This is a genomic window from Streptomyces sp. NPDC031274, assembly GCF_055570235.1.
Window position 1 is genome coordinate 17,606 of sequence record NZ_JBVIHP010000031.1, and the last position, 57,444, is coordinate 75,049.

Consider the following 57,444-nt stretch of genomic DNA (forward strand, 5'->3'; position numbering starts at 1 on the left):
GCACACCCCCCTACACCGCACTTCCCTCCCCCGGCGGGCCGGGCGAGGCCCCGCCCCCCCCCCCCCCCCCCCCCCCCCCCCCACGCCGCCTCACTTATCAGTCGGCCGCCTGCAGGCGTGCCAGGTGGCGGCTGCCGGCTGCTCCAGGAGCGGCCGTTGGACACCTGAATTCTGTCGGTTCCTCGCTGACCGCATATGCCCTGCGCCCGCTCCCTACAAAAGCGCCAGGGCACGCCACCCTCTCTTTGATGGTCATATGCCGCAATTAGGCAGGAGCGGTCTGGGACGGAATGTCGTCATCCGGATGCATCCGACCTGTCACGGCCGGCCACCGGCTACCAAGGCACAGCCGCCAACCCTCTTTCCGGCGCCCGGTTGCCCGCTGTACCGCTCTGGCGGCGATGACACTGTCCCCCAACTCGAAGGCTGGAGCACAGGACTTGAGCGCTCGCTGCGCAGGGAGCGCGCCCGCGCCGTCACGAGTGTTGAGGGGCGCCGACCTTAAGTCCCCGCAGCTCGGCGTCCTGGCGCAGGAGGCCCCAGTACTGCGCCGCGGAACTCTGGGCTCTTTTACTGACCTCCAAGGCCCTTGCTCCGGTGCGTCGGAGTAAATCGCTCGCCGCATGATCCATATCGACTGCGCCCGTGCGCGCAGCACCGGTATCGTGTCGCCCAAGCCCCTTTCTCAAGCTTCATCTGCCCTACCCGATCTGTGGGTTCGGCCGCCCGGCGGAGTCGCCGGGAGGCACTCCCCGCACCGGTTGGGGCGGGCCATTGCTGAGAGAGGAACCTCTTGGACACGGAGAAGAACACCAAGCGGCGGACCGTTCTGCGGCACGTCGGACAGGTCCTGACCAAGGTGGGCGTCTATGTACTGGGACAGCTCATCTGCTCCTGGTGCGGCCTGTAGAAACGAGGAGGGGCCCAGCGCCGGTCGGCGAGTACACGCCGACCGGCGCGCCCTCACCTTCCCGCGTCAGGAGATTTCCACAAAGCGCCCGAAGCGGAGGAAGGCAACTCGGTTGGTCCTGTGGGGTGTTGGCGGGCCTGTGCTGCGCACAGCAGTTGCGGGTGCCGGGCCGCGCTCCCGGGGGACAGCACCAAGGGGGCTGCAGGCAGGGCTTCTTGACACGTCGTGCCCGTACGATCGCGCGCGAGTGGGCGCGCAGAGAGTTGCCTTGGTCCCGGCGGCTGCGCGGCTGTTCTGTGGGGCGGCGGCGCGGAAGCGAGTCGGTGAGCTTGCGCTCGGTCGCATGTCCGGCGCCGCCGCAGTCGCGACCGTAGCAGGCTACCGGGCTGGCCGAAGATCACTTGTCTGCGCTATGGCAGGGCTGGGATACTCAGCCACCTCTTTGACACCGACGGCCGATCTGCCGAAGCCGTTGCTGTCCGGGCTGATCGGTCGGCATAGAAAAGCGGGTGGGCGGTAGTGGCTGGCGGGGGTACGTGGGCGGTACTGGAGGCTTACTGGCCTGCCGAAGAGATGGTGCGCGACCGGGAACGCCTCAAGGACAAGATCGCCGAGTGCTACAAGGCGGCGCACCCCACAGGGCAGGAGCCCTCAGCCGCGGACACCGAATCCTGGCGCGAGAGCGTCTACGAGGTGGCCACGACACTCAAGGATCTCGGCCTCGGCCAGGTGTGGGTGTTCATCGAATACCGCGTTGACCCCCACATGAACCCCATCGATGTGGTCCTGGCCGGCCACCACCCCCAGGGCGGGCTGAGCTTCGCGGCCATCGAGCTGAAGCAGTGGGGCACGGTCGAGCGGCCCGACCGTGCCAAGCACACCAAGGGCCTGTGCGCCCAGTGCCGGAATCCGGCCGCTGAGACCTTATGCAAACAGTGCATGATCGATCGCGTCTACGCCCCCTTCTACTCGGCGCACAAGAAGCACCCGGCCGTGCAGGTGCGGGCCAACATCGAGTCCCTCAAACAGCACCACAGCATGTTCGACGACCGCTACGTCCATCTCACCGGTGCCGCCTATCTGCACAATCTCAAGGATCCGCAGTCTCAGTGGATCAGCCAGGTCATGCCCTGCCCGGGCATCCGCACGTTCACGGCCCGCCAGCCGGCCAAGCTGCGGACATTCCTTAAATCCACCTTCAGTGCGGCCGACGGAGCCGACGCTGCCGAGGCTCTGCTGCAGCGGCGCCGCTCGACCGCACTCCTGACCTCCGAGACCGGCAACATCATCCATGGACACACGCACTTCAGCCTGGTGGAAAACCAACTCAAAGCTGTGCAGGACGTCATGGCATCGCTCCGCGAGCCGGCAGGGGGCCTCAAGAAGGTCTATGTGATCCGCGGCCGGGCAGGTACCGGCAAATCGCTTGCCGCGCTCACCCTGCTGGGCGACGCCATCAGGGACGGCTACGACGCTCGTTTCGTATCCGGTGGCGTGGCCTCGCGCGAGAACTTTAGGCGGGGTGCACCACGGGGCTACGGCAAAACGTTCATGACCCTCAACAAAGTTGCGGACGAGTTCGGGCCCGATGACGTGGACCTCATCCTGTGCGACGAGGCCCACCGGCTCACCGAGCGACCGATGAAGGGCTCGTTCTACATGCGGGACGGCGAGTCCTCGGTCGAGGTCATCGTGTCCAGGGCGAGGGTCCCGGTCTTCTTCATCGACGGTGACCAGCGCCTGTTCGACAACGAGGTCTGGTCCGAGGAACTGCTCATCGACGAGATCCAGCAACTGCAGGCGGAGGTCGTTCCGATCGACTTCGACCGTGCACTGCGTGCGGTGGGCAGTTCCACCTACGACACGTGGGTCAAACGGCTGCTGCTCGGTGATCCCCTCCCCTGGCGGGCCGACGACGGAACGGACGAGGAGCCCTTCGAGCTGTACTACTGCGACAGCGCCGCACGGATGGAGAAGTTCCTTCAAGCGAAGCTGGATGACGGCGCCAGCGCCCGGATGACGGCGGGGATGTGCTGGGAGTGGACCGACACCTCCGGCACGGTCCCCGACGTCGCCCCCGAACCCGGATGGGCCCGCCCCTGGAACGCGGACGACGCTCATGACACACCTGGCGTACCGAAGCGCTACTACTGGGCCACGGACGAAGGAGGCTTCGGGCAGATCGGATGCGTGCACACCGTGCAGGGCCTGGAGTACGAGTGGGGCGGCGTCATCATGGGCCCCGACCTCACCTGGACCGGAACCACCTGGACCCTGGACCGCAGCCAGGTGAAAAGCAAGGCCAGCCGGATCGACTCCGACACCGTCCTCACCGACCGCCTTTGCAACGCCTACGGCGTCCTGATGACACGCTCCATCCGCGGCACCGTCCTGTACTCCACCCATCCCGCCACCCGCCAGCTCTTCGCCGACCTCCACGTCCCCAAACTCTGAGCCCAGCACGATGAGGCGACAGGCAGGACCGCCTGCTCCCCTCAGCAAAGCCCTGCCCGGGCGGCCGGAACCGGCAAAGCAGTGAGGGCCGCTCTGGCTGCGGATCGTTCCAGGCAACAGGCGGTGTGCGGATCACTCGGCTGTGCCGTGCAGCTCCGCGGTGAGCTCTTCGAACACCGTGAGCGCCTCACGCAGATCGCGTACGACGTTTCGGGCAATCTCCTGCGGGTTCGCAGCGCCCTCGGCGTGCAGCGGGTCCTGGGGCCAGGTCAGGTCCAGGCGGGCACCGTCACGGCCGAGCACCTCACGGACGTCGAAGCGCCTAAAGTGCTGCGTCTGCACTCGGTCGGTGCGCGGCCTGCCCGGCAGGTACACGGAGACGAAATCGTCCAGGTCACTGCGGCCAAGGGGGACATGGGCAGGTGCGTAAGGATGAGGCGAGCGCAGGTCGTAGACCCAGATGTCGGTGGTGGCAGGGTGGCCGCCGGTGGGGTGCGCAGGCCGGTCGAAGAAGACGACATGGGCCTTGATACCACTGTTACGGAAGGTCCCGGCAGGCAGCCTGAGCAGCGTATGGACATCGAAGTGCTCGAGCAGATGCCGGCGCACACGCTCCGCGGCGCCCGCGCTGTAGAGGATGCTGTCGGGCACGACGATGGCTGCCCGCCCCGGTGCCGCTGTCAGCGACATGACGTGCTGCAGGAAGTTGACCTGCTTCTCGGGCGAGCCGGCCACGAAGTCCTCCCGGAGGCAGGCGTCCCGGCGGGGGATGCCGGAGGGCTCGATGGGTAGCGCTGCGCGCCTGCCGAAGGGCGGATGCGCCAGTACCAGTGAGGCACCTCTGCACGGCGGCTGGGCCAGCGCGTCGCCCACGGCGATCAGTGCTGGCTGCGCCGGAGAGCCGATACCGTGCAGCAGCAGGTTCACTGTCGCCAGCCGGGCCGTGCCCGCGACCAGCTCCTGCCCCCAGATCTGCTCCGCTTCGAAGCGACGCCACTCCTCGCAGGTGGCGTCGCGCGGCACATGGTGTGCCAGGTAGTCGTACACGCCGGTCAAGAAGCCGCCCGTCCCGCAGGCCGGATCGGTGACGGTATCGGCCAGCTCCGGCCGGAGGACCTCGACCACGGCGTCGATGAGGAAACGGGGTGTGAAGTACTGGCCCGCGCCGGTCCTTACATCGTTCATCGCCCGTTCCAGGAGAGCGTCATAGGCCTCCCCCAGCTGCGCCGGGTACACGGTCCAGCTCTGGAGACCAAGGACAAGCCGGCTCAGCAGGGCCCCGTCACGGATGTGGTTCTGCGCACCGGCGAAGACGGCATCCAGCGCCGTGCCGGTCTTCTCACGCGACCGGTGGGCGAGCATCTTGCCGTAGTGGGCCATGAGTTCATCGCCGTGCAGCGGGGGCAGGGAACTCCATGCATAGGGCTCAGGTGCAGCTGGCCGGTCTCCGCGGGCCATAACAGCCCACGGCGAAGTCGACCGTGCGTCCTCGATTTTGAGCATGAGGAGGTAGGTGAGCTGTTCGGCGGCTTCCATCATGGTCAGGCCGCGGTCGCCGAGCACATCGCAGTATTCCAGGAGCCTGCCGGCCAGCTTCGAATCCTCGCCGTTCCATTCCGTGACGTATGGGGGCAGGGGCAGAGGATCGGTCATAGCTCGAGCTCCAGCTGTACAGCGGCAAGTATGTCGGCAGGCCGGCGGGCGGCTTCCCGGCCGGCGGGCACGCGGAGGGCTCGCCCGGCACGCTCTGCACGCCGGACGAAGAGCCCCGACCCGAGGGCCAGGGCACCTTCTGGTGGCGGTGCGCCGGCATCCGCTTCACGCGCGAGCCGCCCGGTGCAGGCCGCATCGACAAGTGCCCGGCGCAGCCGCAGGGATGTCGCCAGCAACTGCTGCACCCGGGCATGCAGGTCGTGTGCCCCCTCCTTCAACGCAGCGGCTTCCCGACCCAGCCGTTCCCGTTCCCTGTCCGGTGGAATGGGGATCTCAATGTCCAGCAGGCTGGACTGAGAAATGTTGTGCATCGACGTGAGGGTGCCGCCGCTGTGCTGCGCGATCTGAGCGCGCACATAGCTGGTGGCAAGCAGCTGGGTCAGCCAGTTTCCGTCGATATGCGGCGCGGGCACCAGCCGAAGGCTCTTGTCGCTCAGAAGCAGGCGCGGGCGCGATGCGGCGACCCGCACGGTTGCACCGACGTGGGCGGGGCTGTTGGCGCGGCACAGCAGGATGTCACCGGCCCTGATCTCATGGCGCTCATCGACGCGCACTCCCGCGGGCAGCGCCTTGTTCTCACACGTGAGGAAGGCCCCGCGCGTCATGGCGCTGGTTTTGATCACTCCCCACTCGTCGTACCGCGCGGGCCGCCCCTCGCACCGCAGGGATCGCCCCGCCTCGATCCGGTGAAGGACATCGCCGAGCCTTCCCCACGCCCACCCGCGGGGCACGGTGCTTCCAAAAACCTCCTCGTGCACCGGAGCCAGAGCACTGTGGGCCGCGTCTTGTAGCGCAGCAGCCTCTGCCGCAGCCCGGCGCAGCAGTTCTTCCCCCCAATCCAACCGGTGCAGCCGTTCGCGCAGTTCGCCTGTAATGCGGCGCTGCTCCGCCGGCGCAGGCAAGGAAAGCCTGATGTCCTGCAGGGCGCGCCCCGTTAGCGAGCGCATCCGGCCGCCACCCGCTGCTGCCTCGAGCTGTTCGCGCACACCGGTCGTCTGCCACAGGTACGCAAGGTAGCCGGGGCACAGCATCTCCGGCCGCACCCGCACCCGTGTCATGCTGCCCGCCAAGGCCACCGGCCCACCGCCGTCACCGACCAGCGCCCCACGCCCGAGCCGGTCCAGCACCCCCGAACGACGACAGACAAGAAAGTCCCCCTCCTGGGCAATAACCGGCCCCCCTCCCCCCACTGCCCCTGTCCGCCCGCCGGGGCCCTCGACATCCCCGCAGTCCACCACTGCACCGGAAAGAGCCGTGGGACGCAGCACAGGCCATCCACCGCCTACACCGTTGGCCGCCGCCCGGCCGGCGGCCAACGGACTGTGCAGGACATCACCCAGCCGAACCACCACCCAGCCCGAAGATACTTTCCGCCCCGTCACAGCAGCTCCCCTCGTATGGACCGTGTCACGGCCAGCCCCGCCCGCCCCACACCACAGACCCCGCCTCACGCCCCGCCCAGCTACCGACAGCCCCGCGCCAAGGCGGTACTCCCCCGGGCGCACTCGCAAGGCCGGCCCACACGATCCACAACAGCGCCAACGCGCCCCACAATAAACCTAGTTCACCCCACCACCACCCATCACGCCTGCCCGACCCCCTCCTCAACACGCAGACCGAGACAACCAGATCGCACGGCGCCACCGCCGACACCAAGCGGCCTCTTCGCTCGTGGGCTGCCGTCACCGTGATGCGGACCAGGCCGGCATGGTTCAGCACCACGAAACGCGGGACCGCGCCCCGCCGACGCCCGTACAGCCCCACAGGGATGCGCGCCGGCCACGGTCTCACTCATCCGAGCAGGATCGATCAAACCGCTGCCGGACCGGACCTACGTGTAGCCCCGCCAGCCGATAGGCGAGGCGAAGACGCGACACAGCATCAACTCCCCTGTGATCCACCGGAGCAGCACGGTACCGCGGGCCAGCAACTCCCTGCGCCGGCCCGCCTACAACAAGCAGGATGTCGACTATGGACGGTGTTACGGCTGGGTTGATCGGTGCGGCGATCGGTGCGGGTGGAGGACTGGGAGCCGCGTGGCTGGCCGGCCACAAACAGTCAGCCGCGGCCATCGCGCAATGGCGGCGACAGGCGCGAAGGGAGGCCTACGCGGCCTTCATGTCCGCCGTGGAGCGAACCCAAGCAGAACTACAGCGATGCTCTGCGCACCAGGAAGATGCTACGACCGCGATGACGTCCCAACGCGACCCGGACAAATACCAGATGCTGGAAGAGAAGGCATCGGAGTCCCTGGGAAAAGCGATCGAACATCTGGAGCGCGCCAGGCAAGCCACCATCGCGCTGACACTGGAGGGGCCAGAAAACGTGGTGGCCGCGTGCTGGCACGTGGACCAGGCGCTGGAGGACTGGCTGGCGGCCATCAAACGATCCGGACTTGACCCAGGCCATCCCCCCGCTCCCGCCCTCACCATGCGGCCGGCCGGCCCCACCGGCGCGACACCGATCTCGACCAAAGACGCCGGCGCCCGACTCGTCACCGCCCTGGCCACCTTCCTCAGCACGGCCAGAACAGCGCTCTACACGCCCGATCACGTGATCCGCCCCCGAGGGCGGCTGTTCGACAGGCTCCCTTCCCGAGGGACGTGACAGGCCGATAGGACCGCAAATCGGCTTCGGGGCGCCGGGGTAGGAGCTGACGCCATGCGGTGCTGCACGAAGCCGCTGCCGCCGACCAGGACGCCGCGATGACTGTGCATCCTGGTCGACGTGCCCGACTCGACACCTGAGGTGTTGGTTCGCGACTCAACGTGACCTCAGTCAGGCAATCGAGCTGTCGGCCTTCAATCGCTGAGGCAGTTGTAAAGACGGCCGGTTCCGCCGGAAGAAGGACGGTCATGACAACGGTTGCGGCCAGAGCAGGTACCGCTAGCACGAGAGCGAAGATCACTGGTATTCGTCCTGCCAGCCGATGGAGGCTCCTCCTCGCGTGCAAGCATGAGGGGGAGCCTCCACCGCAAGTAGGCGACAGCCTGGCCAGCATGTTGTTCGATGAGCAGAGATCAACCGCACGAGACGAAATCCAGCACGGATAGACCTGTTACGCCCCTCAGGACGATCCTGGGCTCAGAGGTGTGCCTGCCCCCGCTCCAGACAGCAGATTCGAGCAGGTCGTCCAGTGGAAGTACGCGCCAGCCAGCACCGGCGTGCTCCTGCCGCCGGTGGAGGCTTCTCCCGTGACGGCGCTGTCATGCGTAGCGCGGGATGGGTGCGCAGAGGCACGGCGAACGTGCTTCGACGGTGGCCAGGTGGCGGAACCATGCGGCCAGCTCGCCGGTCACCCAGATGCGTGGCACGTCGACGCGGACGTCCAGCAGTTGGTCGATGGCTTCCTGAAGCCGCTGGACCCGGCGGGCTATGCGAGCCAGGACCTGGATGCTCCCGCAGATGCTTCCTGGTGCGTGCGTCTGACGTAGCGGCTCACCCATGACAGTGAGGCCGAGCCGCTGGACTCGCTGGTGTACTTTGCGGCCCGCAGCACCCCGGCGCGGGGACAGTTCACCCGGGTACCTGCTGCCATGCGCCGGGCTCTGCCGGTGCTCGTGCTGGACACCGCGGCACCGGTGCAGCTGCGTGCCGGTGGGGCGTTCCGGCGCATTCTCGAGGAGCGGGATGGCAGGGCTGCTGCGGCCGCGTTCGAGTGATTCGTCGAGCGCGTCCTCCGGTGTCTTTGCCGACCTCGGAAAGTCTGGCCCTGTTCGGGGGGCGGGCTGGGTGAGGGGCGCGGGGATCCGATGGCCGTGGGCATAGCTGAGCAGGTATAGCGCTGCCTGGAGAATGAGCGCGACGCGGTGCTTGGGCGGGGTGCCGATCAAGGTTCCTGCCGCTACTCCAGCACCAGCAGCTCTACGACCCCGCGTTTCCCCGGCGCTGGCGCATCCACGTCCTGTCCCGCCTCCTCGCCAGCGACGGCCAACGTGCCGTTGATTGAAGGGGCCGTTGAGGACTTCGCGGCCCGCCGCGGCCTGGCGCTGGCCGATCTCACAGGTGAGCAGCTCTCTTACTGGCTCACCGCATACGAGCAGGCCCGTGCCGACCTGGGCGAGCGGCTGATCTGCCTCGTGGTGCGCTCGGCGCGCCTCGATGACGCTTGGCCCGTCTATCCAGTCTCGCGCGCTGAAGCTGGCCCGCCGCGGAGAGACCCTAAGGGTCTGCCTGAGGTAGAGCGGCTCTGGTCCACTTCGCGTGGAGCCAGCACAAGCTGCGATGTCCGGGCGACAGGCGGCTCAGTACGTCGCAGGGGTGGTGTCCCGCCGAGTGGTGTGATCGTGCGCCTTACACATGGCGCTCACCTGCGAGAACGTGGCGAACTGGCCTCGGCGCTAGGCCACTTCGCAGGACGCGACCGTCGCAGGTCAGGCGCCTTCGTCAAAGCACGCAACAGCGCGCCGGGCCGACACCACGCAATGTGGACCAGGGCCCCTTGTCATCGACAAAGCCATCCATGAGCAGAACGCCTGCGATCCTGGCCGGATTACGAAAGAGGCCGGGCGGTTCGCGGTGATCGACGATCCGCATCCAACCGACGGCCCAGATGAGACACCACGGCAGTTCATGGGGCGGCTCCTGTCGTGCGGGCGACAAAGCGGGCGCGCCCCTCCCCCACAGCGTTCCTTCCGCGCGCCTCTGCCGGAGCTCCAGCGATCAAGCAGCACAGATCTAGATGGGCCAAGGAGCGAATGAAGTTGCATTCGGCCATGCCTGCGCCCGCCCGATGGACCTGACGGGCACTCATCCACTCCATCAGCATCGCTGCTGCGTTGCGGACGAGCCCGGGTGCGCAATAGTCGGCCCGGGCCTGCCGTCCGCCGGTCGCACGGTGCCACATCTCATCGAGAGCCTGCCGCGTCTCCTCGCGTAGGGCAGCGAGATCCTCCGCGCTCGCCAGCAGCAGCAGGTCCAGCCGCTCCTGGGGCGAGGTCTCCTGATACTCGGCCATCTGCGCGGCATGACAAATGGCTGCGTACTCCCACACGGCGAGCGCATCGTCGCCGTCTTCCGCGGTGTCCAGGGCCAGGGCAGCAGTCAGATCGGCCATGAACGCCGGGTCGTCTTCGGGAAGCCGGATCCGGTTCAGGCCCGCAAGCACACCGGCCAGGCGCTCGTCCACCTCTTGGCGTGAGGCCCGGGCGAGACCGGGCAAGCGACGCAGATTGATGCGCATCTGCCGGATCGCCCGGCCACCCTTGGCGAGGTCAAGATGCGCCTCCGCCTCCGCGGCCTCGTAATCGGGCCCGAGCTCATCCTTCCAGCCGTCCGGCAACCGTGCCGTCAGTCGCGTGACGGCGTCCTCGTGGCGGAAGCGGCCGGTGAAGTACGACCGCGCGATAGCCAGTTTGAGAGCCATCTCGGGGACCGGTGCTCCGTCGAAGAAGGCAAGCAGTGCCAGGTCATCACTCCTGCGTCCTAAAGCACGATGACGGGCAAGGGAACAGACGAGGTCACCGGTGCCCTCCGGGTACACCGACCTGCTGCCGTAACGGCCCAGATAGACGCGGGAAGGCTGCGGCAACAGGCCCCGCCTGCGCCAACGTTCGAGCTGGCTCGCACCGACGCAATAGCCGGCAGCCTGCGCCCGGTCCAATAACTCCTGGTCAGCAGCACTGGGTTTGCTTCGTGGCATGGACCGAACGCTAGCAATCCGCCCCCCACCGTCTTTCTGAGCACCGCGCGGGGGTCCAGCCCCCGCCTCTCCCCCAACACGAGGCCGCAAGACACGCGAGCGCGCCGCAAGACATCCCCTTGGCCCGCCGGCAGCGGCACCGGCATGCCACGGCGCAACGGCCCATCGCGCGTCGATCACTGGGAGGCACGATCGGTCGGCCACGGTGCCATGCAGCGCACCGGGAAGACAGGGGGCTGCGCGGCAGGCAACACCCCCGAGGGGGCCTGCACCCCGGGCGAGGAAGAAGTCGGACACAATGACCGCTAACAAGCGATCTTGACCGATTGTCAGACGACTTTGACCACCAGTTCAGGTTGCTTCATCCGTTCCGAGTTAGTCGCGGCCACTGGTGACTCCCGAGCTCCGTCGCCGGTTCCTCTTCCGGGAGCGACGCACCAGCTCGCTCGCGGCGAGCGTCACGCTCGCCACGCCACGGACCCAACGGGGCCCGCCGCGCTCCGCCCACACCACACATACACACCCGCTGATGGCGAGCGCCACAACGCCGAGCAGCACCAGATTGATCATGATCTCCACCCCTGTATTCGTTCGTACGGTCCTGGCGATCGTCTCAAGCCCGGCCCCGGGAGCTGCCAGAAACCACTGGTCAACGAGATCTCCTGGCAATCGGTCAAGATCGCCTGTCAAAGGTCACGCAAAACCAGCCCGACACCGCGGACACGGCATCAGCCAGCGGAAATCGACAGGTTCGTCGGACGAAACCGCTGACAAACCCTCTGGACGCCAGTCAAAGTCCGCCGGTCACGACGCCGGGCGTCGACAGATCCAATCGGAACCTACGTCGCGGGCGCTCCGGTGTAGCCGATGACCTCCGCGTCGACCGTCTCGACGAGCCGGACTGCAACGGCCGGTCCGTCAGCCGACAATGGAGAAGAAGATCGTGTCCTGCGTGTACCAGTCGACGTCCTGCATCTCCCGCCAGTTCTCGTCCTCGATGTCCAGCATCTTGATGAGCTCGGTGAGGTCGTAGCGGAAGTCAGGATCGATCCGGTCCATGGCCGAACGGTAGGCGTCGGCTGCGGGCTTGGCCTGGTCGAGGGGCCAGCGGCCGATCTCCGGGGACCCGTCGACGGGGCAGGGGATGTAGAAGGGGATCTGCTCGGGCGGGCCGGCGTACAGAAAGTCGGAGGGCAGCAGATCTCGGGAGACGCCCGCCTGCGCGAGTTCCTTGTCCAGCAGGCCGAAGAAGGTGGACGGGCTGGAGTAGCTGCCCAGGGTGCTGGAGTCGGACCCGTTGCAGTCGATGATCTTCTGCAGGGCGGTGTAGTAGGCGTTGCCCGCGTACTGGGCACCCGAGTCGGCCCGCCCGGCTATCAGATGGTCCAGTGCCTCGGGAACGGTCAGCCCCCAGTCGATGCCCTGCTGCTCGAGGTCACGCTGCTTGGCGTGAGCCTGTTCGCGGACCATGCCCAGGATGCGCTGCTGATCCTCGGTGAGCTCACCAGCGCCCAGAAAAGCGACGACGCGGGCCTGGTCGGCGGTGTTGAAGTTGATGACTTTACTCATGCACGCCATCGTGCCAAGCCCCACTGACAACGCCGGTTCTGACGAGCCCGCCACCCTGAAAGTGGCGGGCTCGTCGGCGTCTGATTGTGCTCCAGCGGCTAAAGAGGCCAGGAGTTGGCAGGTGAGTCGAGCCAGGCACGGGTGCCCTCGGGGGTGACGGTGAGCCCGAACCGCTCGTGCGCGGGCCGGTCATGGCCGATCCACCAGGCGAACGCGGCTTCTACCTCGTCCCACAGGCGGCGCGGCCCGTGCTGCCACACGACGGTTTCCATCCCCTCGCGGAAGAAGACGCAGGCCCACGACTGGTCGCCGGGCCCGTAGAGCCAGATGGGGCGAGCGCCCTCGCGCTTGTCGGCGACGACCTTGACGACGTCGCGCACGCGCAGGCTCACCGCCCAGTGCGCCGGATCGAACTTGCCGGTGGTGAAGGCGTCCTCACTGACGCCGGCGGTGCGTTTGTCGCCGTCGCTGATGCTGGCGACGTAGTCGGTGTGCACGATGTCGGGGGCGCGCTGGGCGCGGGCCTTCATGAACTCCACCGGCCGCACGAAGTGGCCCTCGGCGATGCCGCCGCGGACCGTCAGGCGGGCGATGGCATCGGCGTTGCTGTAGTGCGTACCGAAGGGTGCGACGATCTCGCCGCCGGGTTTGGTGATGCGGATCAGGTGGCCGAAGTCCCGCAGTCCGAACGTGATCAGGACCCGGTCGAAGGCCGCATCGGCGAGGTGGGTGGTGGCATCACCCTCCACGAACTGCGGGCGCAGGCCCATGCTGGCCAGCCGTTCGCGGGCTGCCCGGGCTACCGCGGGGTCGATTTCGGCGGTGGTGACGGCGCCGTGGCCGAGCCGGTGGGTGAGGGCAGCGGCGGTTTCGCCGCTGCCGGTACCGCCGTCGAAGACGCTCATGCCCGGCTGTACGTCGAGGTCGGCCAGCAGCCGGTAGACGACCGATGGCATCGAGCTGGAGGACGTGGACACCGTCCCGGGGCCGGGGCCCTGGTGGTGGCCGTCGTCCCATTGCGTGACGATCGGGATGTCCCGGTCGGCGTGCCCGTACCAGGCGTGCGGGTTCTCCCGGCGGTCGATGGTGAGGGTGTGGCCGGTGTCCATGTCGTAGGGCCAGATGACATCGGGCAGGAAAGCGGCGCGGTCGACGGCCGCGAACGTGGGGGCCCACTCGGAGGTGAGGGCGCCCGCAGACATGAGGAGACGCCCCAGCCCGGTACGGCTGGGGCGCTCCTGGTGTGCCGTGGTCCTCACGCCTGCGGCGCCCCATCGGGCTTGGACGCCTTGCCGACGCTGGGGCCGCCATCAGGGCTGGGCGGGTCCTGCGGGCCGGGCCACGGCTCCCCGGGGACACTGGCGAGCACTGCTCCTGTGATGCGCATGGTTCGCTCCTTCTCGCTGGATGGTGCGTCCCTGCCGGGGCCAGTGCCTGTGAACGAACCGGCCCCGGCAGGGGCTTGTGGCTGCTCCCCTCCACGGGAAGGGGAGCAGCCGGTGACCTGGTGGCGACGGGGGACGCCTCCAGGCCGCCCGCCCCTGACCAAAAGGGGCGGGAGCTGAACCAGCGGCGCGTGGGACCGCCACCGCGCGCCGCCGGAGCTGGCCGCACCGGCAGGCGCGGTCTCATCTGGTGCAGCCGGCTGGAGGACTGGGGAGCTGGGCCAGCTGACCGGAAGGGGGCCGATACCGGGGCGCTCGCTGCCGGGCAGCGCGGCCGCCAGGACAACGCGGCGCTCACCACGGTTCCTCGGTCTTGACCGCCAACAGGGCCCAAACGCACTTGCCCCCGGAGAGACGGGTGACACCCCAGCACTCGGTGAGCGCATCGATCAGAAGCAGCCCGCGGCCGCTCACACTCAGATCGTCGGTGTGCGCGGCACACACGACCGGCAGATCACCACGCGACGCGTCCTCCACGGCAATCATCAGGCGGTCGGCGCGCGGAGGCTCGACGATGACGCGGATCGAGTCCCCCGCTGCGTGACGCACGGCGTTGGCGACGAGCTCGGAGATCACCAGCTGGGCCGCATCCACGTAGTCCTCGACACCCCACGCCTGGCAGGCGGTGCGGACCAGACACCGGGCCTCACCTGCACTCTGCTCAACCCTGGCCAGATCGACGTCGTAGCCCGGGCGCTCTGGCTGGCCGGCTGCTGCCATGGTCATGATCACACCTTGGGTGGGGACAGTGCCGCGCCCCGGATGGGGGCCCGGCGGGGCCGTACTGTCCTGTCCCAGATAAGTCGGGGCATCTCGCCTCCTTGGCCTGCAGTGCCTCGGCTTCCCCGGGACGGGGGTGCTGGCTCCGTCCCGGGGAAAGCGAGGCACGTCGTCGCGCGGCATGTGCCGCTCCTCCATTGGTCACGGCTGGTGAACGCGCCGGGAGCGGGTCTGCAGGTCGCGGGTGATGGCGCCGAGCATGCGGACGTGCTCCCAGCCGGTGCCGTGGGAGGCGTTGGTGGTGTCGACAGCGAGGAGGGTTTCGGCCTGGCGGCGCAGGGCTCGCAGTTGCACGTCCATCTCGCCGAGGTCTTCCTCCAGCAGCAGCCAGATGTGACTGGCGAGTCGGCCGCAGAGGGTGGTGATGCGGTCGAGGGACGGGAGGGCCGGGAGCGGTGGCGAGTCGGCCGCAGAGGGTGGTGATGCGGTCGAGGGACGGGAGGGCCGGGAGCGGTGGCGCGGCGGACCGTCTCGGCGATCGTGGCGAGGTCCACCGGGTCACGCGGCGGCGTGGCGGGCGGTTTGGTGTCCGGATCGGTGTGTTGGGTGTGCACGTCGGCTCCCGGAGGTCGGTGAGCTGCTGGCTCTTCCAGCGTCGCCGTGCACGCGGGGGCTAACTGCCACAAAAATGTGGCACTGCTACATGCCGATCCAGGCCGCCATGTGATCGAGGGTGTCGGGGGTGCGGCGGGCCTGGCGGACCAGGGCGCGGATCGTCTCCCGCGCGGGCGGGTAGTAGCGGGTCTGCTCAGGCGCGATCCGCCGCGCTTTGATCATCTCGGTGAGGGCCTGATCGTAGCGGCGGGTCTCCATCAGCGCGTAGCTGCGGTGCACATGGTGGTGCGCCGCCCGCGAGGCGGACCAGTGATCTGGGAAGGCCAGGTTCTTGGACTGCTCGACGGCCTCGCCGTACTGGCGCATCTCGATCAGTGTGGAGGTGCGGTGCAGCTTGACGTTGGTGGGGCCGAACGACATCCACAGCACGTCGCTGGCCTCCCCCGTACGCTTCGCCAGCTGCTGTGCCTCGTGCAGGTGCGTGGCCACCGATTCCTTGTCCCGTGCGCGGGCATACAGCACCGCACTGCCCAGATGCAGTTGGCCCCGGACGGCGGAGGCGTTCCTGCCCGGCTCGGCCTGGCCGAGGTGACCACGGCCAGCGTCGATCAGCCGCAGCCCGATGCCGCACTCGCCGCCGCGGAAGTAGGTCAGCGCCCGCATGTACTGCCGCGCCGCGCCGAGCAACGGGTCCGAGGCGCGCTGGGCGGCCCAGCCCATCCGGTCCAGCGCGACGGTGGACAAGTCCGGGAACCCGAGTTTGGTGGCCACGTCGTGCGCCGTGCGGTAGGTGGAGCCCAGCGCCTGCCACATCTCGGTGGACGGGTTGCGGTAGGCCGCGGCGGTGATCTCGGTGACCAGCCCCGGCAACTCGACAGCGACGGCATGGAGCTTGGTCGCGCGGACCTTGCGGCACAGCGTGTCCGCCGCGGTGGCCAGCTCGCCGGGCGCCCGCAGGGTGACATCCGGATCGTCGCCGAGGTCATACAGATCCAACGCCTCACGGATCGGCCGGATCAGGCCCATCAACCGGTCCTGGGCCAGCTCGGTGACGTACGGCTGGCCCCTAAGCACGGCCGGATCGATGCGCAGCGCCTCGGCGACCGCGGCGATCAGGCCGGAGGAGGCCGTCCGATCTCCCCGCTCGGCCGCCTTCAGCAGTCCGTAGGAATACGGGATGCGATCAGCCAGAGCGTGCTGTGTCAGGCCCGCCTTCTTCCGATAGGCGGCGATGCGCTTACCTGTGTGCTCATCATCGAAGACGGGCATAATTCACCTCGTTCCGTGCAGCCACTTGGGACATTACCCGCCTGCGATGCGGCGGGAACTACGTTCGCCCTCACCGGCCTTGCCGGTGAGGGCGTCGTCGTGTGGTGGGATGGGCGGCATGGCCACGCACGTCATGTACCTGTTCGGCAGTGCCGCCCCGCCCGTGCACGACATCGCCGACGTGATCCGCAAAGCCCAGGCCGACGGCTGGGACGTCTGTCTCGGACTCACCCCCACTGCGGCCGCCTGGCTGGCCGACGAGCTGGTGCAGCTGCAGGAGCTGACCGGGCACCCGGTGCGCCGTGCGTACAAGCTGCCCGGCGAACCGGACGCGTGGCCGCCGGCGGACGTGGCCGTGGTGGCGCCGGCGACGTTCAACACGATCAACCAGTGGGCGCTGGGCATCACCGACCACTTCGTGGTCGGCTTCGCCGCCGAGGCGATCGGCAAAAACATCCCGCTGGTCACGATGCCCTGCGTGAACCTCGCCTTCACCGCCCATCCGCAGTTCGCGCGGTCCATCGACACCCTCCGCGGCGCCGGCGTGACGGTCCTGTACGGGCCGGACGGCTTCGAGCCGCACCCGCCAGGCACCGGCACGCCCGTCGACTACCCCTGGCATCTTGCCCTCGATGCCGCCGCACGGCGCGTCACCCGGCCCGCGTAGCAGCCGCCCGGGGCGAAGACGCTGCGGTCGATCTCGTCCGCGATGGTGCGCAACCGATGGTCGGCGAGCGTCAGCCCTGCCCCGACTCCCCGCCGCACTCCGTGATGATCCGGGAACATGAGAGCCACGAGCAGGAACGCAAAGACTGCGCCACGAACGATGATGCGACAGCAGCCAACGCCTGACGGCCATCCCTACGCCCCGGTCCCGTGGCTCGTCCTTGCCAAGCAGCGGGGCCAGGCTCTCTGCAGCGCCGCACTCCTTGCAAGCCAAGGCCCCGCGCGCGCTCCAGGCGAGTCTCCCTCATGGAGTGAGAGTTCCCCCTGCGGATCCTGGGGGTGTTCGGCTCAGCGGTCTTGTGCCAGTTTGTAGAGCTCGGCGATAAGCCCGCCGCGATGCGTGTACCTGGGTCTCGTCCTGCACGAGGGCGGGCTCGCCGGTGGCGCTCAGTTCCACGCTGCTCTCCAAGGGGGATGAAGGTGGGAGTTCAGCTGCTCAGCCTGGCAGCTGACTTCCTGTCTAGACAGGGTGTCCATCAACCGATCGGTTCCCCAACGCCCTGCGGGCGGTGCCCTGCAGTGCGGTAGAGGTGTGCGGGAACCTTGTTCAGAAACGATCTACTTGCGGTTGCGCGCGTTGGCCTGCAGATCGGTGACGGCGATTCCGAGGGCGGCCTCCTCCTCGGGCGGAGCCCATCAGGACAGATGGTCACGCCGAGGAGTCCTGCCGGCGACAGTGAGCTCTTTCCAACCTCACCGTGATGCGTGCTGAAGGACGAGGACGGCCTTCAGCACGTTGGTGATGCGGTTGGTGCTGCAGCGGAGTTTCCTCAAGAGCCGCCAGCCCTTGAGGGTTGCCATGGCCTGCTCACCGACACAGCGCATCTTGGAGTGAGTGGTGTTGTGGCGACGCTTCCATCGTTTGAGTCGGCGGCCTCGGAACGGGACGCGGACTGGTCCGCCGGCGCCTTGATACGCCTTATCGGCCCAGCATTTGAGTCCCGCATCGGCCAGGGCGTCGATGATCCCGTGCTGCCGGGCGGCGGTGAGGTCGTGGGTCGAGCCGGGCAACGCTGGCGAGGCCCACAGCAGACGGCCGAACGGATCGGTGAGAACCTGGACGTTCATGCCGTGACGTTTATGTTTCCCGGAGTAGTACGGGGTGTCGGCGGCGATGCGGTCCATGGGCAGCAGGGTGCCGTCGAGGATGACGAACGCCTTCGCCCGGATGGTCTTCATCGCCTCGGTCAGGGTCGGGGCGAGGGGGGACAGGACCGCGACGGATTCCCGTATGTAGCGGTAGACGGTGGCGATCCCGATGCCGAACCCGGCGGCGAGCTGGGCGTAGGTGTCACCGCACCGCAGATGAGCCAGCGCGAGCAGGGCCTGACGTGCGGCGGGCAGGCGTCGCCACCGCGTCCCGATCTCCTGCCGCCTCACGGTCAGTTGCCCCGTCAGGAACCGCAGAGTGCGGCTGGACAGATCAATCGAGGACGGATAGACAAGCACGCGAAGCTCCTGGCGGACACGGGTGATCTTGGTCGAGAACCCGTCTACCAGGAGCTTCGTCCTTGCGCAGGATTGTCCAACTCGCGGTCAGAAACGCCAGCTTGGAAACGGCTCAGTGGACCCGTCTTCGGCTGGGTACCCGTCGGCCTGCCCCTGGGGCCACCCCGTGTGACAGTCCTCGCCTGGTGTCGCACCGCGCTGAGCTGCGCCGATCCGGGAATCCGCGAACGATATGGGGGGTGGCGGTAATTGCTTAATTGTAGGTTCTCCCGTGTCTAATCCACGCAGATTAGCCGGTGCTTTCTCAAAGGCCCGTGGAAGCAGAGCACTTGTGCGTCACAGGGTCCCCCCGTGGTGTATTCTCACCCTATTGCCTCCTCAGTCGCCTGGGCGACACCCAGCTGGTATCACCCAGCGAGGGGAGGTGAGAGGTGTACAGCACCGGAGAAGGGCCCGATGGGCCCAAGGATCCGGTGTGGACGAGGATGCTTCGTCGGGTCACGGATGTGGCCCGGCTCGTGGGAGCCGTCTTCCAGGCCGTGTACTACGGCCTGAAGCTCTGGTGACCAGGAACAGAAGCTGATGGGCCCACCCGTGCGCACGGGAGGGCCCATCGAAGTCCGCACCGCCTGAGCCCCACGTCTTGCCTAGCCGCGAGCGTGGGGCTCACTCATGTGGACTGTGTTGGGACGCTCTACGCATCCCACTGACAAAGAGACTACCACGCACGACACTACTTATTGATTCGCATGCATTTCCAGATTCGATTCTAAGTGGCGCCGTCAACTGTGATTGCGCTAGCGCAATTCACCCCGCCTGTGAATAATTTTCCCCATCAGTAAATCACTCACGGCTTACCAAAACTTTCGGGTACGGGAACTGTTGGAAACTGTAGGGGGGTTGCATGACGGGGCCTCACGCAGGAAGGGCTCGGCCCGGAGGATGTCCCGGTCGGCGTCATCGAACTACGCGCCCGGATCCAGAAACTAGCGGTGTCGGGTTGCACGGACACCGTGTCCGGACACTGTCCGACGAGCGGCCGCTGCGGACGTCCAGAGATCGAGGGGTGGCAGGTGTCCGGACGGCGTCTTGGACGTCCGGACGGGGTGTCCACCTGCGTGTCCGACCGGTGTAGTTCCGCGTCCGACGCATGTCCGACGGAACCGTTCCGAGAGTTCCCGATGGTCCGAGAATCCAGTTCCCTGCTGGTGTCCATCGGCGTCGGACCCTCGGCGCTGGGCGTCGGGCGCAAGAGCCCTGCCCGTCTCGACGGCGTCGCGCGACTCCGGCGTGCACCCGTCCGGCAGGGCTTCTGGGAACCGGGCTATCCGGCTCCCGCTGCGCGTCCGGACACTGTGTCCGGGCAACCCGGCACCGCTAGTTTCTGGATCCGGGCGCGTAGTTCGATGACGCCGACCGGGACATCCTCCGGGCCGAGCCCTTCCTGCGTGAGGCCCCGTCATGCAACCCGCTGGCGGGTGGATCTGGATGCGTGTGTCTGTTCGTGCGTCAAGTGGCAATGCCCGTCGACCAGGGGGCTTCCTCCGGCTGCGGGATGGCCCTCCGGAATGGCGGAGGAATTTTTCAAAGCTGGCGAGTTGGAAGGAATTGGGCCAGTTGCCAGGAGTCACAGCACGCCGTGCAGGGCGTTCTCCTTGAACGCCTCGTCGGCCTCGCGGTAGCGGCGCATGACCTTGGAGCCGGGTGCCCATCCGCCCCGCTTCTCCATGACGGCGTCGGGGTTACCCGCCCGGGAGGACTCGGTGACCAGGCCGCGGCGCGGGCTGTGGCCGGTGAGCCGGACGTCCAGCTGGGCGCGTGCGCCGATCCGGGTGAGGACGTCGCCAACCGTCTCGGGGTCCAGCCCCTTGGGCAGCACGGTGTGCCACCAGTTGTACAGGGCGCGGAAGGCGAAGGATTCGGGGGCGGCGTCGGGGCCCAGCTCCGCGCGCCAACGGCGCCAGGCCCGGATGGGGCAGAGGTGGGCCCGGGAGCCGAACGGTACAGCGACCACGCGCGGGGTCACCTTGGAGACCCGGACGTCGACCACCAGGCCACGGCCCTCGGGGTCCTCGGTGATGTCGCGCACGCGTAGGTGGGCGAGTTCGTGCTCGCGTCCGGCGACGGCGAAGTGCAGCGTCATCAGCGCCAGGTCGCGCACGCCGAACCGGTCGGCGAGGGCGTGCCGCGCGCGTGACCAGGGCCTCCCGACGGCGGTCAGTCGCCGCCATCGCCGCCATCGACGTCGCCGAAGCTGCCGCTGCCGAACTCGCCGCCAGCGCCACTGCTACTTGCACGGCCACCATCACTGCGGTGCTTGTGCTTACCGGAGTGCTCCCACCAAAGGTCCCAGAGCCAGCTCCAGACTTGGCCCGCAGCGAAGCACACAGCAGCTGATACCACTGCGATCCAGAACATCTCCTCAACGGAGTCCACCGTTTCGCCTCCTTCGCCACTGCGGCAGAAGCCGCCGTGGGCGTCCTATGTTTACTCCGGTGGCGCTGTCAGGGCCCATCTTTCGGCGACAGCTGGACCGGCTCGGCCGTTCCATGAAGGCCCCCGTCAGATGGCGAATTCCAGGGGTCGTTGCAACACTGACACCGCGCGCTGCTCGCAGGGCGGGCAGGGACCAGTCGCTCGTGTGAGGGATGGCGGGCTGCGGCGGTCGGCGAGACGATCCGCAGAAAGCCCTGGAATCCAGGCACACAGACTTCAGTGAGGGCCCCGGATACGTCGCGCGTCCGGGGCCGCGCGTTGCGGCCAGGCCGCCGCGACCGCCGCGAACCGGGGGCCTCACCGCATGCCGTGGTGAGGCCCCCGCCTCACAGATCCAGAACAGCGCGCAGCGCCTGGTCCACGCGCGACATCGTCTCGGCCGGCACCGCGCCGACGTGGACTGCGCCATCGAACCGTGCCACGCGCAGTTGCTGCATGTTGACCGCAACCGCCGTGCACGGCATCGGGTCACCGATCACGACGGACATCGCCGTGTCTGGGTAGCGCCCGCTGGGATGCAGCACGATGGCGAGCACCGCGCCGAACGCGTCCTCCAGGCCGTCGAGCGAGACCACCAGGACGCTGCGGCCATCGGCCAGCGTCCAGACCTCACCGCGCCTCACAGCGTGTCGCCCTCGCCCACCAGGTCCTGACCGAGACCAAGTTCGGAAAGACGCCGCGCGGCGTCCAGGGGCGCCTGACGGCGAGCCGCGCACGATGTACGCGTTCAGGGAGAGGCCCGCCGTCAGTCGGGTCCCCTGCGGTCCGCGGACCGCACCAGCAGTCCTCCGGCGACTCGTGCACCGAACTCTCCAGCCAGTACGCGCCTGCCAACTCAGCGAGCACCACACTGACCCCGCCTACTGGGCACCCTATTTTCTAGAAGGACGTACCGAGGCCGCCCTCAACGATCAGACTGCCGTCATGCCCGAAGCATTGTGGTCGGACTCCCGGATAGGCCCGTACGTCCTGCTGAGACACCTGGGCGGCGGGGGCATGGGGGACGTGTACCTGGGGCGCTCGCGGGGCGGGCGGCTGGTCGCCGTTAAGGTCGTACGGCCGCATCTCGCGAAGGCCCCGGAGTTCCGGCGCCGGTTCGCCGTCGAGGTGGCGGCAGCGCGTCAGGTCGGCGGCTTCTACACGGCGATGGTGGTCGATGCCGACATGACGGCCGAAGTGCCGTGGCTGGCGACGGCGTACGTGCCCGGACCGTCATTGCAGGAGGCGGTGGAAGCCCACGGGCCGTTGCCAGTCGGAACGGTGGCCGCGCTCGGCGCCGGACTCGCCGAGGGGCTCACCGCGATCCACTCCCACGGCTTGGTCCACCGCGACCTCAAGCCCGGGAACGTCATCCTCGCCGAGGACGGCCCTCGCATCATCGACTTCGGCATCGCCCGTGCCCTGGATGCGGCCACCCGCCTAACCGCGCACGGGGTAATCGGCACCCCCGCGTTCATGTCGCCGGAACAGGCCACGGACGGTGAAGTCGGCCCGGAATCCGACGTGTTCAGCTTGGCGAGCCTGCTGGTGCACGCCGTCACCGGACGCGCCCCGTTCGGCGGCGGCGCTACATTCGCGGTCCTGCACCGCGTCGTCCACGAAGAACCTGACCTGGCTGGCGTCCCGCTCACGCTCGCCGACCTGCTTGTGCCGTGTCTTGTCAAAGAACCGGCGCAACGACCCACGGCAACCGAGCTGTTGGAGCGGTTCGCGGCGGCGGCGGAGTCGTACGCGCCCGCCGCGCGCCAGAACCCCGATCAGATCACCACGATGATCGTGGAGCGGGGTGCGCTGGCTGCGACCTGGATCATGGACGAGCCGGGCGGGGACCCGGGCCCGGTGGACGAGCGCTTGCGCGGGGCGCTGCTGGCTGAGGTCGCCGACGCGATGGGCGCGCTGTACGCCAGGAGAGCGAGCGCGGACCGGATCGTACCGGTGGTGCTGCCGTCGTTGCCGGGGGAACTCGCAGGGGCGGACTCGGTGACGGTGACCCGCTGGCACAAACGGCCGGGGGAGACGGTCGCGATGGGAGAGACGCTCTTCTCGGTGACCGACGGGCGGCTACGCGCGGTGGTCGTCTCCCCGGCAGCGGGCGAACTGCGGGAGACCCGCCCGGTGGCCGGGGAGAGCGTACGGGTCGGCGACCTGGTGGGGGTGGTGAAACGACCGAAGACTGCCGGATCCGCCGCTAAGAGCCCAAAGGCGACGGCCAAACCGAAGTCGCAGCCTAAAACGGCGACGAAGGCGCCGGCGAAGCCCAAGCCAAAGACGGGCTCGAAGCCGACCTCAAAGCCTGCGCTGAAGACGCCCCCGAAGCCGCGGCGCGACGACGGGCCGGGGTGGCTCGGCTTCGGGGGTGTCGTCCTGGTCATCGGGTTCGTCCTCTACTCGACGGTCTACTCGCACGACATCTTCAAGGCCGAGGCGGGCGACTGCGTCCGTATCGAGGACGGTGGAAAGGGCAGTGCCTACATCGAGCCCTGCGGCTTCCCCGTCCCGTGGGACAAGACGTACAAGGTGCTCTCGGTCAACGGGAGGGGCTGCGCCGACGGCCTGGCGTTGTCCTGGACGACCGACGACAAGAAGAAGTCGATCACGCTGTGCCTACAGGAGGTCAGCGCGTGGGACGGCGATCCCGTCACCTGATCTTGACATTCATCGTCCAACGTCGAACGGCGCCTCGAACTGGCCGTCAGCATCGCAGTGCGCTTCGGCTCGCTCGCCCGCTCCAGGCTCGTCGCCTTCGACCCCAGCCCGTACCGGGCCAGCGCGGCGAGCCGGCTGGGGCGGAAGCTTGTCCAGCTTCACCCGCCCCAGCCGGTACACGGCGATCTCATCCGCCCGCTCCAGCGCCCGCTTCATCTGGCCCTGTTGGTGCGCGTGTGTATGGCGCTGGCACCGGACAGCATGGCGCTGTCGCCGGAGTAGTTGGCTAGCCGAAGTCGAGGGTATCGGCCGGCACCGCGCCGACGTGGACTGCGCCATCGAACCGGGCCACGCGCACTTGCTGAAGCAGCAGTTAGCCGCCGAAGACGGTGTCGAATGCCTGCTGGCACGCTCTGGCCCGACGTCCGCTCGCCCCCGGCGGCCTCACCTTCTCAGACCCGGACCGCCATATCTGAGCGCTACCACCACGGGTTGCGCCACGTCCAGGACCGCTCACCACCTAGCCCCACCGCCCGGTGTGCCAGCGCCTCCACCTGGACAGTCGTCGTAGCTGACCCGGCTCCCGCCTCGGATACCGTATTCCTCTACGGGGTGCCATAACGGATGTGACGCCCCCCACCGGAGGTAGTCAGCGTATGAGTTCAAAGCGCAGCAAGAATCCAGCCCTACCCGTACTTGACGACGCATTTCGACTCGCGTCGGTCAAGGACGCCGAAGAGTCCACCCGTGACTTGGCCGCGCGGCTGGCCACCACCGAACTGCGCCGCGTTTCCCACCCGGGCCGGGTCACCTGGGAGCCCACCGATCAGGCCGAGCCCGTACCGGTCCCGCCGACTGTGGTCGACGGTGACGGGGACCTGTGGCTGCGGGACCGGGGCACTGGCACCTGGACCATGCCCGAGTTCACCCCGAAGGAGTTCCCGGCCCGCTGTGGCGAGGTTCTGACGTGGAACGAGCTTGCCCGCGAGTTCGGCCCCCTTACCGCACTGGCCGACGACCGCCGCATCGGCGGCGCCCGGCGCTGACCGCGCAGCATTCTGGGATGACCGCGCCCCTGAAGCGCCCGTTACGGGTAGCTGGAAACTCCAGCTCACCACCGAGCTCGACGATGGCGGCGAGCAGGTGAGCGTGGTGGTCGGTCACTATGTCTCCATGTTGCAGCCGGATACGTCGTCGCTGTCCGTGGGGTCGGGGTGGAAGAAGCGGGTGTAGCGGAGTCCGGTCTCCGGAGTGATGTTGAACACCGCGCAAAGGTGCAACGACTGCGAGCGACATCCCGCCCCCTCAACTTCCCGAAACCGTAGGGAATCTCAGGCTGCTAAGGCTTGTCCCGCAATGGTCTTCGGGTGAGTGTCGGCCGGTCACGGCCCGATGGCCGACCTATCCGGAGAGGTTGAGGTTGTGCAGGCGGGCGACGCCGAGCATGGCGTGGTGAACGCCGTCACCTTTGAGGCGGCAGTCGCGGAGGATCTTCCAGGTCTTCATGCGGGCGAAGGTGTGCTCGACGCGTGCGCGTACCTGCTTGTGGGACCGGTTGTGTTGCCGTTTCCAGTCGGGCAGTTCCTCGCCGGGCCGACGGCGGTGCGGCATCACGAGTCCGGTGCCCGCATAGCCCCCGTCGGCGATCGTCATGGTTTTGCCCACGGCGGCCTTCGCTCCCGATTCTTCCCAGGTTTAGCAGTCGTGGCGGTTGCCTGGCAGTGGTCGGCCAACCACGACGACGCGGTGGGAGTCGGCGTCGATGACCACTTGGTGGTTGGTGGAGTACCGGTAATTCTTGGACTGCTCGGCGATCGCGTGGTCGCGGGTGGGCACCAGGGTGCCGTCCACGATAAAGACGGAGTTCTTTGCGAACCGCTGTCTGGGCTGAAGCGCGAGAAGCGGGCCAAGATGGCCGATGACCCGTTCGGCCGCCGACTTCGAGACGCCGAACAGCGGGGCGAGTTGACGCATCGTCAAGTTCGTGCGCCAGTACGCGGTCACGAGCAGCACCCGGTTCTCCAGTGTCAGACCCCACGGCCGGCCGCGCCGTACGGCCTCGGCACCCTCGCGCCGCAGCGCGGTCACCAACCTGCCGAAGCAGCGCGGGCTCAGCCCGCTGAAGGGGGTTATCCAGGACGGCTCGGACGCCGTGATCGCACCAGCCACACCAAGATCATCACATCGTGGCCAGGTGGGACTGAACGCGTGGCCTCACGTGGAAAGGCGGAGGTCTCCAGCCCAGCTGTCGCAACGAACCCGACCTGAGACGAAGGTGACCTCGATGGCGATGCAGCCAGAGTGGGGCTCGAACTCCTCCCTCACCGCCAGGACGTCTTCTCCAAGGTGGGTGGTAAATGGTGTCCTATCACCAACCGTGGTCACCTCGACGCGTCCCCAACTGCCCATGTCGTATCCCTCGTGCGGGCTCGAAGGTTCCACGATCAGGCACCAGTCCGAGCCGGTGGTGATGTGCATGAAACTGCCCTGGCTGTCGATCAACCACACGTCCAGAGGGTCTTCGGCTTTCTCGTCACCGCTCCGATGCCACGCGGCGACGACCTCCTCCAGCCGACGCCCGACCAGGACCTCAGGTCGTGCGCCGGACCCGTGCAAGGGGCATTGGTTCACCTTCTCGGACTCCACCCCACGACCGTACCGTCAGTCAACGTCCCAGCTCACACGCCTATACGGGACAGTCCTTAGGCCCAAGCGCTGGGCTGGGCGGGCGGGCGGATTCTGCCGGTACCAGGCGGGTCGGAGTTCCTCTCCACGACTGCGGGCGCCGTGCTCCGACCGGGCAGGGGGCGGGTTGTGGTGCCCAGTTCGGAAATGCTCGGCAGCGTCATCGTGGACCGATACGAGCGGATCGTGGCACGGCTGCGTGACGCAGTCGAGAAGTCGTCAAAGGGTTGGTTCTTCATCGGGGCCGGCGCCTCGCCACCAGCAGACCCAGAACCTATCGAAGCACTACGAGCCCTCGATCAGCGTCCCCGGTGGGATCTCCGCGTCCTTCGCCTTGTCGCCCGGCTGCAACTGGCGGTCGTAGCAGCCCTGACGCCAGACCAGTTTCTTGAACTGTTCCGGGGTGAGCACGCCCTGCCAAGGGGTGCCGCCCGGGCAGAAAACGCCCTCGCAGCTGTAGCAGTAGTGCGCCGGCAGCCAGAACTCGTTGGCCAGTGTCTCGCCGGACGTCTCGGCGTCCTTCTCCCGGCCGTCCGCGCGCACCACCGCGAGGGTGGCGGCGAAGATGAGCAGCCCGAGGACCACGCCCCCGACCGTGTACAGCTGGTTGTGCTCCACCACGCCCTTGTAGGCGAGACCACCGCCGAGTATGAGGCCCAGGAAGAGCCCCTCGACGAAGTGGATGCAGCCGTCGCCGCTCTTCTCAGGGCCTTTCGCCAGGCGGGTACCGAGGTTCTTGGTCAGGGCGCCCTTGCCGGACTGCGCCTGTTCGACCGTGCGCACCTCGCCCCCACCGCAGCGCGGGCACGTCGGCGTCGGCGCTTGCGGCCTTCCGTCCGTTGTCATGCGCAGAACGCTATCCGGTGCGGGTGCCGGTGCTGACGGCGGAGTGCGGCGCGGCCGGCGGCGCTGAGAACCCGATGCCAAATCCGGGGATTCCTGGTCGAGGCAGAGACGGCTGTACTGGTAATGGCAGAACCTGGGCAGGTTCACCGCGGGAAACTTGACCGCTGCCTCACAGGCCCCGCGAGTCGCGACCTCGAGGAGGTACTGCCAGGCGCCCGTGCGGGCGGCCCTGTCGTCCCACAGACCGTCGGGCTCATCCGCGGCGTCCTGGCGCCGGAGCTCCTCGGCGCGTACCTCCATGGCTCCGCCGTGCTCGGTGGTCTGGGCCCGGCCAGCGATCTCGACGTCCTGGCCGTCACGCGGCAGAGCCTTGATGAGCGCAAGCGGCGGGCGCTTGTGGAGGGCTTGCTGGAGATCTCCGGCCTCACAGCCACCGCCCGGCCGGTCGAAGTCACCGTCGTCGTCCAGTCCGAGGTCCGCCCCTGGCGGTTCCCGCCAACCGGGGACTTCCTGTACGGGGAGTGGCTCCGTGAAGAACTCCAGGAGAGCGGGCCTCCGCCGCCCTGCCCCATGCCGGATCTGGCCATCGCACTCAGCATGGTGCTGGCAGGCGACCACCCCCTCACCGGCCCGCCCCCTGCCCAGATTCTCGACCCCGTGCCGCACGCCGACCTCGTCCGGGCGAGCGTCGTGGGCATCCCCGAACTCCTCGACAACCTCGCCGACGACACCCGCAACGTCCTGCTCACCCTCGCCCGCATCTGGACCACCCTCGCCACCGGCACCATCCAACCCAAGGACGCCGCCGCGGACTGGGCCCTCGCCCACCTCGCGCTTGAGCACCGCCCCGCTCTGGCGCACGCAAGGGACCTGTACCGCACCTGCCACTACGAGGACGAGACCTGGAGCCACGAACTCAAGGCCCAGGTACGCCCGCACGTCGACGAAGTGCTCACCCGTATCGACAACCTGCGCCAACATGGGTGAACCGCCAACTTATCCACCCAGACCAGGGCCGGTCATTCCTCGTCGGTGGCGTCCGGGTCGCGCAGGGGCCGCATTCCGCCGGGCAGGTCAGGGAGCTGGGCGGCCAGGTCCTGATGGGGCGCGGGGTCCAGCCGTCCTGGTGCGCGGTGGCTGCCTCCAGAGGGCCGAAGCCGTCGGCCAACAGCCACAGGAAGGAACCCAGGTCACGGGCGACACCACCGGTCTCCCCTTCGGATCCGAGGAAGACGACGGGTTGATCGGCCAGGAGTCGGCCTGGGCGGACCAGCCAGAAGCGGCGTACCCGCCCGAGCCGTCCTGGCCGAAGACCCGCAGGTCGCCGCCGCGTGGTTCGCCGTTCCCGGTCCACGCCCGAAACCAGTCGGTGGTTTCCTCAGCGGACAGGAACCCGGTGAAGGGCTCGAACTCGACTCCGTCACCGTCTGCGTAGTCCAACGGTATGGCCATCGCGGCGGCGAGTGCGGCGGGGAACCGTCAATCATCAGTGGGTGTCACCCGCACAAGCTAGCGGCCCTGGCACAGTCATCCCACCGGCTGCAGCCCGCACACTTCGCACCCGGCCCGACCGGAGTCTTCGTCGTCGTACCGGCAGGAGCATTCATGACCAGAGAGCTTGAGCGCTTCATCCGGATCTACCTGAACATGGAGCAGGCCCACGACGCCCGGGGATACCTGCGCCCGACGCTCCACGCGTTCAACAGCGCCTTCGTCGACGGTGTCCGCGACGGACTCAAGGGCGTACTGCGCGCTCGGGAGCTATCCGTCGGCGACTACGAACGGCTGACCGACATCGAATTCGATGACGAGGACGCCCTCTACGACTACCTGCACCAGATGCACCAGTACCTCTTCGCAGACGGCACCGAGCAGCCGCTTCCTCCCCAGTAGCGTGCCCCGGGGACCGGCCCTGCTCCACCACTTCAAAAGACTCGCCGTCCGATGGGAACGCCGCAACGAACTCCACGACGCCGAGCACGACTTCACGGCCAACTGTTTCCGGCGAGTTTGACTCGAGCGGTCAAGGCCCCTTCCTGGCTCCCTCAAATGTTGCTCAGAAGATCTCTCAGTGATCGAGTGCGACCACGGAGTACCTGTAGGTTCCTCTCGACCAGCCTCACCAGGCAAAAGAAGTATCCAGGGGGAACCATGCGCAAGGTATCGACCAGACGTGCGCTCATACCGGCTGCGGCCCTTGTCCTCACCGCTTCATTCGCGGCTACGGCCAGCGCCGAGGAATCGACGGATGCGCCCCCGGAGGACGTCAGCACCGAGCAGATTGCCACCCAGGAGACAGCCGACAGCGCAGGGGAAAGTCCCACTATGTCGGCCGAGGAGGCAGCCGTCGAGGACAAGCTCGATGCTCTGCCCGAGGCAAGCGACGACTCTTCCGCACCGCCCAGGTGCGACAATCCGTACAAGAAGTGGTATAAGACCACGAGTAAGACGAACTATCATGTTCCAGCCCGCTGGAACGGGACCACCTTCAAGGACGGCCCAGGCGGCACCATGAAGGTCAAGGTCGAGAAGTCCGGCAAGGTCGGCGTTGAGCTGAGCGGCAGCGTCGAGGCGAGCGCCAACGCCATCATCGCGAAGTCCAAGGCGACCTTCGGTGTCAAGGTGTACGGCGAGGTGGGCGTCACCATTGGCCACGAGTACAGCCACGACATCCCTGGCCGTAAGTATGGGCACCTGCAGTACGGCTCGTGGGGCTACAACGTCAAGTGGACCAAGTACGCCACGAGCGCCGACCGTTGCAGCAAGGTGAAGCTCGGCTCAGGCAAAGCGAAGCTTCCCACCAAGTCAACTGGCTGGCGGTTCTGGACGACAAGCTCATGAGAAGCCCGCAACTGTCCCCGGGATACACGTTGGCGGCCTGCGCGGTAGTGGCCCTGGCACTCTTGACCGGCTGTGCTGACGATTCAGACGGGTCCAGTAAGTCCCCCGCAAAGTCGCATGCAGAGCCCACCAAGACCCCGCCAACTCTTGACGAGCAGAAGCTCGGCACACAGGTGAAGGAAGCCCTGGGCACGCAGGCCATCGACGACAGCGACCCCCTGTTCGTCGAGTCCGGCCTCGAACGCATCAGCGATGGAATTCACACTCAGTCAAAGCTGTCCCCGAGCACGCGGTACGAGCTGAAAGTCGCCTGCGCAGGCAAAGGGAAGATCGAACTCTCGATCGAAGGCGGGAAGCCGGATCATCAAACGGTGAGGTGCGATGGCGTGCCCGCCACCCAGCGGACCTCGGGTTCACGAGGCAAGCTGCAGATCGACACCACCGCAGGGTCCGGCGCCGTCGGCATGGTCGGCTGGCGCATCAGCAAGACCGAGAAGTAGAAGCCGTACCGACACCTGGTGTGGTCCGTGCCTGCTGCAGGTGCGGACCACCGCCCCACGGTGCGGTGTTGCCAGGAAGGTGCAACAGAGCAGTACGAGGTCGTAGGTGACGGCTGGTGACAACCTTCACTGGGTGCGTCGCTACACCGCGGCGCTGTCCTGCGGCGCCTTCACATACTCGACCCGCTGGCGGCCGCAGCCCTCGGCCAGCTCCTGGAGCCCGGCGACCTCGGCCTTGTCCGCGGCCAGCGACCAGCGCAGCTTGGTGGCCGCCCAGTCGGCGGCGTAGGTGCAGCGGGCGTCGGCCAGCGGCGGCAGCCACTGTGCGGGATCCTGGTCTGCCTTGGACCGGTTGGTCTTCGCCGTGACCGCCACCAGACTGCGCTCCGCGTCCAGGTCGTTGGCGTAGTCCTCGCGGTGCGCCGGGCTCCACTGCGAGGCGCCGAGTGGCGGGAGGCGTCATTCCTCATGCGCGATATTCCGGAGTATCTGTCTCTGAAGCCGGGCGGTGCCCCCGACGGCGCCGTCGTAGACCTACTAGTTGATGCTCCGGTGGGCGGCGGGACCACTGCCTACCTCGAAATGCACCGGGTCCGGCCCGGATCTATTGCCGAGCACCCTCGGCCGGTGCGGATCTGGTCCGGGCAAGTGCTCCTCAGCGTCGAGTACGTCAGGGATCATGAATTATGCGCCCGGATGACTGGCACCTCACCGAAGACGTCGACGACTTCCTTGCCCGAGCTGGAGATTTCCTGCGCTCCCGCCCTGCCCTGCACACCATGCCCCTGACGGTGACGGAGAAGCTGCGAACGGAAAGGGCGGCTGAACGCGGCGGCGACGCCCCTGTATTCGGCCGACTTGAGCTCGGGGGCGAGATCTGCGCCACCTTCTACCAGCGCACGCCGTCCGGTCCCGTGAGTCTCACCTCCGCCACTCGCGAGCAGGCCGACATGCTCGCCGCTCGCCTGGCTGACCTCGGCCGCCCCCTCCCTGGCGTCAGCGCGGACCACGGCACCGCTACCGCTTTCGCCGAGGCATGGCAGCGGCGCACAGGCGCGGTGCCGACACTCAGCAAGCGGATGCGTCTCTACCGTCTCGGCACCACCCCACCTGAGCCGCTTCCCAAAGGCGGCAGCCGCTCTGTGGCCGATCAGGACCATGAGCAACTCGTCCGCTGGGTCGGCGAGTTCGTCGACACAGTCGGAGAGACCCCCGCCGTGGACATCGACTCCTGGGCCGGCTCGCGCTTCGCCGACAGGCACTTCACGTTCTGGCAGACCCCGGACGGCACACCCGTCTCCATGGCCGCCACGACGTCGATGGTTGCAGGCATGGTCCGGGTGGACCCTGTGTACACCCCGGCTCACCTTCGGGGGTGCGGCTACGCGGGCGCCGTGACGGTCGAGGTGAGCCGAGCCGCGCTGGCCGCAGGAGCGACGGACGTCGTGCTGTTCGCGGTCCCTGCCAACCGGGCCAGCAACGCCCTCTACCAGCGAATCGGATACGTCCAGGTTATCGACTGGGCCGGGTACGACTTCTCCTGCGGCGCATCAGAAGCTTGTTCATCAGCCTCGGGTGTCGACATGCTTCCCCCGAATGCTCCGACCAGCGAGTGGCTGCGGTGAGGTGCGGGTACAAGGCCGTTACGTCGGCAACAACTCAGGCTCGCCAGGGGTGGGAGTAGCCCTCCAGCAGCGGTCCGCCGAGCAGGTCGAGCACCTGTTTCACCGCCGTGGCCAACAGCCGTGGATCGGCGTGCTCGGCTACGGCCTGATGCCCATCCAACAGCGCTTTGCCCAGTCCAGGGTCGGCACTGAGCAATCGGCGGGGAAGCCATTTGCCGATACCTGTCCAGGCACCGTGGTGGGCGGTGAGCAGGTCTGCTGCTTTACGCAGCACCTGGTCGGCGAGGGAAAGCTGTTCGTACCGCCTGTCCGGTGGGGTGTCGATCAGGTCGTCCAGGAAGCAGGTAAGACCGTAGCGACCGTGTTCCCACTCGGCTGCGCTGAGAGGCGAAGGCCCTGAGGCGAGGACGTCTTGGGCCAACTGGCGCGCATAGACCACATGCCCGTGAGGGTCAGTCAGAGGCAGACCCTGGTGATAGACGAAGAGGACGGTTCCGCGACGCCGGGCGCGGTCCCATGCGAAGAACTCCGGTATGTCCGCGAGGGTGTTCAGGAACAACTCGACGATGCGGCCCTCGTGACGAATCACCTCCCGCCGACTGACATCCGAATCGGGAAGGAGCACGGCCACATCCAGATCGCTGGTCGCAGTGGCGCGCCCTTGAGCGGCGGAGCCTCCGAGTATGGCGCCCAGGGCATAGGGATAGAGCTCGGCGACCACCCGGAGAGCTTGGGCTTCAATAGCTTCTTGATCTTCCATGGGCGCTCATCGTGCCAGCTTGCGGTTCTGCCAGCTGGGCTTCGAGATAAGTGGTCCAGTCGTTGGCGGCGCGGTGGCGCCATTGCTGGGCGGTGATGATGTGCAGGCCGAGCATGGCTGCGAGGACGGCGGGCGGCAGGTCTTGGGCGAGTTCGATCAGTGCGGTCGTGCGGGTCTGGCGGATCGGGATCTGGTGAGCCGTGAGGCGGCGCGCGAGGACGACCGCGCAGTAGGAGAACCACTCCCCCGCCGTGACCTTGCAGGCCTCTTCGATGGTCGGCCGGATGCGGGATTCAGCGATGAGGACTTCGCTGCGGGTGGTGCAGTGGTCGTGGTCGGCGTCGATCCAGTGCTTGAAGTTGGTGCGTTCGTAGCCGCTGCGGTCTTCGTCGCCGTGCGGGAGCGCGGCGCCGTAGAACTCGTACAGCCCGCGGGAGCGGGAGTGACTTATCGTCGGCTGACCCAGGTGCAGCACATGCGAGCGCAGTCGGCTGGGAAGCGGGCGAGGACCATCTCGCCACCCTCAGGGCGAAACAGCAGGTCACAGCCTACGTCGTATTGTGATTCTCAGTGGACTGAACTCGCGATTCTCAAGTACCTGCATCAGCAGTTCTCATGTTGCGTCTGAAGCAAACTCATGACGCCCCTACAACTAGTGGGCCATAGACATCTCTCAGATGAAATCTAAATGAGAATGGCGAACGGCGCGGAAGTGAGAGTCAGCACCAAGCCGCCATCAGTGACGGCACCGAACGCATCACCAAAACCACCCTCGACACCATCCGCCTCGACCACCTCGCCGAAACCCAACACCGCCCCCGCCGAGGCCGATAGGCACACCTGCCAGGCAGACAAAACAGCCCTGACCAGCACAAAAACCAACCGGGCCTTTACACGCCAGAACTAACTACAACAGACCCAGACCCGCTCAGCACAGAACACATAACCCCAGCTCAGGTACCCCCACCCACCTGTCCGAGCCGCCAATTCCACCTCTCAGCGAACTAGCAACACCCCAGACCAGCCGCCTCGCTGTACACCAACAAACCCCCTCCCACCCAGCGTTAAGGGGTCTCCAGGTCTCGCTTGATCGCTTCATCGAGTGCAGGGCGCAGCGGAGTGATTTCCTCGTTCCACTTCCTGACGCGGTAATGTCGCATCGAGCCAAAGGGGATGTTTTCTATCCCAAACCAGTACAGCCTCACGGCTGCGGAGTACGCGTCTGGCGCGGCCACCATGTGTACGAGGTGCTGGAGCTCATGGATGACGTAGGTGGCTTCCCGTGTTTCTGGTAGTTCTTCCGCTTCTGAGAAAACCAGACGCCTCACCTGGTCCACCGCTTGCTGGAACTGCTCGTAAACCCCCCTGCGGGAGTCCCACCGCCGCATCTCCCACTCGAACTCTGCCAGGCGCTGTGCCTGTTCCAGTGCGTTTCGATGGGCGCCCTCCGCAAGTTCCAGGGCACTGCGATGTGACGCCTCTGCCGCCTCCATAGCAGCTCGGTGGCCAGCCTCCGCCTGTGCCAAGGCCGTGCGATGGCCGGCTTCTGCCTGTTCCAGCACGGTCCGTTTCTGCTGACGGGCCACCAGCAAGGTCATGGGGATGCCCGCAAGGGCGCACAGCGCCGCGATTCCAGCCAGATCCATGGCGCCCATGCTCGACCACAACTCCCCCTCAGTCAGGGGAACCAGCACGACGGCACAACCGGGATTTCGCACGCGCAGAGAAGGTGGAGGCCGGTGCGGTGGCCGGCGCCCGCACCTGGATCTCCGAGAGCGGCGCCCCACGCGGGTCGGAGCCGCGGTTCGAGGACGGCTGGCACGCCGGAGTCCGCGACGTCGCCAGCTACCTGCTGCGCATCGCCGACACCACCGCCACCACGGGGCGGGGGCTCGCCGCGTCCAACGCCATGTTGGTCACTCACCTTCAGCAACCCGCCTCCCCCGCCCCGCAGGAGACTCTGGTGGAGGAACCGGCTCCGGCTGCGGTGCTGGACGCGAAGGACGTCCTGGCGGCGGCGGAGTGGTTCCCGTGGGCCGTGGCCGCGCCGGGGGTACGTCACTGGCCGGACGGCGATGACTTCCTGGACGTCGCGCTGAGCGCGGTACGCCCCGAGGAACGCGAGGGGTACATCGAGCGCCTGAAGGCATTCGTGGAGCAGCACCGCGCCCGCCTGGAGGAGCTGTTGCGCACGCATGGGCCGGGCAGCAGGCCCGCCTCGCACGGCCGGTACGCGCTGATCGGACAGCCCGAGACCCTGGTCATCGTGGAGCGGATGGAGAGCGCCCCGTTCCTCCTGCGCGGCCAGTGGGAGAAGGAGCTGGAGACCGTCTTCCTGAACGAGCTCGAGTTCGTGTGGGGGCCGGGCATCCGCCTCAGTCGATGATCAGTGGACCGGGCGGCGTAATCCCGGCCGGTCCACTGTTGGGCGGCGAGGTGATCAACAGACCGATTCGCTGTTCCCATGGGGCTTTATGTCCCTCTGGGTCTAGTACCGCAGCTGCACGGAGACTCCGTTCGTTGCCCTTGGCCAGCTCGCGCTCCCAGTAAGCAGTGCGGGCGGGGTCAGCCTCAAGTGGCCGTCCGAGCGCCCGGTACATCTCGCTCCGTGAGCGGGCGTGCTCATCGCTGGCTCGCGCCTGGACTACTGCTCGGAGCTTGCGAGCTGCTTCGACTTCCCCGATGCGGTGCATGTGATCGAATGCCCGCCTGACGAACGTCGCACAGTCCTCCCAGTCCGGAAGTTCTGTCACCGGATAGGTGGCTATGACCGCGAAGAGCAAGAGATCCTGCACCCCACCCTGGTCGCCCCACACCTTCGGAGCGATTGCCTTCATGACGTAGGCGGCCCCATAGTCCACGCGCTATCGGGGGTTCGGGTCGCGACGGGCCTCGATCAGCAAAATGTCGTTCGGGTCCTCAAGACCAGCGAGCCATTCCTCTACGTAGGGGCGAAGGTCTCGGCCAGCGACAACGAACTGAGGAGCTTCTGTCATGGGCGTTCTCTGTTCAGCTAGTCCCTTTGTGCGCACCGCACCGCACCGTTCCATTGTGGCGCTCACCACTGACAGCACGGCGGGTGGCCGACGGGGGCACACTCCCAGTGCATATCCCAGGATCTACACGCACTCCAGTTTGATGCCGTGCGCCCGGGCTGCGTGGCATCGCACTGGTGTGCGTGTAGGGCCTGGGATCTTGGGTCGCTCCTGCGGCGAACTACGTTGCGGCGGGGGCGGGATCGGTGAACGCAATCGGCTTGCCGATGGCGTGGGCATAGTCGATTTCTCTGCTCGTGGACTCGCCGATGTACCCGCCAGGGAAAGCGCCTGAGTTCGCGAATACTGAGCACTCGGCGCCCCGAACCTGGGCGCGAGTCGCGTGCCAGTTGGCGATCATCGTCGTTCTTTCATCCAGCAGGCGGGGCAAATGTCGCGGCCATCACGGGTCCATTGCCATTACTGGGTTCCCAAGCTGCGAGGAGGGTATTGAGGACCAGGTCCCGGCCAATGTGCCGGCCGGGACCTGGGGTGGCTCAGTCGCCTTGGTTGTTGGTGTGCTTGGGCAGGCAGAACATCAGCGCCCACATCAGGGCGAGGAGGCCGCCGACCCACCACAGCACGGTGACGAACGCGTCGCGGTTGACCGCGGCGTCGGGGGAGCCGCCGGTGATGGCGAAGAACACCACGACGGTGAGCGCGGTGCCCAGCGCGATGCCCAGGTGAATGGCGGTGTTGAACAAGCCCGAGGCCGAGCCTGCGTCCTTGTGCGGGACCCTGGCCAGCGACAGATCGGCGAGCGGGCCGGAGACCATGCCCAGGCCGAAGCCGATCAGCACCACCGGAGCGGTCATCGCCAGCAGGGTCAGGTCAGCCTGGCGGCTGCCGATCTGGAGCCCGTAGGCGACCATCGCAGCGGTCGCGATGAGGGCTCCGGCCTGCGGCAGACGGCGGGCGAAACGTCCGGCGGTCTTCGCCGCGACCGTCGCGCCGCCCAGTTCTCCCACGGAGAGCAGCACGAAGGCCACGGCCGCCTCAAGCGGGCTCAAGCCCAGGCCGCGCTGCAGGTACAGCGTCCAGGTCATGAAGAACAGGCCGCACAGCAGGCCGTGCAGCAGGTCCGCGGCCATGCCCCCAGAGAACTGCCTGACCCGGAAGAGGGCCAGGGTCACCAGCGGGGCGTTGCCCTGCCTGCGCCGCTGGTGGCGCAGGAAGACACCGAGGACCAGGACGCCGGCGGCGAGCATGACGAAGCACCACAGCGGCCATCCGTGGGCATGGCCCTCGGTGAGCGGGAAGAGGACCAGGACGATGGCCAGGCCGGACAGCAGCATCCCGACCAAGTCGAGCCGGTCGGCCTTGCGGACGGTCGACTCTGGGATGAATGTGCGTCCAAGGAGGAGTACGGCCAGCCCGACGGGCACGTTGACCAGGAAGATCGGCCGCCAGGACAGCCCGAACAGGTCGGCCTGGGTGAGCACGCCGCCCAGGACCGGGCCCAGGACGTTGGCGATGGCCAGGACGGCCCCGTACAGGCCGAATGCCTTGCTGCGGTTGTGGCCTTCGAAGGTGACGTGCATGGTCGCCAGGACCTGCGGGATCATCACGGCCACGCCGACGCCCTGGAGCAGGCGGGCGCCGATCAGCACGCCCGGGCCGGTGGCCAGTCCGCACAGCAGCGAGGCGGCGGTGAACACGACGGTGCCGATGAGCAGGATCCTGCGGCGGCCGTAGATGTCACCGAGCCGTCCGCCGGTGATCAGCCCGACGGCGACAGGGAGGGAATAGGCGGTGGTCAGCCACTGCACCGCGATCGGTCCGGCGCCGGTCGACTCCTGGATGGCGGGCAGGGCGGTCAGGACGACCGACTGGTCGAGCATGTTCATCAGCTCGGCGGTCAGCAGCACCAAGAGGGCGATCCAGGCCGCCAGTGCCATTTTCGGGTGGTGGGGTGCTGGGTGGCTCGAGTGCTGAGTGGTGTGCTCTGGCTCGTTGTCGAGCGCGGAGGAAGACACGACGGGAAACTCCTGATCCAAAGGAATCGGGGAGCCCTGCCGACAGCCGCACCGGGGCCGGAACACACGAAACCCGGGGCAGACGGCAGAGCTGCACCCGGGAAGAAAACTGCGGGGAACGGTGACGCAACTCAGGCCAGCGCGACGTCCGCCCCCGGACACGTGCGACACAACAGCACGCGGGGAACACGGACGACTACATGGCCTGGTTAATAAGACGTCACCCCAAGATCGACACAGAAGGAACAGGAAATCCGGTCACTGCCACCGAGACCTCGGCACAGGAACCCCACCACGATACGACACCCCGGAGCCCAGGCGCACATCAGATAGTGGACACGCCTCCACGCGGGCCGAATCGGGTTCTGCGAAGCAATGAGGCTGGTCAAACCGGCAATATGTCGGTTTGACCAGCCTCATTCGGTCGGTTGACCTCCGCAGGACCGGGGGCACCGCTCGCGGGGAGCGGGGCGATGGGGAACTCAGGCGCGCATTCACACGGTCGGGCCAGGCCTGGCAGTCGGGGCACACGTTCCGCTCGGTCTTCGACGTCTCGCTCATCGCGGCCTTCTTTCCCCGCTTGGAGGGGATGAGCCTGCCACGGTCGGTCACAGGCTGACCAGAGCTCAGTTGCCGTCGATCTGCGGCCAGTTACCGCGCAGGTCAGAAAGGGGGTTACCCAGTCTGGGTAAGTGCAGTTGCTTGACCACACCGCCCTCTCGGTTAGTGCGGACCTGCGCTTCCGAGGTACTCGGACAGGCACACGCCGCTCAGGCAGTATCCGTTCGACCGCGTTCTGATATCGGCTGGTGAGGGTCAGGCCAGGTCGGTGGTCCCGGCGGCGGCGCGGGGGCGGTTGCGCGCCCACTTCTTGAGGTCGCCGACGCGGTAGAGGAGTTCAGCGCCGCGCTTGTCGACCGACTTGGGGAAGGTGCGGTCGTTGGCGCGGGCGTAGCGCAGCGCAGCGACGGTGATGTCCGGCAGGTGGTGCTGGTGGGCCTCTCGTAGTCCCACCGCCTGGTCGCCGTCGACCGGGGCCGGGGTCGCTGGAGGTGTCGCCGTGGTGCTGGCCGTGCTGTCGCCCGGGTCGGCGGCCGGGCCCTGGGTGAGGCTCCAGGTGTCGGTCAGGAAGTCGGCGGGGGCGGCCGTCTTCTGCAGCTGCACCGGGGCCGGCCGGGCGGGGACGGCATCGTGCTTGCCGGTGGCTGCCTCGCCGGTGCCGGCCCACTCGCGGGCTTCGTCCTGGGTGAAGAACAGGATCTGCGTCTCGCTGGCGGAGCCGCCGATGACGACCTGGGCGCGGCCGGGGTGTTTCGTGGATTTCGGCGCGGGGTGGACCTCGGGGGCGAGCATGCGCCAGGCGTTGACGCTGTAGCGGGCGAGGATGCGGGTGGCGAACTGCTCGCGGGTCTCCGGGCCCCCGAGGGCGCGGGCGGTGGCGGACTGGGCGACCAGGAGGACGTGCATGCGTAGCTGGCGGCCCATGTAGAGGATCTCGTTGAGCGCGTCGATGGCCAGGGAGACCTTCGGGTCGCCGGACTCGCGGGTCTTCTCCCAGTAGCGGGCCAGCTGCTTCATCGTCGCGTTGATCTCTTCGAGGAGGATCAGCAGACGTGGGCCGATGGCTTTCGGGTCGGCGTCGATGCCCAGTTCGTCGGCGGCCCGGGTGCGGCGCCGGCCTTCCATGCCGAGGGCGAGGAGCTGGTCGTGAATGTCGGCGATGTCGGCGCAGTAGGTGACGCCGGGCAGGCCGCGGGCCCACGGGTGGGAGATCCGCTTGGTGTCCAGGACGAACACGCGTGAGCCGTGGTGGAGCATCTGGCAGGCGATGCAGCGCAGGGTCACCGACTTGCCGCCGCCGGTGGAGGCGTTGACGAGGATGTGCGGGGATTCGGCGTCCAGGTCGACGGAGACGATCCGCCCGCCGGCGCCGAACCCGATGATCGGCGCGGACTCCTTGGCCCTGGCCACCAGCTCCCGCGTCTTGGGGTCCTTGAAGGCGGCCTTGGCCGGGGGCTTGCGGGTCTTCTTCACCAGCACGTACGGCGTGCGGCCCTCCGGATGCCAGGAGAACGTGACGCCCTGAAGGGCGAGCTTCTGAGTGATGAGGTCGGCGACGACGTCGCGGGAGAAGCCCAGTTGGCGGGGCAGGTCGATGCGTATCTCCGCGTCGTCGTCAGAGAAATTCTTCGGGATGTGGAGGTAGCGGCGCGGGTCGGTCTGCTCCGCCAGCCCGAGCGGCTGGTGGAGCGCGTCGTGCAGCGGACCCACCCACTCGCGCATCAGCTCGCGGCGCTGGCGGGTGAGGACCATGTACGCCGCGCTGCCCACGGTCAGGACGGAGGCTGCGCCGATCCCGCCGGGCTCCAGCATCGCCAGCGCCGTCTCCCGGCTGTCCCACAGCTCCTGGACGCTCTGCACGGTGGCGTCCAGGTCCCGGGTGGACAGGTAGCCGCTCTGCGCGACACCGGCCCCGAGTGCGAGGCGGAAGGACAGGCGCTGCCATCCCGGCTTGTAGGAGCGGCGCCGTACCTTGCCCTCCACCTTCGGCAGGACCTGGGTACCCGAGCGCCGGAAGGTGGCGTCGGTGCGCTTCACGCCGTCCAGGTCCTGGCCGCCCAGGATCCGGCCGATGCCGAACATGAGGGATTCGGCGGACTCTTCCACCTGCCGGTCGAACTTCGTCTGTGCCATGGCCGTGCCCTTTCGATCTGCGTCCCGGCACCTGACACCCGGAAGCGGACACGAACCGTAAAGCCGTTGGCCTGTGGATAGAACGCGGCGGAAAGTGGGCCCGGAGCCGCGGTCTGTGGACAACTTTCCGGCCCGAGAATCCGCAGGCGCTCCGCCTGTGCTGCGCGGTCAGTACAACGGTAAGAGAGACCAACCGGGGAGGGGCTGCATGACCGAGCACGAAGACGCGACCCAGCACGAGAGCGCGGTGGAGCGCGCGAAGCGGTACGAGGCGATGGCCGCCCGGTATCTCAAGCAGGCGATGGCGGGCGATGCGGGCGCGGCACAGATGGCACAGACGTTCGCGTCGCTGGCGGCCGCCGCCCGGATGGAGCGCATGGACTGGCGCATGCGGGTGCTGGGCGACCAGCTCGGGGACGTGAAGAAGGCGATGGACCTTCTTCGCCGCAAGCTGCCCGAGCGGTGACGTCCGTCTGCTGGCAGCGGCGGTGCTTACGGTGGGGTCGTGACCACACCCTCCGATGACGCGGCCAGGCCGGTGCCAGTGCGGGTCGTGCTGCCCGCCGACCCGGTGCTCGGGCATCCGGAGCAGGAGGTCGTGGCGCGGTTGTGGAGCCGACGGCGGACCGGGACGGGCTGGGTGTACCTCGTGGGCCTGCCGTCCTACCGGGACCTCGAGGACGGCGGCGTGGAGGCCGCGGAGTACCGGGTGTGGGTCCGGGCGCCCGAGCACGTGCGGCCGGTCGACGGCATCGACTACGACCAGGTCCCCACCGAGCCTCTTCCCCCGACGCCGACGCCAACGCCGACGTCGACGGTCCGCGAGGTCCTCGGGGAGCGCCGGCCTACGGGCTGGGTCCTGGCGAAGGTGCGCGAAGGGCGGGGCCCGGCTCGGGGTGTGCTGCACGCGCCGGACTGTGGTGAGGCACCCGAGGGTGCGTCCCGCAAGGCATCCCACACGCTCGTGTCCGACGAGGGCGGCCAGGACTTGGCACCCGACGACACGCACGTCTCGTACTTCCGCGGCCCGCGCTTCCACGACATCGCAATGGAGTTCATCCAGGCCGCAGGCGGCTTCGACGCCGTCGACCTGACCGCCGACACGACGCGGGGACTGGCCCTGTTCACCGACCGCGCCCTGGCGGAGCGCTGGCACGCCCACCACCAGGAGCACGCTGTGCTCGGGCTGCTGTCGGCTGGCTATGAACGTCAGTTGGGGAGTCGTTTCGCGATGAGTACGGATGTCGCGTTCTGACCGGCAGTGCGATGACGGTTTGTTTTGACGTCAGGCGGGGGCTTGCGGTGGCACTGCGGGGCGTGCTTCTGCCAGTTCAGGCCGGGGGCGGGGCATCCGGGTCCGGGTCAGGTGGTGCGATAGGCGATGTGCAGGGAGTCGCCGGTGCCGCCGGACAGGGCGGGCTCCGACATAGTGGCCGCGCCGGGCACTGTCTGGGTGAAGCCGCGCCAGGCGGAGCCGCTGAGGAAGTTGAGGTAGACCTTGGAGTCCAGGCCGCGGACCGCGCAGTACAGGACACCGTTGCGGATCGTCAGCGCCGGGGCCGAGTCGGTGGTTCCACCCAGGTTCACCGCCGCCGACCAGGTGGTGCCGTCAAAGGTGTTGACGTAGGTCGCGCCGCTGATGCCCGCGTGGGCCACGTAGAGCTTGCCGTCGTGGGCGGCCAGCGCCGGTGCGTGGAAGGACTGGAGCCCGGGGACCTTGGTGAAGCCGTCCCAGGTGGTGCCGGTGCGGCGCGCGAACCAGATGTCGGCATTGTCGCCCGCGCCGCGGACCGCGCAGCACAGGACCCCGTTGTGGCTGGCCAGGGCGGGGGACGTGGAGCTGGAGCCGGAGAGTTTGACGGCGCTTTCCCATGTGCTGCCCGTGTAGCCGGTGACGTGCAGCTCGCCCCTGGCGCCGGTGGTGGCCAGGTACAGCTTGCCTTCGTGGACGGCCAGCGCCGGGCCCGCGAGGGAGATCCGGTTGGGGACGGTGTAGTAGCCGAGCCAGCCGCTGGGGACCTTCTTGCCGAGCATCGTGCCGTTGTTCATGGCGCGAATCGCGACGTACAGCGTGTCGCCGATCGCGGCGATAGCCGGGCCCGTATCCGTGGGCGTGGGCAGGCTGGTTGTGGCACCCCACTGGCCGCTCGCGGGCGAGATGACCTTGATGTGGTTGGGCGCGTCCTCGGGCGGAGGGCTGCCGACCCACCTGAGCTGGAGGCGGTGGCGGCCCTCGCTACCCCCGTCGAAGACCCAGCCGGTCGAGCCGCCCCCGCCATGGGTCACCAGATGGCGCAGGGCGGCCTGGTCGAAGACGAGGGTGCGCTGCGCCACCAGGTCGTCGGGATTCTTGAACAGGTCCACCAGCCACCGGATGATGTAGGCGATCGCTGCGACGAGCGTGGTGAAGTCGAGGAAGTCGCCGTACTGCGGCATCAGATAGCCGTAGATCTCCATGAGTTCGGTGAACTTCATCAGCTCCTCGCTGATGATGAGCAGCTTCGCGCGCAGTTCCTCCCGCCAGCGCGAGCCGCCGTCGTCCTCCTCCCAGCAGGAGATGTTGCACACCAGGCTGGTGTCGACGCGTCCGTTGTAGAGCGTGGTGTTGGCGTCGAAGTTGTGCCACTCGTTCTTGTCGATGTTCGTGTAGACCCGGGTCAGTCGTTCCTGGCGGTTCCCGAACGCGCCCGCGCTGCTCAGACCCCAGTAGATCTCGTCGTCCACGCTGACCTCGTTGGACTCGCGCTCGCACAGGAACGCGAACAGGTCGATCCGCGCCACGATCGAGGCGCTCACGCCCGAGTCGTCCTCCTGCGCCGCGGGCGCCGCAGATGCGGACGCGGTCACCACCGTCGCGCCGTAACCGTAGGCGGCCTGGCCCGCGTTGAACTCCTGCGTGTCCCAGGTGTCCCCCTCGCCAGGAGTGGCGGTGTCCAGGTCGACGACGCTCACGTTGGCCTGCGCGAGGGTCTCCTCGCGCAGCGAGGGAAGGTCCTTGAGCAGGTCCTCGATCGCGTAGCCCTCGGCCGCGCTGCGCGCGGCGAGCGAGTCCGGCAGGACGGCGGCGGTGGTGCGGGCGGCGCTTTCCTCCCGGTACAGGCGCCCGAAGTCGCGGATTTCCTCCTCCGGCAGGATCAGCCGCAGCGGCGCCACCAGCCGCGCCTCCAGAGGCGTCAGCTCCAGCCCGGCCTCCAGCCGGGACGCCGCGTGCAGCATCACCCCGAACAACAGCGCCGCTCCCTGTGACGCCTGCGTGCGCTGCGCGGCCCGCGTACCGACCGGCTGCCCCCGTAACTGCCCGCGCAGCCGCTCCAGCCGCTCCGCAGCTGTGGTCCCGAACTCGACGGACTCCATGGCCAACTCCCCACCCTCGATGAGTGCGCCCCGGACAGAGAACAGGTCGCGCCCGAATCCTTCCGTTGCACCCCGGAAAGCAACAGTTCGTTTATGGCCAGTGGTTTTGTGCGTGTGTGTTTGCCCGGTGCTGTGATCCCACCGTGTGCCGGTACGGCCGCGGTAGCCGCTCTCCTGGGTCGCTTACGACGGCAGACAGTAGCTGGGAACTCTCACAGCAGAGGCGAACTCAACGGCGTCGTGCGGGGTGTCTGCACCCCACCCACGAAACCCACGGACACCTCGACGACGCCGTACGAGCCTTCCGCCACCACGACGTCGCGCCACCCTCTGCAGGCACCGATTCCGACGGCGAGTGACATTAAAACTCATCGCGATTGATCATGTAGACACGCGCTTAGCGACTCCCCAACACACCGCGAAACGACACCCGCTCAGACCTCCACAACCAGTCGGCCAAGAAGAACCTGCGCCGCCCGCGCGTGTAACCCCCACCCGCACTCCCCCGCGCGCAGACGCGATGCGCGGCATCGTGGCAGGGCGCTCGGGTGCGCTCGGTGCGCTTTGGCACCGCGCCTCGGTGGACTCCACTCTGGTGCGGTATGGGTTGAGTCCACCGTGCGATGCGCTCCACCACGTCCGATCGCGTGGAAAGTGCCCCATCGAACCGACTGCCACCGGTTCGCCTGTGACCACGGTGCTCGTGGGAAGTTGAGAGCACATGGATCAAACTCATCCTGCTCCGCCCTCATCACGTGAGTGGCAAGCCGCCCTCGACATGTTGCACGCCGTTGAGAGGACGCTGGCAGGCTCTATCGACTCAGGAACCCTCGAAGCTCATGACCAGCAGGCGATCGGGATGCCTTCCGCCCTCGATGGCTCGGTGCCTGGAGGTGTGCGGGTAGAGGGTGCTCTGCACGCGGTGACAGCGGCGCGATGGCTCATCCAGCAGGCAGTCCAGGGACAGGAGCTCCCCGGATCGGTTCTGAAGCGGGCACAGATGAAACTCGGGATGGCCGGAGGGTATGTAGCCACCGCCTCCGCCATGGAACTCTCAGCTCGCATGGCAACACGAGACGGGGCGCCCAGCAGCGCTCCCCCGGAGGCACCGAAGGCGGCCCGGGCAACTCCCCCGCAGCACTCCTGCGTCGCGTGCGGCGAGTGCGGCCGATGTTCCTGCCGTGCACCGGCGGGGCCGGGAGAGTGCGAGCTGTGCCAGATCATCAGGCGTGCGCGGCTTCAGGCCGCGGAGGACATTTCCCACTACAAGGGTCGGCTCGCGAACGGTCACGTTTACGTGCTGACCACAAACCGACTGCACCGGTGGGACTGCAGGAGCCTGCCCAGTGTGGAGAGTTGCTTGGCGCAACTCGATTTCTTGATCAGGCGTGTCCGCAGGAGCGGGAACGAGAACGAGGCTCGGCACCTCGCCTGGCCCCCTCTCCCGGCCCTCCTGACCGCGCAAGAGTTGCGGACGAGCGGGACCCGCCGCCGTAGTTGCGGAATGTGCAGCCCTGAACCGCTGGAGCCCGTTTGAGGTCCCACTGAGGAATTGTCAAATTCTGTGGACGGCTTGCGTGTGAATCAGGGCTGTGTTCGTGGTGAGTGGGTGGCGTCGTAGCCGGAGAGGACCTGGTCCTCCTGTGACGGACCAGGCGAGACCCGGGGCCGTGTCAGGCGGTGGGCCGCATGTGCTGCTGCGTCCATTCCTCGAAGCTGGTGACTGGGATGCCGAGGTCCCTCGCGTACTGCGGGCGGCCCGGCTGGCCGGCCACGTTCAGCCACTCGTGGGTGGCGCCCATCGCCGGCATTCCGGCGGCGAGGGCCTCCTCCTCGGTCATGTCCGGCTCGGACAGTTGCGTGCCCAGAGCACGTGAGAGGACCTCGGCGATCTCCGTCATCGACAGGTAGTCGCTCGCCAACTCCAGTTCGACCCCGTCGAATCTTTCCGGCGCGGTGATGGCCGCGGCGGCTGCCCTGCCGATGTCGTTCACCGCGACCAGGGATAGCCGGGTCTCGGGGTTCAGGACGCTCACCAGGCCGCCCTCTATGCCGCGCGGGAACAGGAACGCCATGGACGGGAGGAAGTTCTCCATGAAGAAGCCCGGCTTGAGAAGGGTCCAGTGAGGGAAGCCGGCCGCGCGGACCCGGTCCTGGATCGCGCTCTTGGCGCCCAGGGTGGATTCCATCGAAGCCCAGCGGCCTTCGGCCCAGCCGGGAGTTTCGGTGTGCTGGCCTGCGCCGGTGACGGACGTGTGCACGAACTGCGGCACTCCGGCGGCTTTCGCTCCTTCGATGAGGTTGACGCCCTGAGCCACTTCCCCTTCGAAATCGAAGCCTTCCGCGGTGATGCCGGGCATCTGCACGGAGAAGACGGCGCGGGCGCCCTCGGCGGCCCGGATCACGGAATCGCGGTCGTGAAGGTCGCCGGTGATCAGTTCGGCGCCGAATGCCTCGACGGTCTTGGCCCGGTCGGTGGCGGCGTCGCGCACCAGGGCGCGGACGGGAACGCCCGCCGCGAGCAGTGCGCGGGCGGTGGCTCCGCCCTGCCTGCCGGTAGCGCCGGTGACCAGGACGGGTGCGGGATTTGTGGACATGGCGCTTCCTCGGGTTACTCGCCGATTAAACGGCGGGGCCCGCCGTTTCTGCTTCGGTACGATACGGCGGAGCCCGCCACTTATCAATCCTGGAGGTGATGCCATGCCCGAGCACCAGCGTGCGGACGCCCGACGCAACTACACGCGCATCCTCGCTGTGGCCGAGGAGGAGGTCGCTGCCCATGGTGCCGACGCCTCCCTGGAACAGATTGCCCGCACTGCGGGGGTTGGCTCAGCAACCGTGCGCCGGCACTTCCCCACGCGCCGCGCACTGTTGGAGGCGGTCTCCCGGAAACGGATCGAGGCCCTGTGCGTTCGTGCCCATGAGTTGACCGGCAAGGGCGACAGCCGGAACGCGCTCCTGGAATGGCTTGATGACGTCGTCGCCTACTCCGTCTCCGCCCGGGGGCTGGCAGCCGCACTGGCCTACGACGGCCCGGTGCACGAGAACAGCTGCTCCGCGGCACTGGAAGAGGCGGCAGGCCCTCTGCTGCGCCGCGCCGTGCAGGACGGCGCGCTGGCGACAGGCGTCACTGTCGCCGACCTGATCACGCTGGTCGTCGGCATCGTCCTGGCCACGGAGCACTACCCTGACCCCGCCGCCCAGGCGGACCGGCTTTTCCGGCTGGCCGTGGCGGGACTGAGTCCGCAGAGCTGAACAAGGCACACAACCGGCAGACCCGAGAACGGGCCCACACCATTCACGGCGCACTCACCACTGAAGCAACGCGCTCGCAGCGTCCGTCGGCCATGATCCGCCGGACAGGACCCTGACCGGCCTCGTCGGCGGCAGGCTAGGCGGCGTGCCCGTCGGATCGTTCGACGAGCACGCCGCGTTCGAAGCGGGCTCCGGTGCGGACGAGGGGGACGAGGTGGGGTGCGTTCACGGCCCGCCACCGTTGCTGGGCGGACTCGACGAGTTTGAAGACCATGGCCAGGGCTGCGGTCCTGGAGCCGGCGCCACGGGTGACCTTGGTCCGTAGCCGGACAGTGGAAAAGGTGGACTCAATTGGGTTCATGGTGCGCAGGTGGATCCAGTGCTCGGCGGGGAAGTCATAGAACGCCAGCAGCTGGTCCTGGTCGTCGGTGATCTTCTTGACGGCCTTGGGAAACTTCGCGCCGTAGAGCTTGGCGAACGTCTTGATCGCCTGTGCCGCGTGGTCGCGGTCTTCGGCGTTGTAGATGTCCTGGACGGCCTTCTTCGCGCCGGGCTGCGCGGACTTCGGCATGGCGTCCAGGACATTGGCCGTTTTGTGGACCCAGCACCTCTGCTCGCGGGTTTCGGGGAACACCTCGGCCAGGGCCTTCCAGAAGCCCAGGGCGCCGTCGCCGACCGCGAGGACCGGGGCGCGCATGCCCCGGCGGGCGCAGTCGCGCATCAGGTCGGCCCATGACTCGGCGGACTCGCGGTAGCCGTCCTTGAGGGCGACCAGCTTCTTGGAGCCGTCGGCGCGCACGCCGATGAGCACCAGGACGCAGGCTTTGGCCTCCTCCAGGCGGACGTTGAGGTGGATGCCGTCGGCCCACACGTACACGTAGTCGACCTCGGACAGGTCGCGGTCCATGAAGGCGGCGTGGTCGGCCTGCCACTGCTGGGTCAGCCGGGTGACCGTCGCCGGGGAAAGCCCGGCTGGGCTGCCCAGGAACTGCTCCAGGGCGGGCACGAAGTCACCGGTGGACAGGCCGTGCAGGTAGAGCAGGGGCAGCACCTCGCTGATCTACGGCGACTTGCGGCACCACGGCGGCAGGATCGCGGAGGAGAACCGCTTGCGCTCGCCCGTGGCCTCGACTACCCGCTTGTCGTTCACGCGCGGGGCCTTCACCTCGACCGCCCCGGCCGCGGTGGTGACCTTCCGCGGCTGGTGGTAGCCGTTGCGGACGACCAGGCGGTGGCCCTTCTCGTCTCGCTGATCAGCCAACTCGGCTATATATGCGTTGACTTCGGCCTCTAGCGCGGCGGCCAGCATCCTTCGTGCGCCCTCGCGGACGATCTCGTCGATCAGAGAGGAGCCGTTGGCGGTGGTGCCGTCGGCGTTCACTACGCTGAGCACGGGCGTGCCTTCCCAACCCGCGGCAACGCGGGCCTACTCGATCCCGGTCAATCGATCACTCGGGAACGTACGCCCTTCGCGTGTGCCCGCCCGAGCCGATCCACAGGTAATGAGCATTGCTCGGTCCCACTCGGTGGACTGGGTGGCCCCCGTCAATGGGTGACCTGTCGCAAGGAAGGCTGAGTGATTCTCAGCGATGGTTGAGCAGCCGTTCCTGGCGAATTCGGTCCTTGTGGCAGGAGAGGAGGCCCACCGCCGGTCAGCTGATCGGGGGCACAACGGGGATCCGCGCGGCGAGGAACTTCGGAGCCATTTCCCGGTAGCTGTCGGTGATCAGCTCCGCAAGCTCGGTCCAGTCGGTGTGATCACCGAGAACGGCGGCGACGACGTTATGGCCCCAGTCGGCTCGGCGAAACGGGAACCCGCCGGCGGTCAGCCCGAGCAGGTCGTCGACGGGTACCCGAAAGGTCATCACGACCAGTTCCTGATCTGCGGCCGCATACGAGGCGTAGACCGGGTAGCGATCCACGTCCGGCGTGTAGACATGGGCGAACGTCCGCGTACGGATCCGCCAGCGCACGCCGATCCAGGCTGGTTCCTCGTACGACTCAGGCAGCTGCCGGCAGATCGACCGCAACCGGTTCAGGATCTCCGGCGGCACGTCTCCAGGACTGGACATGGGCCGACACTAGATGAATGAGTCCAAGGGGTGTCGTTGCGGTCAGTGATCGTAGGCAGTGAGTGATCGCTTGATGGGCTGTCCAGTTTGGTCGTTGTGCCAGATCGCCGCTGTGAGTGCGAGGATCCGGCACAAGACCCGGGCTGACACCCCTTCCGGGCTCTTGCCGCCGTGTCGTTCCAGGTTGAGCTGCCCCTTGAAGGTCTGATTGATCGACTCGATGACCTGCCGCAGCGGTTTGAACAGGTGTGACCCGGCCGGCTCGGCTTCCCCCTTGCGGGCGGGCCGCAGCAGCTTCAGGTGACGCTCGGCAAGGCCGTGCTCGAACTCGCGGCCGAAGTAGTTCTTGTCCCCGATGATCGTCTGCCCGGGGTGAACGGCGAGGACGTCTGGCGCGGTATCGAGCATGTCGCGCGGCGTTTCGCGCTCGTCCGCCTTGGCCCCGGTGAGTGCGAACAGGACCGGCAGTCCGCCGAGTGTGCACACTTGCTGCGGACGCAGCCCCCAGAAGTATCGCGTGTGTGATGCGCAGTAGCCGTACTGGGCCCAGCCTGCTAGGTCCGAGCGTTTGGCCGTCTCGCGGGAGTAACCGCAACCGACCGGTGTGGAGTCGACCAGCCACACATCGTCGCTCCACAGTGAGGTATCGCGGGCCACGATCCGGATCATGCTGGTGAGCAGTGAGAACGCGTCGCGCAGCCGCTTGTTGTAGCCGGACTGCTGGGGCACGTAGGGAAACAGGTGGCCGAAGTCCCGCCCGACGCGGCGTAGCCAGCGCCGCTCGGAGGTGTATCCGAGCAGCGCCGACATGACGGCGAGCGTGATCAGCTTGGCGTCACTGAGCGTGGGCGTGATTCCGACGGGAGGCCGCCACGGCGCCAGCCACGGTGAAGCCTTCAACTCGTCGTCGATCCGGGCATAGAGTGCCGTTGCGAGGGTGTCCAGGTCGTTAGTCACACATCGACGTTGGACGCCCTCGTCTCCTCTCCGCAGGCGATCACTTGGACTCATTCAGGGATCCGGAGCGGTGCCCACTGCGGTGACTATGCGGCAGGGTCATTTCGCAGGGCCTGGATGAGCCAGGGGTACACCGGGATCAGGTTCGGTACGACCTGCCAGCCGTTGACGATCCACACCAGCCGCCAGTATCGGTCCACCTGGGGATCGTGTGCCTCATCGAACTGCTGGGCCATCCAGTGCCGGAATTCCGTGTCAGGGGTGCGCGCGAACACCTCGGCGAAGCGGTCCACGAGGTCGTCGGTGACGGGTGTGCCCCTGTCGCTGAGCGGGTCGATGCCCGACTCCATGGCTTCGGCCACCTTCTGATGGGTGAACTCCATCAGTTCCTCGCCGGCATCGCATTCGATGTCGAGCGGGCGCCCGGCCGCCTGACGTACGGCCGTCCGGCGCATCCGGGCACGGAAATCCTCGTCGCCGACCAGCTCGGCGAGCTCCACCCACGCGGCGACCTGCTCGCTGGTCGGATCATCGGGGAGGACGGGAGTGGCAGCGCGAACCATGGCCACCGCGGCCGGGTCGGCATCCACTGTGCCGAAGGTGCCATCTATGAAATCGTCGATCAAACGTCGGCGTTCCTCGCCGGACAGCTGCGTGAGCTTGTGCATGAGCTTGGTCTCCTCGGGACTGGACCCGCGTCTGGCCACGACTCGTAGAACGCTCCGACGCAGTTGCAGCACCCGGATCTGGACGTCCATGGCGTCGGCGTGCGCCGCGGCGACTTCCGCCACCGAGAGCTCGCGGTCCAGTACCCGTTGAATCGTGGCCAGGTCCATGCCCAGCTCGCGCAGTGTGCGGAGGAGTTCCAGACGAAGCAGTGCGTCGAGGTCGTAGAGCCGATAGCCGGCGGGACTTCGGGTGGTCGGCGCTACCACCCCCGAATCGGAGTAGAACCGGATGGTCCTCACGGGCAAGCCGGTCTGCCGGGAAAGCTCCCCGATCGAGTAGAGGGTCGTAACGTCCATGTCCCCCACTCTGCTGTCTCCAGTCACTGGAGACTCAAGGCTATTCCCCAGCTGGGCCCCGACCGAGACGTCCTCCGAGTTGCTGAAGCATGCGTCGCGTTCTCTCCGCTGACCGCCAGGATGACGGGCACGCCTTGCACGCGCTGGGCGAGCGATGGCAGCGACATGCGTCACCCCTCGCTGGCGGCCTATGGCTACGAGCCCTTGGACTCATCATCTAGCGACCGTCGGCGAATTCCGCTCCGGAAGCGGCCGGGCAGGAAAGCCCGGGGTCACCAACCTTCGCTGACAACGCTCAGTCTTCGTTGCGAGAGGTCAATGGGGTGTGTCTCGCGTGCACCGCGGTAGGCGTCCCCTCAGCTTGCCGTTTAACCTCGGCGTGAGCTGAGTCGAGCGAGTGACTCTGTGGGCCAGCAGAACCATTCGAGAAGAGGGCTGGTGACCACGAACCAGTGGACGCTGATTCGGCCCTGCTTCTTGTCCAGGATCAGTGGGGCTTCATCCCGGTAGACGTAGCGGAGGTATCGGCGACGGACCGGCGCTCCTGCTATCAGCAGCACTGGCGAGGCGACAAGGATGGCCATCGGGACCAGGGCCTTCGCTGTGGTGACCTTCGCTTTCTCCTCGTATCGCATGCGCTCAGTGTGCTGAACCTCGAAGTCACTTGTCATCCTGTCCTGCGGGGTTTGGTGCCGACCTTGTGGTGAGCGGGTCGGCTGTAAGCCTCACCAATGGCGAGGACTCTGCCCACGTCATGACGGATGGCTTGGCGGCGGTTCTTCGAACCAGGGGTCCGGGCCGGGACGGTTTCGGTGCACCGGCTGGTGACCCGGTCTTCGCGTGCAGGTTTCTGAAGCCTCTACGGACGCGGGCGGGTGTCAGTCTGTTCGGTTCGGCCGGCCTTTCCCAGGGCCGCCGCAGGTCGGTGGCCAGTGGGCGGGCGAGCCGGAGCTGGGCATAGGCGGCGATCACCAACCACGTCCACCGGTCGGCCGCTTCCGAGTCGCGGAGCCGGGGCTTGGTCCAGCCGAGCGTCTGCTTGAACAGGCGAAACGTGTGCTCGATGTCGAAGCGTCGAAGAAAGGACTGCCAGCAACGGTCGACGTCCGTTTCGGTTGCACAGGTGCCCGACCACCACAGCCATACCGGCTTGTTGACCCCGCCGCTGGGCAGCTTCTCCACGACCAGGCGGATGATGGTGCCCTCGATGATGGGCAGCGGGCCATCGTGGTCGAGCCATGCGGCCCGGCGGGTCAGGCGCGGGTGCAGCCGGTCCCACGCGTGCGCGGTCGCCTTCCCATAGAGGCGGGTGTCCGTGGCTGTTACTGCCTGCTCGGTGCCCCAGGTTGCCGGGTCGCCGAAGACGAACTCGCCGCCATGCTTGGGCGGCCGACCGCCCTTGGGGTCGTAGACCCGCGGCGGTGTCGGCCGCCGCATCACGCGATCCGAACGGAGCCGCCCGACGATCTCGACGGGTAACCCCGCGAGCAGATGGGCGATGCGCGGAGCGTCGTAGCCGGCGTCCAGCACGACCAGGACCTGCGGGTCGCCCGGCCGCCACTGGCCGGCGGCGACCAGCCGCTCGATGACTTCGCGGACCTTCACTGTGGTCACCGCAGCGACATCGGCGCCGGGCTCCAGTCGGACGGCGTCCAGCACCGCCGTCCAGGACGTGCGGCCGGTCTCCAGCGCGGCCACCACCGAGTACGGCCAGCCCGGGACCAGCTGGTGCTTGCCCTCGCCCCGGCCGAATGTGTGGCAAAAGGCCCGGTCAGCACAAGTGTTGGCATCCGGCCTCAGCCACGGAGAGATGTCCACGGCCAGCACCAGCCGGCCATCCGCCGCCCTCGGCAACGGCACCCCGGCCAGGGCACGAGGTCTCCTCTCGACATGCTCGGTCTGCACGCGGCTATTTGCCGAGCCGCCGTGGCCCACGCAAATATGCCGAAAGCATCAAGGCGCCGCCCACTAGCCCAACGACTCCAGCAGTCACGCTCCACCAATCCGTGGGGTCACTCAGCACAGCGCCTTTAATAACCGCAAATATGCAGATCGCTACACATGTGAGCGAGAATACGAGCGGCTTCTTTCCGGACATAGTGTCTCTTTCTGAATCGTTCGGCAGAATTACACGCCGTCGCGGGGCAACCGCGTGGTGGGCGGCGGAGCAATCTGCCCCACCGCCCAACCAGAAAAGGCAACCTCCGACTAGGGCTAGCCGTAAGTAATGATCTGTCCACCCTGGTCTGTGATAAAGGCCCCTGCACCGCAACCCGCGAGAGTCACGCCAGCGGCGCCGCCGGGACCCAAGGTACTGCCGTAAGCGACGGCACCTGTTTCAACGGCGGCTCCCATGCCAGAGACGCATCCAGATGCCATGGTGCCGATTCTGCTGAGTGTCGGACCCGCCTTCTTCAGCCCTCCCCAGGCTTTCTTTGCGCCCTTTCCGACAGCGTCGCATGTCCCATCCAGAAAGCTGGGACACCCGATGAGTCCGGTCGGGTCGATGGTGTTGACGGGGTCGCCCGCGGCGTAGAGGTAGGGGTTCTGTTCCTGGCCAGAGGGGTCGGGTGACCTGCTCATCCAGCGCCGCGGCCGCCAGTGGCGTCACTGGCTCAACCGCCCCCGCCTGCGCCGCTCCACTCCCCTGCTGCGCGTCCTGACCCCCACCCCGGGTCCCGACGGGCTCCCGGACTTCTCCCACGCCACATCCCGCCCCTATCCCCCCTACCTGCAGGCCGCGACGTGGCACGCCCTCAACCAGCGTGTCCCCGCCAGCGGAAAGCCACTGCGCCTGCGCACCCCCGAAGACACCCACCCGCTCCTGCAGAGCGTCTACGCCGCCTCCCCTCCCACCGGGCCGGACCCGATCCATGCCCAGCTCCACCGCCTGTTCGACGACTGGCAGCGTGACCTGACCGCTGAAAACGACCAGGCCGAAAGCCGCCGCGTGGAGCCCTACCCCGGCGGCGAACCGTGCACCGTCGACGACCTCGCCTCCGGCCCCGCCCACGGTGACGACGACGACCCGCACCGGCCGGACCACCTCACCGCCCGCTCACGCCTGGGCACCCCCAGCCTCAACGTCATCGGCCTCTACCAGCACCCCCACCAGCTCCACCCCACCTGGGACCCCCAGGGCCGACTGCCCGCAGACCTCACCCGCTACCACCCGCTGCGCCAGTCCGCTCAACACCGCAACCAGCAGCGCCAGATCCTCCTCAACACGGTCCGCATCCCCCACACCTGGCTCCACACGCTGCCCCACGCGAGCGCGTGGACTATGCCCGAGCCCGGGGCGCTCCGCGACAAGCCCGTCCTCCTCCTGGCCCCCGACGGACGCCCGCTGAACCCCGCCCTACGCGAAGACCTGACCTACCAGCCCGACACCGGCCTGTCCTGCCGCATGTGACCCCTGCCGACCGATACCGTCGCTACCTCCCGTACGCACGGGAATGAACCGGGGTTTCCAACATGTCGTAGGCATACGACTCCCCCATCCCTCCGCATGCCCGGGGATTCAGCCGCTCCCCGGCACTCGGGGACGGCCGCGAGCGGGCCGTGCCCTCGGCCTGAACGACGCCGGGCCTTGTCCGCCGCACAAGCGCGCCAAAGGCCCTCACCCTTCCTCGGCCGGTGGCGGCTCCGTATACAGGCAATAGGTGCACCTGGACGTCGAGTCGAGGCCGCCCATGCACCGCCGGCAGGTGCCCCGGTCCCGGACAGGGCCGCGGCCGTCCGCGCATCCCGGGCATGTCATCACCGGCTGGACAAAGCCGAAACCGATCACCCACCCAGCGCCCTCGGCCTCCTGGCGCGCCATCCGGGAGACTTCGTCCGCGGAACGCTCATGCCCGTCATCGCCCGTCTTGACCGCCAAGAAGACGGCGAGACAGTCATCGCCATCGCAGACGACAGCCACTCCCGTTGGCATCCGTTCTCCTCCCCCTCGCGCGGCACGCTCGGCAGCAGTTCCAGCCGCCCGCCTCCATTCGTGCCCAGCATGACCATCTTGCGGAAGCCGAACCGCTGCGCGCTGGCGATCGGCAGGCATCCGCCGATCTAGGCCGATACTCGCCCCTGGCCTGGAACGCTTGATGACCGACTCCACGGTCAGCTCCCGCGACGAGACCGGCCACTTCGTCCGCTGGTCGGTACAGCACCGACATGCCCGCGGCCTGACCTATGGCACCGTCCGCTGGACAGGCCCGCTCAGCACCATCGACAGCGAGAAACACTGGGCCGACGCCCGGCGCCTTCTCAACGACGACACCCTGCCGACCCCGGATCGCGTCTCGGGACTTCTGCTGATCCTCTACGCACAGAAGATCGCCACTATCAGTCAGCTCACCGTCGAAGACTTCGACTTCGACGGCGGCACCGTCTCCACCACGTTCGGCACCTCGCCGGTCGTCCTCCCCACGCCGCTGGCCAGCCTGGTTCGCGAGCTCATTGCGACCCGACGCGGCAAGGCCCAGATCGGCACACCAGAGGACGTCCCCTGGCTGTTCCCCGGCGGCCGCCCCGGACACCCGCTCGGCGACGACCGGATCGGCCAGCGCCTCCGCAAGATCGGAATCCAGCCGAGGCAGGACCGCTCCACCGCGCTGTTCACCCTCGCCACGGAAGTCCCCGCCGCGATTCTCGCCCGGATGCTCGGGGTCCACATCAAAGTTGCCGTCCAGTGGCAGCAAGCATCAGGCGGCGACTGGGCCGCCTACGCCGCCGATGTCAGCAACCGCGTCCCGGAGAACCGATGAACACTCAGGAGCCGCTGATGGGTAACGTGTTACCAGGTCTAGGGGCGAGGGGGGATCAGTGACCAGACTGCGGGGGGTAGCGATCGGGCTGACGGTCACTGTGGTCGTGGCGACTGCCCTGCTCGCCCTTGCGAGTAATTCGGCGACTGAGGATGCTCACTGGCCGGGCATTCTTGATGCGTTACGAGAGCATCCATGGACAGCGGTTGCCGTTCTGCTCACGGTGGCGACGGTGGCGACCATCTTGCTGACCACCGTTTCAACACGCCTTTCCGCCGTCGAGGAGGATCCGCCAGCCCCTGGGCCAGCCGAGATACCAAACTGGGTAATCGGCCGCTCCCAAACCGAACAGGCCATCGCCGCCGTGTGTTCCTCCCGACGTGGAGCCGCCGGCATCACTGCGGTGCTTGAGGGTGCTGGCGGGTTCGGCAAGTCTACGATTGCCGATCTGGTCTGCGCGAACCGCAGGGTGCAGCGGCGCTTCCGCGGCCGAGTCTTTCGGGTCACTGTGGGACGTGACGTCCGCGGACGCGCAGCGATTACGGCCAAGGTCGGTGAGGTCACACGCTTCATCACGGGCAATACCGAGGTGTTCCAGGACCCGGAGATGGCAGGTGCGCACCTTGGTCGCTTGCTGCAAAAACACTCCCGGACCCTTCTTGTGCTTGATGATGTGTGGGAGGCGGAGCAGCTCAGGCCGTTCGTGATCGGTGGCAGCAATTGTGTCCGGCTGGTTACCACGCGTCGTCCGGCAATTCTTCCCGGGGCGGGCCATCGACTCGTGGTTGATGAGATGTCCCCGGCGCAGGCACGTCAGGTGCTGATGCGCGATCTCCCGCCGCTGCCTCCGGAATGTGTGGAGGAGCTCCTGAGAGCCACGGGGCGTTGGCCTCTGTTGCTGCGTCTGATCAACAGGGCGGTATTCGCCGAGAGTAGCTTCGTCGCTGACGAAGACGAACCTACCAGGATGACGGCAGCTGCGGCAGCATCACAACGCATTTTGCGGCAGATGCGCGCAGTGGGACCGACGGCGGTCGACGATCCGTGGGAACTCATGGAGCTGGACGACCCGAGACGTCGGGCCAAAGCGGTGCGGGCCACCATCGAGGCCGCTGCTGGGTTGCTGCCGGAGCACGGGGGGGGATCGATTTGCCGAACTGTCCGTGTTCGCTGCGGATGAAGCCATCCCTCCGGCCTTGGTCGAAGCCTTATGGCAGAGAACCGCAGGGTTGAGCTCTACCGCTTCCCAAGCCCTACTCAGGAAGATTAGTCCCTGGCGAGATCCACTGCCTCGTAGCAAACGAACCCTGTGACCAGGTGTTCGTAAGCGCGCAGTGGGATTTCCACGCTGTTCAATGCTGCCCCTTCGATGGACTGGCGTACCTGTTCATGTTGCTGGTGCAGGA

The 57,444-nt window shown here is 67.6% G+C and carries 48 protein-coding genes and 5 pseudogenes; 19 read left to right on the plus strand and 34 right to left on the minus strand.

What is annotated here, in order from left to right; genetic code table 11:
- Positions 1–1,429: 1,429 nt before the first annotated feature.
- Positions 1,430–3,364 (plus strand): DNA/RNA helicase domain-containing protein, encoded by a 1,935-nt coding sequence (locus ACZ5CR_RS36510; protein ID WP_468865720.1) that lies wholly within the window; start codon positions 1,430–1,432, stop codon positions 3,362–3,364.
- Between the two features lie 132 nt (positions 3,365–3,496).
- Here the strand turns inward: ACZ5CR_RS36510 and ACZ5CR_RS36515 are convergent, their stop codons facing one another.
- Both ACZ5CR_RS36515 and ACZ5CR_RS36520 read right to left on the minus strand, forming a co-directional pair.
- A complete protein-coding gene (locus tag ACZ5CR_RS36515) occupies positions 3,497–5,017 on the minus strand; it encodes an HsdM family class I SAM-dependent methyltransferase (RefSeq protein WP_468865722.1) in 1,521 nt (506 codons plus the stop codon).
- Complete coding sequence (locus tag ACZ5CR_RS36520) at positions 5,014–6,204, minus strand: restriction endonuclease subunit S domain-containing protein (RefSeq protein ID WP_468865725.1); 1,191 nt, start codon at positions 6,202–6,204, stop codon at positions 5,014–5,016. The genes ACZ5CR_RS36515 and ACZ5CR_RS36520 overlap by 4 nt, the downstream gene beginning before the upstream one ends.
- A gap of 844 nt (positions 6,205–7,048) precedes the next feature.
- Here ACZ5CR_RS36520 and ACZ5CR_RS36525 point away from each other — a divergent pair.
- Positions 7,049–7,684 (plus strand): hypothetical protein, encoded by a 636-nt coding sequence (locus ACZ5CR_RS36525; protein ID WP_468865727.1) that lies wholly within the window; start codon positions 7,049–7,051, stop codon positions 7,682–7,684.
- A gap of 599 nt (positions 7,685–8,283) precedes the next feature.
- On the opposite strand, the gene ACZ5CR_RS36530 is transcribed toward ACZ5CR_RS36525, so the two are convergent.
- The 9 genes from ACZ5CR_RS36530 to ACZ5CR_RS36570 all read right to left on the minus strand — a co-directional run bounded on the left by ACZ5CR_RS36530 (position 8,284) and on the right by ACZ5CR_RS36570 (position 16,336).
- Complete coding sequence (locus ACZ5CR_RS36530) at positions 8,284–8,523, minus strand: hypothetical protein (RefSeq protein WP_468865729.1); 240 nt, start codon at positions 8,521–8,523, stop codon at positions 8,284–8,286.
- Positions 8,524–9,647: 1,124 nt separating this feature from the next.
- Complete coding sequence (locus ACZ5CR_RS36535) at positions 9,648–10,718, minus strand: hypothetical protein (protein ID WP_468865732.1); 1,071 nt, start codon at positions 10,716–10,718, stop codon at positions 9,648–9,650.
- Between the two features lie 375 nt (positions 10,719–11,093).
- Complete coding sequence (locus tag ACZ5CR_RS36540; protein WP_468865734.1) at positions 11,094–11,288, minus strand: hypothetical protein; 195 nt, start codon at positions 11,286–11,288, stop codon at positions 11,094–11,096.
- 348 nt (positions 11,289–11,636) lie between these two features.
- Positions 11,637–12,287 carry a DUF7691 family protein gene (locus tag ACZ5CR_RS36545; RefSeq protein ID WP_468865737.1) on the minus strand — a complete coding sequence of 217 codons (651 nt, stop codon included), beginning with the start codon at positions 12,285–12,287 and terminating at the stop codon, positions 11,637–11,639.
- Between the two features lie 98 nt (positions 12,288–12,385).
- Positions 12,386–13,546, minus strand: a complete 1,161-nt coding sequence (locus ACZ5CR_RS36550; RefSeq protein ID WP_468865740.1) for a methyltransferase domain-containing protein — start codon at positions 13,544–13,546, stop codon at positions 12,386–12,388.
- Positions 13,543–13,674: a hypothetical protein gene (locus ACZ5CR_RS36555; RefSeq protein WP_468865742.1), complete on the minus strand. Its 132-nt coding sequence runs from the start codon at positions 13,672–13,674 to the stop codon at positions 13,543–13,545. Before ACZ5CR_RS36555 ends, ACZ5CR_RS36550 begins: the two co-directional genes overlap by 4 nt.
- Positions 13,675–14,026: 352 nt before the next feature.
- Positions 14,027–14,458 carry an ATP-binding protein gene (locus ACZ5CR_RS36560; RefSeq protein ID WP_468865744.1) on the minus strand — a complete coding sequence of 144 codons (432 nt, stop codon included), beginning with the start codon at positions 14,456–14,458 and terminating at the stop codon, positions 14,027–14,029.
- A 195-nt stretch (positions 14,459–14,653) separates the two neighbouring features.
- Positions 14,654–14,812, minus strand: coding sequence for a hypothetical protein (locus ACZ5CR_RS36565; RefSeq protein ID WP_468865746.1), 159 nt, complete (start codon positions 14,810–14,812; stop codon positions 14,654–14,656).
- A gap of 339 nt (positions 14,813–15,151) precedes the next feature.
- Positions 15,152–16,336: a helix-turn-helix domain-containing protein gene (locus tag ACZ5CR_RS36570; RefSeq protein WP_468865748.1), complete on the minus strand. Its 1,185-nt coding sequence runs from the start codon at positions 16,334–16,336 to the stop codon at positions 15,152–15,154.
- 118 nt (positions 16,337–16,454) lie between these two features.
- Between ACZ5CR_RS36570 and ACZ5CR_RS36575 the strand changes: the two genes are divergently transcribed.
- Entirely contained in the window at positions 16,455–17,003 is a 549-nt protein-coding gene (locus tag ACZ5CR_RS36575; RefSeq protein ID WP_468865749.1) for a flavoprotein, read from the plus strand.
- A gap of 752 nt (positions 17,004–17,755) precedes the next feature.
- On the opposite strand, the gene ACZ5CR_RS36580 is transcribed toward ACZ5CR_RS36575, so the two are convergent.
- Entirely contained in the window at positions 17,756–18,511 is a 756-nt protein-coding gene (locus tag ACZ5CR_RS36580) for a transposase family protein (RefSeq protein ID WP_468865751.1), read from the minus strand.
- 431 nt (positions 18,512–18,942) lie between these two features.
- On the opposite strand from ACZ5CR_RS36580, the gene ACZ5CR_RS36585 reads away from it, so the two are divergent.
- A complete protein-coding gene (locus tag ACZ5CR_RS36585) occupies positions 18,943–19,077 on the plus strand; it encodes a hypothetical protein (protein WP_468865753.1) in 135 nt (44 codons plus the stop codon).
- 1,061 nt (positions 19,078–20,138) lie between these two features.
- Here ACZ5CR_RS36585 and ACZ5CR_RS36590 read toward each other — a convergent pair.
- The 3 genes from ACZ5CR_RS36590 to ACZ5CR_RS36600 all read right to left on the minus strand — a co-directional run bounded on the left by ACZ5CR_RS36590 (position 20,139) and on the right by ACZ5CR_RS36600 (position 21,630).
- Positions 20,139–20,672 (minus strand): site-specific integrase, encoded by a 534-nt coding sequence (locus ACZ5CR_RS36590; protein WP_468865756.1) that lies wholly within the window; start codon positions 20,670–20,672, stop codon positions 20,139–20,141.
- 56 nt (positions 20,673–20,728) lie between these two features.
- Positions 20,729–20,947, minus strand: a complete 219-nt coding sequence (locus ACZ5CR_RS36595) for a hypothetical protein (RefSeq protein WP_468865758.1) — start codon at positions 20,945–20,947, stop codon at positions 20,729–20,731.
- Between the two features lie 386 nt (positions 20,948–21,333).
- A complete protein-coding gene (locus ACZ5CR_RS36600) occupies positions 21,334–21,630 on the minus strand; it encodes a hypothetical protein (protein ID WP_468865760.1) in 297 nt (98 codons plus the stop codon).
- Between the two features lie 301 nt (positions 21,631–21,931).
- Between ACZ5CR_RS36600 and ACZ5CR_RS36605 the strand changes: the two genes are divergently transcribed.
- Positions 21,932–23,653, plus strand: coding sequence for a serine/threonine-protein kinase (locus ACZ5CR_RS36605; RefSeq protein ID WP_468865762.1), 1,722 nt, complete (start codon positions 21,932–21,934; stop codon positions 23,651–23,653).
- Between the two features lie 656 nt (positions 23,654–24,309).
- The gene (locus ACZ5CR_RS36610) at positions 24,310–24,699 is read left to right on the plus strand and encodes a hypothetical protein (RefSeq protein ID WP_468865765.1); all 390 of its coding nucleotides are present in this window, start codon (positions 24,310–24,312) and stop codon (positions 24,697–24,699) included.
- Positions 24,700–25,054: 355 nt separating this feature from the next.
- On the opposite strand, the pseudogene ACZ5CR_RS36615 reads toward ACZ5CR_RS36610, so the two are convergent.
- From ACZ5CR_RS36615 to ACZ5CR_RS36625, 3 genes and pseudogenes are all read right to left on the minus strand, one after another.
- Positions 25,055–25,822 (minus strand): annotated as a pseudogene (locus tag ACZ5CR_RS36615) (transposase).
- A gap of 45 nt (positions 25,823–25,867) precedes the next feature.
- The gene (locus tag ACZ5CR_RS36620) at positions 25,868–26,299 is read right to left on the minus strand and encodes a hypothetical protein (protein WP_468865767.1); all 432 of its coding nucleotides are present in this window, start codon (positions 26,297–26,299) and stop codon (positions 25,868–25,870) included.
- 324 nt (positions 26,300–26,623) lie between these two features.
- Positions 26,624–27,184 carry a hypothetical protein gene (locus tag ACZ5CR_RS36625; protein ID WP_468865769.1) on the minus strand — a complete coding sequence of 187 codons (561 nt, stop codon included), beginning with the start codon at positions 27,182–27,184 and terminating at the stop codon, positions 26,624–26,626.
- Between the two features lie 123 nt (positions 27,185–27,307).
- Here ACZ5CR_RS36625 and ACZ5CR_RS36630 point away from each other — a divergent pair, with 123 nt between their 5' ends.
- Positions 27,308–28,171, plus strand: coding sequence for an aminoglycoside adenylyltransferase family protein (locus ACZ5CR_RS36630; protein ID WP_468865771.1), 864 nt, complete (start codon positions 27,308–27,310; stop codon positions 28,169–28,171).
- Between the two features lie 109 nt (positions 28,172–28,280).
- Here the strand turns inward: ACZ5CR_RS36630 and ACZ5CR_RS36635 are convergent.
- Positions 28,281–28,636: pseudogene (locus tag ACZ5CR_RS36635) on the minus strand (SMI1/KNR4 family protein); the annotation flags it as partial.
- 153 nt (positions 28,637–28,789) lie between these two features.
- Between ACZ5CR_RS36635 and ACZ5CR_RS36640 the strand changes: the two are divergent.
- The 3 genes from ACZ5CR_RS36640 (at position 28,790) to ACZ5CR_RS36650 (ending at position 30,525) form a co-directional block, all read left to right on the plus strand.
- Positions 28,790–29,077, plus strand: a complete 288-nt coding sequence (locus tag ACZ5CR_RS36640; protein WP_468865773.1) for a hypothetical protein — start codon at positions 28,790–28,792, stop codon at positions 29,075–29,077.
- Between the two features lie 258 nt (positions 29,078–29,335).
- Positions 29,336–30,025 (plus strand): hypothetical protein, encoded by a 690-nt coding sequence (locus ACZ5CR_RS36645; RefSeq protein WP_468865774.1) that lies wholly within the window; start codon positions 29,336–29,338, stop codon positions 30,023–30,025.
- Between the two features lie 173 nt (positions 30,026–30,198).
- Positions 30,199–30,525, plus strand: a complete 327-nt coding sequence (locus ACZ5CR_RS36650; protein ID WP_468865776.1) for a hypothetical protein — start codon at positions 30,199–30,201, stop codon at positions 30,523–30,525.
- Positions 30,526–30,666: 141 nt separating this feature from the next.
- On the opposite strand, the pseudogene ACZ5CR_RS36655 reads toward ACZ5CR_RS36650, so the two are convergent.
- Positions 30,667–30,969, minus strand: a pseudogene (locus ACZ5CR_RS36655) (HNH endonuclease); the annotation flags it as partial.
- Positions 30,970–31,211: 242 nt separating this feature from the next.
- On the opposite strand from ACZ5CR_RS36655, the gene ACZ5CR_RS36660 reads away from it, so the two are divergent.
- On the plus strand, positions 31,212–32,150 hold the full coding sequence (locus ACZ5CR_RS36660; protein ID WP_468865777.1) for a GNAT family N-acetyltransferase: 939 nt from the start codon (positions 31,212–31,214) through the stop codon (positions 32,148–32,150).
- 34 nt (positions 32,151–32,184) lie between these two features.
- On the opposite strand, the gene ACZ5CR_RS36665 is transcribed toward ACZ5CR_RS36660, so the two are convergent.
- The 4 genes from ACZ5CR_RS36665 to ACZ5CR_RS36680 all read right to left on the minus strand — a co-directional run bounded on the left by ACZ5CR_RS36665 (position 32,185) and on the right by ACZ5CR_RS36680 (position 34,565).
- Positions 32,185–32,910, minus strand: coding sequence for a nucleotidyltransferase domain-containing protein (locus ACZ5CR_RS36665; RefSeq protein ID WP_468865780.1), 726 nt, complete (start codon positions 32,908–32,910; stop codon positions 32,185–32,187).
- The gene (locus tag ACZ5CR_RS36670) at positions 32,888–33,385 is read right to left on the minus strand and encodes a hypothetical protein (protein WP_468865782.1); all 498 of its coding nucleotides are present in this window, start codon (positions 33,383–33,385) and stop codon (positions 32,888–32,890) included. Before ACZ5CR_RS36670 ends, ACZ5CR_RS36665 begins: the two co-directional genes overlap by 23 nt.
- A gap of 209 nt (positions 33,386–33,594) precedes the next feature.
- Complete coding sequence (locus ACZ5CR_RS36675; protein ID WP_468865783.1) at positions 33,595–33,792, minus strand: hypothetical protein; 198 nt, start codon at positions 33,790–33,792, stop codon at positions 33,595–33,597.
- 182 nt (positions 33,793–33,974) lie between these two features.
- Complete coding sequence (locus ACZ5CR_RS36680; protein WP_468865784.1) at positions 33,975–34,565, minus strand: hypothetical protein; 591 nt, start codon at positions 34,563–34,565, stop codon at positions 33,975–33,977.
- A gap of 89 nt (positions 34,566–34,654) precedes the next feature.
- On the opposite strand from ACZ5CR_RS36680, the gene ACZ5CR_RS36685 reads away from it, so the two are divergent.
- Positions 34,655–35,296: a hypothetical protein gene (locus ACZ5CR_RS36685; RefSeq protein ID WP_468865786.1), complete on the plus strand. Its 642-nt coding sequence runs from the start codon at positions 34,655–34,657 to the stop codon at positions 35,294–35,296.
- Positions 35,297–36,442: 1,146 nt separating this feature from the next.
- Here the strand turns inward: ACZ5CR_RS36685 and ACZ5CR_RS36690 are convergent.
- Both ACZ5CR_RS36690 and ACZ5CR_RS36695 read right to left on the minus strand, forming a co-directional pair.
- Complete coding sequence (locus tag ACZ5CR_RS36690; protein ID WP_468865789.1) at positions 36,443–37,921, minus strand: MFS transporter; 1,479 nt, start codon at positions 37,919–37,921, stop codon at positions 36,443–36,445.
- Positions 37,922–38,737: 816 nt separating this feature from the next.
- Complete coding sequence (locus ACZ5CR_RS36695; RefSeq protein ID WP_468865791.1) at positions 38,738–40,615, minus strand: helicase HerA domain-containing protein; 1,878 nt, start codon at positions 40,613–40,615, stop codon at positions 38,738–38,740.
- 208 nt (positions 40,616–40,823) lie between these two features.
- Here ACZ5CR_RS36695 and ACZ5CR_RS36700 point away from each other — a divergent pair, with 208 nt between their 5' ends.
- Positions 40,824–41,081: a hypothetical protein gene (locus tag ACZ5CR_RS36700; RefSeq protein ID WP_468865792.1), complete on the plus strand. Its 258-nt coding sequence runs from the start codon at positions 40,824–40,826 to the stop codon at positions 41,079–41,081.
- A gap of 39 nt (positions 41,082–41,120) precedes the next feature.
- Entirely contained in the window at positions 41,121–41,870 is a 750-nt protein-coding gene (locus tag ACZ5CR_RS36705; protein WP_468865794.1) for a hypothetical protein, read from the plus strand.
- Positions 41,871–41,977: 107 nt separating this feature from the next.
- Here ACZ5CR_RS36705 and ACZ5CR_RS36710 read toward each other — a convergent pair whose 3' ends face one another.
- Complete coding sequence (locus ACZ5CR_RS36710) at positions 41,978–43,969, minus strand: hypothetical protein (RefSeq protein ID WP_468865796.1); 1,992 nt, start codon at positions 43,967–43,969, stop codon at positions 41,978–41,980.
- 1,673 nt (positions 43,970–45,642) lie between these two features.
- The gene (locus ACZ5CR_RS36715; protein ID WP_468865797.1) at positions 45,643–46,566 is read right to left on the minus strand and encodes an NmrA family NAD(P)-binding protein; all 924 of its coding nucleotides are present in this window, start codon (positions 46,564–46,566) and stop codon (positions 45,643–45,645) included.
- A 103-nt stretch (positions 46,567–46,669) separates the two neighbouring features.
- On the opposite strand from ACZ5CR_RS36715, the gene ACZ5CR_RS36720 reads away from it, so the two are divergent.
- Complete coding sequence (locus ACZ5CR_RS36720; protein WP_393763075.1) at positions 46,670–47,224, plus strand: TetR/AcrR family transcriptional regulator; 555 nt, start codon at positions 46,670–46,672, stop codon at positions 47,222–47,224.
- A gap of 136 nt (positions 47,225–47,360) precedes the next feature.
- On the opposite strand, the pseudogene ACZ5CR_RS36725 reads toward ACZ5CR_RS36720, so the two are convergent.
- The 6 genes and pseudogenes from ACZ5CR_RS36725 to ACZ5CR_RS36750 form a co-directional block, all read right to left on the minus strand.
- Positions 47,361–48,617 (minus strand): annotated as a pseudogene (locus tag ACZ5CR_RS36725) (IS256 family transposase).
- A 259-nt stretch (positions 48,618–48,876) separates the two neighbouring features.
- Entirely contained in the window at positions 48,877–49,278 is a 402-nt protein-coding gene (locus ACZ5CR_RS36730; protein ID WP_468865799.1) for an MmcQ/YjbR family DNA-binding protein, read from the minus strand.
- Positions 49,279–49,338: 60 nt separating this feature from the next.
- On the minus strand, positions 49,339–50,253 hold the full coding sequence (locus ACZ5CR_RS36735; RefSeq protein ID WP_468865801.1) for an IS982 family transposase: 915 nt from the start codon (positions 50,251–50,253) through the stop codon (positions 49,339–49,341).
- A gap of 86 nt (positions 50,254–50,339) precedes the next feature.
- Entirely contained in the window at positions 50,340–51,278 is a 939-nt protein-coding gene (locus tag ACZ5CR_RS36740) for a MerR family transcriptional regulator (RefSeq protein ID WP_468865803.1), read from the minus strand.
- Between the two features lie 368 nt (positions 51,279–51,646).
- Positions 51,647–51,913: a hypothetical protein gene (locus ACZ5CR_RS36745; RefSeq protein WP_468865805.1), complete on the minus strand. Its 267-nt coding sequence runs from the start codon at positions 51,911–51,913 to the stop codon at positions 51,647–51,649.
- 32 nt (positions 51,914–51,945) lie between these two features.
- A pseudogene (locus tag ACZ5CR_RS36750) lies at positions 51,946–53,210 on the minus strand (NF041680 family putative transposase); the annotation flags it as partial.
- Between the two features lie 1,018 nt (positions 53,211–54,228).
- On the opposite strand from ACZ5CR_RS36750, the gene ACZ5CR_RS36755 reads away from it, so the two are divergent.
- From ACZ5CR_RS36755 to ACZ5CR_RS36770, 4 genes are all read left to right on the plus strand, one after another.
- The gene (locus tag ACZ5CR_RS36755; protein WP_468865807.1) at positions 54,229–54,690 is read left to right on the plus strand and encodes a hypothetical protein; all 462 of its coding nucleotides are present in this window, start codon (positions 54,229–54,231) and stop codon (positions 54,688–54,690) included.
- 438 nt (positions 54,691–55,128) lie between these two features.
- Positions 55,129–55,344: a hypothetical protein gene (locus ACZ5CR_RS36760; RefSeq protein WP_468865809.1), complete on the plus strand. Its 216-nt coding sequence runs from the start codon at positions 55,129–55,131 to the stop codon at positions 55,342–55,344.
- 31 nt (positions 55,345–55,375) lie between these two features.
- Positions 55,376–56,038 carry a hypothetical protein gene (locus ACZ5CR_RS36765; protein ID WP_468865810.1) on the plus strand — a complete coding sequence of 221 codons (663 nt, stop codon included), beginning with the start codon at positions 55,376–55,378 and terminating at the stop codon, positions 56,036–56,038.
- A 58-nt stretch (positions 56,039–56,096) separates the two neighbouring features.
- Positions 56,097–57,218, plus strand: a complete 1,122-nt coding sequence (locus tag ACZ5CR_RS36770; protein ID WP_468865813.1) for an NB-ARC domain-containing protein — start codon at positions 56,097–56,099, stop codon at positions 57,216–57,218.
- The last annotated feature ends 226 nt before the right edge of the window (positions 57,219–57,444 follow it).

Excerpts from the sequence above, each read along its gene's own strand:
- ACZ5CR_RS36515 (WP_468865722.1), bottom strand. The coding sequence starts at position 5,017 with ATGACCGATCCTCTGCCCCTGCCCCCATACGTCACGGAATGGAACGGC.
- ACZ5CR_RS36525 (WP_468865727.1), top strand. The coding sequence starts at position 7,049 with ATGGACGGTGTTACGGCTGGGTTGATCGGTGCGGCGATCGGTGCGGGT.
- ACZ5CR_RS36530 (WP_468865729.1), bottom strand. The coding sequence starts at position 8,523 with ATGGGTGAGCCGCTACGTCAGACGCACGCACCAGGAAGCATCTGCGGG.
- ACZ5CR_RS36535 (WP_468865732.1), bottom strand. The coding sequence starts at position 10,718 with ATGCCACGAAGCAAACCCAGTGCTGCTGACCAGGAGTTATTGGACCGG.
- ACZ5CR_RS36540 (WP_468865734.1), bottom strand. The coding sequence starts at position 11,288 with ATGATCAATCTGGTGCTGCTCGGCGTTGTGGCGCTCGCCATCAGCGGG.
- ACZ5CR_RS36545 (WP_468865737.1), bottom strand. The coding sequence starts at position 12,287 with ATGAGTAAAGTCATCAACTTCAACACCGCCGACCAGGCCCGCGTCGTC.
- ACZ5CR_RS36555 (WP_468865742.1), bottom strand. The coding sequence starts at position 13,674 with ATGCGCATCACAGGAGCAGTGCTCGCCAGTGTCCCCGGGGAGCCGTGG.
- ACZ5CR_RS36560 (WP_468865744.1), bottom strand. The coding sequence starts at position 14,458 with ATGACCATGGCAGCAGCCGGCCAGCCAGAGCGCCCGGGCTACGACGTC.
- ACZ5CR_RS36565 (WP_468865746.1), bottom strand. The coding sequence starts at position 14,812 with ATGGACGTGCAACTGCGAGCCCTGCGCCGCCAGGCCGAAACCCTCCTC.
- ACZ5CR_RS36570 (WP_468865748.1), bottom strand. The coding sequence starts at position 16,336 with ATGCCCGTCTTCGATGATGAGCACACAGGTAAGCGCATCGCCGCCTAT.
- ACZ5CR_RS36575 (WP_468865749.1), top strand. The coding sequence starts at position 16,455 with ATGGCCACGCACGTCATGTACCTGTTCGGCAGTGCCGCCCCGCCCGTG.
- ACZ5CR_RS36605 (WP_468865762.1), top strand. The coding sequence starts at position 21,932 with ATGCCCGAAGCATTGTGGTCGGACTCCCGGATAGGCCCGTACGTCCTG.
- ACZ5CR_RS36610 (WP_468865765.1), top strand. The coding sequence starts at position 24,310 with ATGAGTTCAAAGCGCAGCAAGAATCCAGCCCTACCCGTACTTGACGAC.
- ACZ5CR_RS36625 (WP_468865769.1), bottom strand. The coding sequence starts at position 27,184 with ATGACAACGGACGGAAGGCCGCAAGCGCCGACGCCGACGTGCCCGCGC.
- ACZ5CR_RS36630 (WP_468865771.1), top strand. The coding sequence starts at position 27,308 with ATGGCAGAACCTGGGCAGGTTCACCGCGGGAAACTTGACCGCTGCCTC.
- ACZ5CR_RS36640 (WP_468865773.1), top strand. The coding sequence starts at position 28,790 with ATGACCAGAGAGCTTGAGCGCTTCATCCGGATCTACCTGAACATGGAG.
- ACZ5CR_RS36645 (WP_468865774.1), top strand. The coding sequence starts at position 29,336 with ATGCGCAAGGTATCGACCAGACGTGCGCTCATACCGGCTGCGGCCCTT.
- ACZ5CR_RS36660 (WP_468865777.1), top strand. The coding sequence starts at position 31,212 with ATGCGCCCGGATGACTGGCACCTCACCGAAGACGTCGACGACTTCCTT.
- ACZ5CR_RS36665 (WP_468865780.1), bottom strand. The coding sequence starts at position 32,910 with ATGGAAGATCAAGAAGCTATTGAAGCCCAAGCTCTCCGGGTGGTCGCC.
- ACZ5CR_RS36680 (WP_468865784.1), bottom strand. The coding sequence starts at position 34,565 with ATGGGCGCCATGGATCTGGCTGGAATCGCGGCGCTGTGCGCCCTTGCG.
- ACZ5CR_RS36695 (WP_468865791.1), bottom strand. The coding sequence starts at position 40,615 with ATGGCACAGACGAAGTTCGACCGGCAGGTGGAAGAGTCCGCCGAATCC.
- ACZ5CR_RS36700 (WP_468865792.1), top strand. The coding sequence starts at position 40,824 with ATGACCGAGCACGAAGACGCGACCCAGCACGAGAGCGCGGTGGAGCGC.
- ACZ5CR_RS36710 (WP_468865796.1), bottom strand. The coding sequence starts at position 43,969 with ATGGAGTCCGTCGAGTTCGGGACCACAGCTGCGGAGCGGCTGGAGCGG.
- ACZ5CR_RS36715 (WP_468865797.1), bottom strand. The coding sequence starts at position 46,566 with ATGTCCACAAATCCCGCACCCGTCCTGGTCACCGGCGCTACCGGCAGG.
- ACZ5CR_RS36720 (WP_393763075.1), top strand. The coding sequence starts at position 46,670 with ATGCCCGAGCACCAGCGTGCGGACGCCCGACGCAACTACACGCGCATC.
- ACZ5CR_RS36740 (WP_468865803.1), bottom strand. The coding sequence starts at position 51,278 with ATGGACGTTACGACCCTCTACTCGATCGGGGAGCTTTCCCGGCAGACC.
- ACZ5CR_RS36745 (WP_468865805.1), bottom strand. The coding sequence starts at position 51,913 with ATGCGATACGAGGAGAAAGCGAAGGTCACCACAGCGAAGGCCCTGGTC.
- ACZ5CR_RS36760 (WP_468865809.1), top strand. The coding sequence starts at position 55,129 with ATGCCCGTCATCGCCCGTCTTGACCGCCAAGAAGACGGCGAGACAGTC.
- ACZ5CR_RS36765 (WP_468865810.1), top strand. The coding sequence starts at position 55,376 with ATGACCGACTCCACGGTCAGCTCCCGCGACGAGACCGGCCACTTCGTC.